This is a genomic window from Amycolatopsis sp. (assembly GCF_036008905.1).
Taxonomy (GTDB): Bacteria; Actinomycetota; Actinomycetes; order Mycobacteriales; family Pseudonocardiaceae; genus Amycolatopsis.
Genome location: NZ_DASYMU010000243.1, coordinates 1 through 53258, shown reverse-complemented (window position 1 = coordinate 53258; position 53258 = coordinate 1). Strand labels below are relative to the sequence as shown.

Sequence of the window (53258 nt, the reverse complement as noted above, 5' to 3'; positions counted from 1 at the left end):
GTTGGGGGCATCCAGTGCCCCCAACGCCGCTTTGGGGGAATGTCGGCCGGCGGGTGGGCGGGGCGGCCGTAGGCTGGGGCCATGGGATTTTTCGCGTGGATCATCTTCGGGGCGCTTGCCGGATGGGCGGCCAACCTGGTGGTCGGCGGCCGGGACAGACGGCGCCAGGGATGCCTGGTCAGCGTCCTGGTCGGCGTGGTCGGGGCGGCACTCGGCGGGCTGCTCTACCGGCTCGTCACCGGCCAGCAGAAGACCTTCGACTTCGACTTCCCGAGCTTCGGCGTGGCCGTGCTCGGCGCTGTCGTCCTACTGGCCCTGCTGCGGCTCGTCCTGAGCGCGGGCCGGCGGCGCGACCGCACCCGTGACCGTTTGTAACGTTTCCCCCACATGCGGTTAAGCGTGCCCTTTTGTGGACTAAAGTGCTGCCTTCTCGGTCATACCGGGTGCGCATCTTCGTCGGGGGAGATGCGCACCCGGCTTGCCCAGCGGGTGTAGCGGATCAAGTCGGCCGCACTCCCGGCGTCGATCAGCGTCGGCATCGGCACGGCGCGAATATCGCGCCGCCAAGCACACAGCAGTTGGGCGAGGCGATCGCCCACAGCGTCCGCACCAGGTCGCATGGACGTTTCTCCTCGCGTTCGGGTAGCGCCCCACCGGCGCCAACTACCCAGAGTTATCGATGATTTGGACCGTCCGTTACCGGACTGTGGGCTTTTCCACCCTCGAAGGGGAAACCCCCGCGGGGGACGGGAAGTCCACTGGGCACAACCGCCCCGACGCGCCCGCCACCCGGGCGGTAGCGTGGTGCGGCCATAACCACAAGGAACACGACTGCGGGGAATTCGACCCAATGAGCGCCGCGCCCACTGGCAGCAATCCTGTCGCCCATGCGATCAAGCTCGCGCGCGAAACCGTGCCGCCGATGCATCCGGCCGGCCGTCCGTTCGTGCTCGGCGGTATCGCCGCGACGCTCGTGCTGCGCAAGATCGCGAAGCCGCTCGGTGTCGTCGGCGCGCTGGCCACCGCCGCCACGGCCGCGTTCTTCCGCGAGCCCAAGCGCGTCGCGCCCGCCCGCAGCGGCCTCGCCCTCGCGTCGGCCGACGGCCTGGTGTCCCTCATCGAAGAGGCGACCCCGCCGCCCGAGCTCGGCCTGCCGGACGTCCCGCGGCTGCGGGTCAGCGTCTTCCTGTCCGTCTTCGACGTCCACGTGCAGCGCACCCCGGCCACGGGCGTCATCAACAAGGTGGCCTACCGGCCCGGCAAGTTCCTCTCCGCCGACCTCGACAAGGCCAGCGACGACAACGAGCGCAACTCCGTGCTCATGCACACCGAGGACGGCCACGAGCTCGTCGTCGTCCAGATCGCCGGGCTCATCGCGCGGCGCATCGTCTGCCAGATCAACGAAGGCGACAAGGTCGACGCCGGTGCGACGTACGGCCTGATCCGCTTCGGCTCGCGCGTCGACCTCTACCTCCCGCCGGGCAGCAAGCTCCTGGTCCGCAAGGGCCAGCGCACCATCGGCGGCGAGACCCCGATCGCCGAACTTCCCCCGCTTTCGTCCTCGGAAGGCTGACCAGATGGTCCGCGTCCCCACCGCGAGTGTCCGGCTGCTCCCGAACGCCATCACGGTGCTCGCGCTGTGCGCCGGGCTGTCCGCAGTCATGTTCGCGCTCTCGATGAACTACCCGATGGCGATCGCGTCCATCGGGATCGCCGCCGTGCTCGACAGCCTCGACGGCCGGATCGCGCGGCTGCTGGACGCGACGTCGAAGATGGGCGCCGAGCTCGACTCGCTGTCCGACGCGATTTCGTTCGGTGTCGCGCCCGCGCTGGTGCTCTACGTCTGGCACGCCGACAGCGAGCGCATCGGCTGGGTCGTCTCGCTGGTGTTCGCGGTCTGCATAGTGCTCCGGCTGGCGCGGTTCAACACCTTCCTCGACGACACCGAGCAGCCGCCCTACGCGAGTGAGTTCTTCGTCGGCGTGCCCGCGCCCGCCGGCGGCCTGCTGGCGTTGCTGCCGCTCATCGTCTCCATCGAATTCGGTTCCGGCTGGTGGTCTTCGCAGGCCTTCGTGTGGATCTGGACGGTGGCCATCGCGGCCCTGCTGATCAGCCGCATCCCGACGCTGTCGCTGAAGACCGTGAAAGCGCCCGCGAAGGCGATCGCCCCCCTGTTGGTGGGCGTCTGCCTGCTGGCCGCGGCGATCTTCCTGTACCCGCTCGTCGCGCTGGCGATCGCGCTCGTGATCTACCTGGTGCACGTGCCGTACGCGGTCTACCGGCACCGGTGGCTGGCATCGCACCCCGAAGCCTGGACGGTGCCGCCGCGCGAGCGCCGGGCCATCCGCCGCGCCCGCAGCCAGCGCCGCCTCGGCCTGCGCCCGCCGCTGCGCCGCCGGGTCGCCGGTGCGGCCATGCGCGCGGTCAGGTACCAGCGCAACAACGGCGAGCAGCACGTCGCCCGCACGAACCGCGGTGCCGGCGGCAACGGCAACGGCAAGGCGCCCGACCACGGCCCGCGCCGCCGCAGCTGGCGCCGGATCGGCCTCCGTCAGCGCAGCAAGTAAGCACGCGCCTTCGCTAGTGTGACAGCGTGACGTCACCCCAGATCACGCTGACCGTCCGGCACACGCCGTCCGCGCTCGATTCACGCCGAGGCGTGGTCCGGCTGCACCCCGAAGTACTCGACGCGCTCGGGCTGCTGGCCTGGGACGCCGTCCATCTCACCGGCGCCCGAGTGAGCGCCGCGCTGGCCGCGCCCGCCGATCCCGGCGGAACGCCGGGGGTGGTGCTGGCCGACGACGTCACCATGTCGAACCTCGGTGTCACCGAAGGCGCGGAGATCGTGGTGCAGCCCGCCGACGTCGGCGCGGCGCGCACGGTGACGGTCGCGGGATCGCGCCTGGCCAGCGTGTCACTGACGCCGCAGATGCTGCGGCTCGCGCTGATCGGCAAGGTGCTGACCGTTGGCGACGCGGTTTCCCTGCTGCCCCAGGACCTCGCGCCGCCGCCGGGGTCCAATGTGGCCGCCATCCGGGGTCAGCTTTCGCGCGCCATCGGCATGACCTGGACCAACGAACTGCTGACGGTCACCGCGGCGGATCCGGCCGGGCCGGTCGCGGTGGGATCGTCCACTGTGGTCATGTGGCGTGACGGCGCCCGTACGGGTGACTCGCCCGCGGCCGGGTCGAACCGGACCAGCAGCGCCATGGTCAAGACCACCCAGCGGATCTCGCGCACGGACGACTTCATCGACGCCGAGGTCGTCGAAGAGGTCACCGGGCTGGTCGAGGACACCTCGGACGTGCCCGCGGTCGCGGACCTGGCCGGCGCGGAACCCGCGGCCCGCAAGCTGATCGAGTGGCTCGACCTGGCCTTCAAACATCCAGAGCTGCTGGCGAAGCTCGGGACGTCCGGCCGCCTCGGTGTGCTGCTGTCCGGGCCCGAAGGCGTCGGCAAGGAGACGCTGGTCCGCGCGGTCGGCAAGGAAGAGAACGTCCGCGTGGTCATCCTGGCCGCGCCGAGCATCGCCGTGCTGGAGCCGAACGTGGCCGCCGCCCGGCTGCGCGACGCCATCGACCGCGCCGCTTCCGGCGACGGCCCGGCGGTGCTCCTGATCAACGACATCGACGCGCTGCTCCCCGCGACCCAGCCACCGCCGCTCGCCACTGTCGTACTCGACGAACTGCGCAAGGCGATGGGTCACGGCCAGCTCGCGCTGGTCGCCACCACCGGACGCTCGGAGTCGATCGACCCGCGGCTGCGCGGAGCCGACATGCTCGACAGGGAGCTGAGCCTGCCGCTGCCCGACGCCAAGGTCCGCGGCGATCTGCTGCAGATCCTGCTGCGGGACGTGCCGCTCGAGCCCGGTGTCGACGTCCGCGTGCTGGCCGAGCGCACGCCCGGATTCGTCGCGGCCGACCTGGTCGCGCTGCGCCGCGACGGCGCGTTGCGGGCCGCACTGCGGCAGCGCGAGGCGGACGAGCCCCGGATCTCCCAGCAGGACCTGCTCGACGCGCTGGCCACCGTCCGCCCGATCTCGATGTCCACTTCGGACGTTCTGGCGACCGGCGGGCTCAGCCTCGACGACGTCGGCGACATGACCGAGGTCAAGCAGTCGCTCACCGAATCCGTGCTCTGGCCGCTGCGGTACCCGGATTCCTTCGCCCGCCTGGGTGTCGCGCCGCCGCGCGGGGTGCTGCTCTACGGGCCGCCGGGTGGCGGCAAGACGTACCTGGTGCGGGCGCTGGCCGGGACGGGTGCGCTCAACGTGTTCGCGGTCAAGGGCGCCGAGCTGATGGACAAGTGGGTCGGCGAGTCGGAGCGTGCCGTGCGCGAGCTGTTCCGCCGCGCGCGGGAAGCGTCGCCCTCACTGATCTTCCTCGACGAGATCGACGCACTCGCCCCGCGCCGCGGCCAGTCTTCGGACTCCGGGGTCGCGGACCGCGTTGTCGCCGCGCTGCTCACCGAGCTGGACGGCGTGGAGCCGATGCGCGAGGTCGTCGTGCTCGGCGCCACGAACCGGCCGGAACTCATCGACCCGGCGCTACTGCGACCCGGCAGGCTCGAACGACTCGTCTACGTGCCGCCACCAGACGCCGAAGGCCGCGCCTCGATCCTGCGCGCGACCTCGAAGAACACCCCGCTGGCCGACGACGTCGACCTCGACGAGCTAGCGTCCACTTTGGACCGCTACTTGGCGGCGGACTGCGCGGCGCTCATCCGCGAGGCCGCGCTGACGGCGATGCGGGAGTCACTCGAAGCCGTTGTCGTCACCGCGGCGCATCTGGAGAAGGCACGCGAGGCCGTCCGCCCGTCACTGGACCCGGCCCAGCTCGCCTCGCTGGAGGCCTACGCCGCCGGTCACTGACCACCCTCCCCGGGGAATATGTCGACTTTTCCCCGGGGTGGGGCGGGGTGTTAGTTCTTTCCGCCGGAGGCCTTCGTCTTGTAGTTGTTCGTGACGATGACGATGACGCCGGGGCTGGATTCCTTGATGCCGTCGAACCGCGCCTCGGCGCGCAGGCCGAACTCGGCGGCAAGGGCCTTCGCGGCCGTCTCCTCGTCGGTGCCCGGGCGGTAGTACGCCGTGGTGACCGGGATGATGCCTGCCGAGTAGTTGCTGACCTCGGCGACGTTCCAGCCCGACCCGCGGAAGTCGTCGGCGGCGGTGGCGGCCAAGCCGTGGATGGTGCTGTTGTTGTAGACGCGCACGGTGACCCACTTGGCCGAAGCCTGCTGGTCACCGGGCTGGCCACCCTGGCTCGGCGGCGGGGCGGCCGGCGAACTCGGCGGCGGCGCGGCGGAAGAGGACGAGGGCGGCGCCGAAGGTGACGGGCTGGGACTGGGCGACGGAGGCGGCACCGAGCCACTGGGCGCACCACCCGGAGGCGGCGTCGCCGAAGTGCTCGGTTGCGCCGTGTCGTTCTTGTCTCCGCTGTTCAGCAGCGTGACGCCACCGATCACGGCCGCGACGATCGCCACGCCGACCAACGCCAGACCGGCCGCCTTGAGCGGACGGGAAAGGCCGGAAAACAAACTCATGGCAACTCAATCCCCAGTCGCCGTGCTGCCCGGGTGCGCTGCCGCACGGTGCGCGTCTTGCGCAACCGCTTCACAAGCATCGGATCCGCCTGCATAGCTTCCTGCTTGTCGATCAGCTGATTCAGAATCTGGTAGTACCGCGTCGACGACATCTTGAACTGTTCGCGAATCGCCTTCTCCTTGGCACCGGCGTACTTCCACCACTGCCGTTCGAAGGCGAGCACCTCGATCTCGCGGCTGGAAAGGCCCGCGACCTGACCGGCCTCCGGTACGGGCGGGGACGGCTGAGAACCCTCGGCCATCGACTCCGCGGCGTCCATCTGACTCCTCACAATCAGGTCCGTGTTCCAGCTGCGTTAGGGCGTCGGCGAATCACACGGTTGTCGTTCCGCGGCAGCCATTAGACCACGCGCCGAGTGATCACCGTGGGCTATTCCCCGGCGCGTCTTGGTCTAGTGCCGGTCTACCAGAAAGGTCTGACTAAACTCGGTGCTCGTGACCGTCCATGCCATCCGAATCGCCGGCGACCCTGTGCTGCACAACTCGACTCGGGAGATCACCGAGTTCGACGCGGAGCTGCGCACACTCGCCGAAGACATGTTCGAGACGATGTACGCGGCCGAGGGCGTCGGCCTCGCGGCCAACCAGATCGGCCTCGACCTCCGCCTGTTCGTCTACGACTGTCCCGACGACGAGGGCACCCGTTACAAGGGCGTGGTGGTCAACCCCAAGCTCGAGACCTCCGAGATCCCGGAGACCATGCCCGACCCGGACGACGACTGGGAAGGCTGCCTGTCGGCCCCCGGCGAGTCGTACCCGACCGGCCGCGCGACCTGGGCCAAGGTGACCGGCTTCGACGTCGAGGGCAACCCGATCGAGGTCGAAGGCACCGGCTACTTCGCCCGCTGCCTCCAGCACGAGACCGATCACCTGGACGGGTACATCTACCTGGACCGGCTCATCGGCCGCCACGCCCGCGAGGCGAAGCGGATGCTGAAGCACAACGAGTGGGGCGTCCCGGGACTTTCGTGGATGCCCCCGATGCCCGGCGAGCGCGAGCAAGCCTGACGCACGGTGTGAACGGCACTTTTGTGGCGTCCTGGCACTTGGTGCCGCGATGCCATGAACGGACCCTTCCTCTCATTTTTCGGCATGAAGGGACCCTTCCTACCAACCTGGCACCCAGTGTCAAAGTGGCAGGAAGGGTCCGTTCATGGCGTTCTGTCACTCAGTGCCGGAGTGAGAGGAAGGGACCCTTCATTTCAGTTTTTGCCAGGAAGGGTCCGTTCATGGCGCGTCGGAGGCCACGTCGGAGCCCGGGACTCAGCAGCCCAGGAAGTGGCAGCGCACCACCCGAGGCTGTTCGATCACCGCACCCGACTGCACCGACCAGGCCAGCCGGAGGTACTGCGCGTGCGTCCACGCCAGCGGGGTCGCGGACGCGGTGGGCGTCCCGGCGGGGAAGCCGGTTTGGCCCGAAGGGGCATTCTCGTCCCAGACCTGTTCCGGCATGGTGTCGCCGGTGCTGCTCACCCGGCCGAGGTCCCGCAGCCGGCGTGCGGCGGTCGAGCGGTCGCCGTTGGCGAGGTCGTATTCACCGCGTTCCCCGGCGAGCAGTGGCCACAGACGTCCATACGTGGTGCGGCTTTCCGCGGGGAAGGTGTAGTCCCATGGTGAGCCGTCGGCCTGTTCGCCGTAACCGTCCTTTGTGTAGCGGTGCCAGAACTGGCCGGTCGGGGTGGTGAACGCGATGTCGGCGTCGGTGACCTTGATGCTGTTGCGGATCACCGGGTCGTCCGCGCGATAGATGCCGAGCCGCACCAGCTCCAGGAATCCGGCGTCGGTGACGGCGCGCTGGTCGGCGGTGACGCTGGAGTTGCCGAGGTTGTAGGTGGTGCCCGCGTTGGCGTTGCCGTCCTTGGTGAGCCGCACGAAGTACGGGTCGGCCGACAACGGACCGTTAGTGGTGACCGTCCACGTCGAAAGCTTGGCCTTGAAGGAATCCGCGGCCGCGAGGTAGCGCTGGGCGTCGGCCGCGGCGCCGTTGTGCTTGGCCAGGTCCGCCGCGCAGACGAGACCGGCGATCACCGCGGCGATGGTCGACGGCGAATACCCGTCCTGTTCTTCCCAGCGTTCCTGCTGGGTGTACGGCGACGCCTTGCCGTTGTCGGCCCGATAGGACAGCAGGAATTCCGCGGCTTTGCGGACACCGGCCCAGGTCTTGGCGTCCGTGCGGCCGAGTTGCTGGGCCAGCACGATCGGCAGCGCGGTTTCGTCGAGCTGGATGGAAGTCCAATAAGGAGTGCCATCGACGTCCGAGTTCTGCGGCAGATGCCCGTCGGGCAGTTGCTGGGTGCCGAACATGTAGTCCACGGACCGGTTCGCGGCCGCCTTGTCGCCGGCGGCGAGCAGGCCGGTCGCGATCTGGTAGAGGTCCCGCGGCCAGACGAGGTGATAAGTACCCGACGGCGACCATTCCGGGTCGTTGTTGCCGAAGCGCCAAGGCATGCTCGGCGACGCGATGAACGCGCCGGGGTGCGTCTTGTCCTCGCTCGCGGCGAGCATCAGCACGGAAGCCTGGTACAGGTCCCGTTCCTTCTTCGTCTTGATCGACGCGGGGACATCTTTGACGCCGTCGAGATAGTGCCGCCAGCCGGAGTCGTAGGCGCGCTCGACGTCGTCGAAGCGTTGGCGCAGTGAGGTTCGTGCCGTGTCGAGGGCCGCACGCTCCCCGCTCGCCATGCCGATGGCCAACTCGACGTGCCGCGAGCGGACGCCGTCGACGGCGGTCTGCCCGGTGACGATCACGTTCCCGCTGCCCGCGCTCGAATACGGTGTGAGCTCGAACGACTTCTTGAGCTGCGTGATGCCGTCGGACACACCCGCGAAACCGTTGCTGGTACTGGTAAACGCCGGTTTCGCGGCGAGCGCGGCGGCCGTGGTGGCGTCACGCGAGACGAGCGCGTCGCCTTCGGTGCGGGACGAGTCGTCGGCGCCGTTGTTCGCCAGGTCCGGGTCGAGGGCGGCGTAGAGCTGGTACGGCTTTCCGGTCAGTGACGTGAAATCGGCGCTCACCAGCACCGAGTCGCGCGCCGGGTCGGTCACGTAGGTCTTGTGGATGCGCCAGCGGCGCTGGTCGTCGGTGATCGTCTGCTCGTAGATCAGGCCGTCGGCGCTGGTCCGACGCACTTGCTGCGAGCGCGCGTCGGAATCCACCGAGGCGAAACTCTTGCCATCGGTGACGACGAAGTTCATCGAACGGACGCTCGGCGTCGACAAGTTCGGGTAGTAGACCTCGGACAACTGGCCCGCCTGCAGCGTGAACCAGATGTTGCTGGCCTTTTCCCGTGCGGTGCCGAAGCCGGTCTTGTTCGCCGGCAGCCAGGACGGGTGCGCACCGGGAGCACCCGGCGCCGCACCTCCGCTCGCCGCGGCCAAACCGGGAATCAGCCCGGTGACCAGCAGCGCGGCCATGGCCGGCAGCAGAATTTTTCGCATCTTCACCCCAAGGAAGCCCGGTTCCGCGGCGTTGCGGAAGCGACGAAAAGTATGTCGTGAATTTCTCCCCAGGTGCTAGCCCGATCCGGTGGTTCGCCGCGAGCGAACGGCCCCATCACCCGATCGAAACAGGTGCACACTTGAAGTGTTTGAAACGGTGTAATCACGTAAGGCGGTGCCCGATGCCGGACGACTCCGAAGCCATGGACGCCTACTCACGAGTGGTCAGCACGGTCGCCGCCACGGTGACGCCGCATGTCGCGAGCGTGCGGCTCGGCAACGGCGGCGGCTCTGCCGTCGTGTTCACCGAGGACAGGCATCTCCTGACGAACGCGCACGTCGTCGGCCGGCACAGCCATGGTGTCGCGACCTTCTCCGACGGCAGCGAGATCGACTTCGACGTCGTCGGCGCGGACCCGCTGTCCGATCTCGCGGTGCTGCACGCGCGCGGCGAGACTCCCCCGCCCGCTCAGCTCGGCGACGCCGGAACGCTCGTCGTCGGCCAGCTCGTGGTGGCGATCGGAAGTCCGCTCGGGTTCTCCGGCTCGGTGACCGCGGGCGTGGTGAGCGGCCTCGGCCGGGCACTGCCGGTCCGGCAAGGACGCACCGCGCGGGTGATCGAGGACGTCATCCAGACCGACGCCGCGCTCAACCCCGGCAACTCGGGCGGCGCGCTGGCGGACTCGACCGGGCGGGTGGTCGGCATCAACACGGCCGTCGCCGGGTTCGGGCTCGGCCTCGCCGTGCCGATCACGACGACGACCCGGCGGATCATCGACACGCTGCTCGTCGAAGGCCGGGTCCAGCGCGCGTATCTCGGCGTGGTCGGCGTCCCGGCGCCACTGCCCGACGACGTCGCCGAGCGCACCGGGCAGAGCGCGGGACTGCGGGTGATGGAGGTCGTCGACGGCGGACCGGCCGAGCGCGCCGGACTCCGCAAAGGTGATCTCGTGCTGTCCGTCGGGCGTGAACGGATCGCCGACGCGCAGGGCATCCAGCGTCAGCTTTTCGGTGAGGTCATCGGGACCGCGCTGCCGATCACCGTGCTGCGCAACGGTGCGATGGTCGACGTCTACGCCACGCCCGCGGAACTCGTCGGCTGACGCCAGCGGGGTGACGGTGTCCGCACAGGGTTGAGTACTGGGCGCAGTCATGGCATGGTCAAGAGACAACCGAACAACACACCGCGGGAGCTCGCGCTATGGCGGGCTGAGAGGGTGGCTGGGACTTTCTAGGGGTCTCCGGTGCCACCGACCGCATGAACCTGACCGGGTAATGCCGGCGTAGGGAGTGCTTTCCTTGACCACGCTTGAGAACTCTGCCGATATTCAGCCCAAGGTCACCACCGGGCCCATCACCGGCTCCAGCAAGGTCTACCACCACACCGAATCCGGCCTCCGGGTTCCCGTCCGCCGAGTGGCACTCACCAACGGCGAACACTTCGATGTCTACGACACTTCCGGCCCCTACACGGATCCGGATGCGAACATCGACGTCCACAATGGACTCCACCGGCTGCGCGCGGGCTGGGTCGACGGCCGCGAGCACAACACGCAGCTGGGCTGGGCGAAAGCGGGGGTCATCACCCGCGAAATGGAGTACATCGCCGCCCGTGAGCGGATGGATCCGGAGTTCGTCCGGTCCGAAGTGGCCATCGGCCGGGCCGTGATCCCGGCCAACCGCCGGCATCCCGAGACCGAACCCATGATCATCGGCAAGAACTTCCTGGTGAAGATCAACGCCAATATGGGCAACTCGGCGGTCTGGTCCTCTGTGGAAGAAGAGGTCGACAAGATGGTCTGGGCCGCCCGCTGGGGCGCCGACACCATCATGGACCTCTCGACAGGCAAACGAATCCACGAGACCCGCGAGTGGATCATCCGCAACTCACCGGTCCCGATCGGCACCGTGCCGATCTACCAGGCGCTCGAAAAGGTCAACGGAGAGCCCGAAAAGCTGAGCTGGGAAGTCTATCGGGACACCATCATCGAGCAGTGCGAACAGGGCGTCGATTATGTCACCGTGCACGCGGGCGTACTGCTGCGGTACATCCCGCTCACGGCCAAGCGCGTCACGGGAATCGTCTCGCGCGGTGGCGCGATCATGGCCGCGTGGTGCCTGGCGCACCACAAGGAATCCTTCCTGTACACGCATTTCGAAGAGCTGTGCGACATCCTGCACCAGTACGACGTCACGTTCTCGCTCGGCGACGGGCTGCGTCCCGGCTCGATCGCGGACGCCAACGACCGCGCGCAGTTCGCCGAGCTCGAAACCCTCGGCGAGCTAACACATCTCGCCCGTGCCAAGAACGTCCAGGTGATGATCGAGGGCCCCGGCCACGTGCCGATGCACAAGATCAAGGAGAACGTCGAGCTGGAGGAAAAGCTCACCGGCGAGGCGCCGTTCTACACCCTCGGTCCACTCGCGACGGACATCGCGCCGGGCTACGACCACATCACCTCGGCCATCGGTGCCGCGCAGATCGGCTGGTACGGCACGGCGATGCTGTGTTACGTCACGCCGAAGGAGCACCTCGGCCTGCCGAACCGCGACGACGTCAAGACCGGGGTGATCACCTACAAGATCGCCGCGCACAGCGCCGATCTGGCCAAGGGGCACCCGCACGCGCAGGAATGGGACGACGAACTTTCCAAGGCCCGCTTCGAATTCCGCTGGGAAGACCAGTTCAACCTGGCACTCGATCCGGACACCGCACGGTCGTTCCACGATGAGACTTTGCCTGTCGAGGCCGCGAAGACAGCGCATTTCTGCTCGATGTGCGGGCCGAAGTTCTGCTCCATGCGCATCACCCAGGACGTGCGCAAGTACGCCGAAGAGAACGGTTTGACCACAGTGGAAGCGATCGAAGCCGGCATGGCCGAGAAGTCCGAAGAGTTCGCCGAAAAGGGCAACAAGGTCTACCTGCCGCTGACGACAGCATGACCACGACACCCCGCACCGCGTTGACCATCGCCGGCTCGGACTCCGGCGGTGGGGCGGGCATCCAGGCGGATCTCCGCACGTTCTTCGCGTGCGGGGTGCACGGCCTGGTCGCACTGACGGCGGTCACCGTGCAGAACTCCTTGGGAGTTCAAGGATTCACCGAGATCGACGCCGAGACGGTCACCGCCCAGATCAAGGCGGTGGCCGGCGACATGGGCGTCAACGCGGCGAAGACCGGGATGCTGGCGACGGCGGAGATCATCTACGCCGTCGCCAGGACGCTGGACGAAGTCCACATCGGACAGGGCACCGAGGTCCCGTTCGTGGTGGACCCGGTGGCGGCGTCGATGACCGGCGATTCCCTGCTGCGCGAGGAAGCGCTGGAAGCGATCCGCACCGAGTTGTTCCCGCGAGCCAACCTGATCACGCCGAATCTCGACGAGGTCCGGCTGCTCACCAGCGTCCGGGTGACGGACAAGACGACCCAGCGGGAAGCGGCGAAAGCGTTGCTGGAGTTCGGTTCCGGCTGGGTGCTCGTCAAGGGCGGGCACATGTACGAGAGCCCGGAATGCGTCGACCTGCTCTCCGACGGCACGGACTACCTCGAGCTTTCGGGCCCACGGTACGAAACCGAGAACACCCACGGCGGCGGCGACACGATGGCGTCGGCCATCACCGCGTCGCTCGCCAAGGGCGCGGACATGCCCGGCGCCGTGGCCGAGGGCAAGCGGTTCATCGAGCGGTGCGTCGCCGAGGCGTACCCGCTCGGTGCCGGCGTCGGCCCGGTCTCGCCGTTCTGGCGGCTCGCGCCTAATTGACCGGCAGCATTTCGCGGTTGTCGTAGACCTCGCGGGCGGCGCGGATGCGGTCGAAGTTCGTCTGCGTCCAGCCGCTGATCGCGTTCAGGTACGCGGCGATCTCGGCACCCATCTCGGTGAGCGCGTACTCGACCGCGGGAGGGGTCGTCGGGTAGACAGTGCGCGTTACGAGCCCGTCGCGCTCGAGATTGCGCAGGTTCTGGGTCAGCATCTTCTGGCTGATGCCGTCGACAGCGCGGCGGAGTTCACCGAATCGGTGGGTCTTCCTGGTCAGCGCGCCGAGCACGAGTGCGGTCCACTTGTTGGCGACCAGATCGAGCACATCACGGCAGGGACAGCTCCGGAGATAGACGTCCCAAGGAGATTCCGGCACGTCACAGCTAGTTTCCATGAGGTACCTACTTTACGTCGAAGTGCCTTCTTTCGAAATGTTACCAAGCGCGGGATACTGGGAACAACCAGCCAAGAACGACCAAGGAGCCTCTTTCGATGCGCAAGGTAACTCAGCAAGAAGTCGGCGGCACCGAGGTGCTTCAGGTGGTCGATGCCGAGCGGCCGACGCCCATCCCGACCGAAATCCTCGTGCGGGTGCACGCCGCCGGGATCAACCCGGTGGACTGGAAGACGCGGTCTCGCGAGGGCTTTCTCGGCAAGCCGCCCTACACCGTCGGCTGGGACGTCTCCGGTGTCGTCGAAGAGGTCGGTTTCGGCAGCACCGCGTTCACCGTCGGCGACGAAGTTCTCGGCATGCCGTGGTTTCCGCGCGCGGCGAACGCATACGCCGACTACGTCACCGCGCCGTCGCGGCAGTTCGTCCGCAAGCCCGCCGGGATCTCGCACGCCGAAGCGGCCGGGCTGCCGCTGGCCGGGCTCACCGCGTGGCAAGGCCTCGTCGACGTCGCGAAGATCCAGTCAGGACAACGAGTTCTCGTCGACGCCGCAGCGGGCGGTGTCGGCCACCTCGCCGTCCAGATCGCCAAGGCGCGCGGCGCGTACGTACTCGGCACGGCCAGTGCGGCGAAGCACGACTTCCTGCGCTCCATCGGCGTCGACGAGCCGATCGACTACCACGACGCCAACGCGTCCGCCGAGGACATCGACGTCGTGCTCGGCCTGGTCGGCGAGCAGAGCGACCTGCGGTGGATCACCTCGCTGAAGCCCGGCGGCATCCTCGTCGCCGTCCCGAGCGGTGCCGGCGGGGCAGTCGGCGTGAAGGCCGCCGAACTCGGCGTACGACTGTCGCCGATGCTCGTCGAGCCCGACCAGGTCGGCCTGCTCGGCCTGACCGCGCTCATCGAGGCGGGCAAGCTCCGCGTGCACGTCGACCAGACCTTCCCGCTCGACGAGGTCGCGAAGGCCCACGAACTCGGCGAAGGCGGCCGCGTCACCGGAAAGATCGTCCTGACCACCGTCTGACGAGGTCGCCATCTGTCGACAGATGGCGATGGTTGCGCGGGCCGTAAAGCCACCATGGCCACCTTGGTCGCGTTCAACGCGACCAAGGTGGCCATGGTGGCACTTCAGAGCGTCAGCCGCGCGGGAGGACCTGCGGGAGGACGGTGGTGAGGCCGACCCAGTCCGAGGTGATCACCGAAGCGTGCTGCTTCGCGAGGTCGGCGACGCGCTGGTTCGCCTGGTCGACGGTCGGGTTGCGGCTGTCGATGGCGGGCGCGACGTTCTGGGCGTCGGTCATGACCACGTAGTAGTGGTTCGCGTCGAACCACCACGGGCCGGTCTGCGTGACCCACGCGTTGGCGTCGCCGTCGAAGACGACGAACCAGGGCTTCAGCGCCGCTTCGTACTTGTCACGCGGGTCGCCGCCGGCCGCGCCGTGCACGGTCGGGAAGATCTGCGCGTCGCCGAGACGGCCGGCGTTCTTGAGGTTCACCAGGTACCGGGCGTATTCGACGTCGGTCTTCAGGGTGTCGGTCGGGTTCTGCTCCTCGACGGTGCCGGGGATGACCTCGATGATCACCTTGCCGTTCAAGGAAGACCGTGCCGCCCAGTTGTCCGCTTTGGACGCCTCGTCGAGGGTCGAGTAGCCGCCGAGCAGGTCCGCCGGGCGGTACACCCGGCCGCCGAGGTGGCCGCGGATGGTGGCGTCGAGCTCGTCCGGGCCCAAGCCGGTGTTGTCGGAGAAGCCCGTCTTCATCTCGATCTTGAGCGTGATCGGCCCGCGGTCGGGGTGCGCCTCCTGCCAGACGCGGATGTTGTCGAGGCAGAACTCGAGGTTCTTGTTCTTGCCGCCGGTGTAGAGCTGGCCCGGGGAGGTCGCCGCGACGCAGTTGTTCGCGTTGCCCAGCGGATTGTCGTGGCTGACCTTCCACTCGTGAGTGATGAAGTTCGGCCAGACGTCGAGTTCGACCAGGGAGGAGCCCGCGTCGAGGGAGCGGGCGAGGTAGTCGTACGCGGCGGGGTCGTAGGTGTTGTGCACGCCGACCGTGGTGGAGCCGGAAATCTTTGCCGGGTCCGCACTCGCCGCCGTGGTGGTCATCAGCGAACCCGCCACCAGCGCGCCGATCATGAACGCTGCCGAGGAGAATCTCATCGTGGTCCCTTCACTGACCAAGCAGTGTTGTCAAAAAAAATGTCATCGGTCTCACACTGTGCCAACAGGGTTGCCGATCAGTGAAGGACTCAGAACCAAATGGACTAGACCAAAAGTCGGGAGCGAGAACTTATCCCATGGCAGAAAATTTCAGTCCCCCGACGGCGTTGACCATCGCCGGTTCGGACTCGGGCGGTGCCGCCGGCCTGCAGGCCGACCTGCGGACCTTCCTGACCTGCGGCGTTCACGGTTTGGTCGCGGTCACGGCGGTCACCGTCCAGAACACCCTCGGTGTCCACGACCGCTCCGACCTGCCGCCGCATATCGTCGCGGGACAGATCGAAGCCGTCTCGGCGGACATGGGGGTCAATGCGGCCAAAACCGGCATGCTCGCGTCGGCGGAGATCATCCGCGCGGTCGCAGCGGCCTGTGACAAGGCCGAGATCGGGCGGGACCTGAAGGTGCCGTTCGTGGTCGACCCGGTCGCCGCGTCGATGCACGGCCACCCGCTCTTCGACGACGCCGGACTGGCCGCGCTGCGCGACGAACTGCTGCCGCGCGCCACCGTGCTGACGCCGAACCTCGACGAGGTCCGGTTGCTCACCGGGATGACCGTCACGAACCGCGACCAGATGCACCAGGCCGCCGTCGTCCTCCAGCGCCTCGGGCCGAAGTACGTGCTCGTCAAAGCGGGACATCTGCTCGAAGACCCCGAGTGCGTCGACCTGCTCTTCGACGGCTCGACGTTCGTGGAGCTGCCCGGCCCGCGCTATCCGACGCAGCACACGCACGGCGCCGGCGACACGATGGCATCCGCATTGACCGCCGGGCTCGCCAAGGGGATGCCGATGGTCGAAGCGGCGCGCTACGGCAAGTGGTTCGTGCAGAACGCCGTCGAGAACTCGTACCCGATGGGCGCGAAGGTCGGTCCGGTTTCGGCGTTCTGGCGGCTCGCGCCGGAGCGGTGATCTCCGGTCACGGTTGAGGGCCCCGCGAACCGAGATCGCCCTGCTCCGGCAGGGCGACCCGGTCTAACTCTCACGCCCTCAACGGAGACGCTGCGCGTCACAACCTCTTTTCGTCGTCCGCCAGCAAGGCTTCCAGCGCGGGCAACGCATGGGCCAGCGCGTCGCGGTGCTCCGGCGAAAGCCGGTCGAGCCGCTTGTTCAGTTCCTGCACCCTGGTCGACCGGACGCCGGAGACGAGCCGCTCGCCTTCTTCGGTCGCCGTCGCCAGCCACGCACGCCTGTCGATCGGGTCGGACTCACGGCTCACATAGCCCGATTCGACCAGTGAAGCCACGATGCGTGACATCGTGGCCGCGGCCACGCCCTCCTTGGCGGCCAGGTCACCAAGCCGCAGCTGGCCGAAGTTGACCAGAGTCGCCAACGCGGAGATCGCGCCGTGACCGGGACCGGGGATTCCGGCCTGTCGTAGCGACCTCGAAAGCCTGCCCACCGCGAGGAACAATCTGCCCGAAACGTCCTGAGCCGATGACGTGGTCATCGTCAGCTCCTTCTGTGCGCATTGGCGATAACCCCCGGCGCTGGACCGGCCGGGGAAAGTGTCGTCAACCATACGTGGCCGACCCGCTTACCCCGTGTGAAGACACGACCTAGCGTGGCGGACTGGAAGCCTGAGCCCAGAACCTTTGTGAAACCCGCCCCGCACCTCGGGCGAGACGGCCCGCGGTGACGGCGTGGCGCATGGCCGACGCCATCCGCTCCGGATCCTCGGCGCGGGTGACGGCAGTCGCCAGCAGCACCGCGTCACAGCCGAGCTCCATCGCGAGCGTGGCGTCCGACGCCGTGCCGATCCCGGCGTCGAGGATCACCGGCACGCCCGCGCGCGAAACGATCAGCTCGATGTTGTGCGGGTTTCGGATGCCGAGGCCGGTGCCGATCGGCGCGCCCAGCGGCATGACGGCCGCGCAGCCGGCTTCCTCGAGCCGGAGCGCGAGGACCGGGTCGTCGTTGGTGTAGACGAGCACGGTGAAACCGTCGGCGACGAGCCGCTCGGTGGCGTCCAGGGTTTCCAGCGGATCGGGCAGGAGCGTGCGGTCGTCGGCGTGGACCTCGAGCTTCACGAGATCGGTTTCGAGCGCCTCACGCGCGAGCTGCGCGGTGAGGACGGCTTCGGCGGCGCTTCGGCAGCCCGCGGTGTTCGGCAGCAGCCGGATTTCCAAGCGCCGCAACAACTCCAGCACGCCGGTGCCGCCCTCGGCGTCGGCGCGGCGCATCGCGACGGTGGTCAGCTCGGTGCCGGACGCGACGAGCGCGCGCTCCAGCACGGACAGGTTGGAAGCGCCGCCGGTTCCCATGATCAGCCGGGAATCGAACTTGTGTTCACCGATCATCAGCACGTCGTCAGCCACCCTGCACCGCCGTCAGGATGTCGATCCGCGCGCCTTTGGCCACCACGGTTTCGGTCCACTCACCGCGTCGCACGACTTCACCGTTCAGCGCGACGGCCACGCCGCGTTCCGGGATCCCGGCCACTTCGACCAGTTGCGCGACCGTCGACTCGTCGGGGAAATCCCGCCACTCGCCATTGACCTGAACCTGCATCAGACTCGCTCCGAACTCTTGAGACCGTTGAGACGACGGGGATGTGCGGCTTCGACGTGTTCCGGCGGCGGCTCGCCCGCCAGCAACGCGGTGATCGCGTCGGCGGTGACCGGGGCGAAGAGCAGGCCGTGGCGATGATGGCCGGTGGCGGCGAAAACGCCGTCGGCGATCTCGCCGATGAACGGCAGGTTGTCGACGCTCGCCGCGCGCAGCCCGGCCGCGATCTCGACGAGCTCGTACTCGGCGATGCTCGGGAACACCCGTTCCGCGCCTTCGAGCAGCTCACGGACACCGCGTGCCGACACCGTCTCGTCGAACCCGGCCTCGTACTGGGTCGCGCCGAGCACGAGCTCGCCGTCCGACCTGGGCACGAGGTAGATCGGCTTGCCTTCGACCATGGCCCGCACCGTGCGTTCCGGCGGCGGCAGACAACCCCGGCGCGGGCGCAGGCGCAGGATTTCGCCCTTCAGGGGGCGAACAGCGCTCGCCAGCGCGGGATGCAGCCGTCCGCTCCAAGCTCCGGCCGAGATCACCACCGCGTCCGCGCGCAGCGATTCCAAGCTGGTCACCGCTTCGGCGACGAACTCGACCCCGCGCTGGCCGGCCGCTTTGTGCAGGGCCAGCAACAGTTTCCGGTTGTCCACCGCGAGATCGCCGGGCACCGACAGTCCACTTCGGACAGAGCCGCCGACGCCGGGTTCGAGCCGACGCGCTTCCCGCCCGGTCAGCGTTTCCACCGACCGGCCCAGCGACCGCAGAAACCCCGCGAGGACGTCGAGATGCCCGGTGTCGGCACTGTCCAGCGCCACGACCAGCGTGCCCTTTTCGGACAGCCCCGGGTCGAACCCTTCTGCGGCGAGGTCACGGGCGAAGTCCGGCCAGCGGCGCAGCGACTCCTCGCCGAGCCTGAGCACGTCCTCTTCGCCCGGCCAAGCCTCGGTCACCGGCGCGAGCATGCCGCCCGCCACCCAGGAGGCGCCGCGGCCGGGATTGGGGTCGAAGACCTTCACTCGATGCCCCAGAGTCGCGGCACGCCAAGCGATGGACAGGCCGATCACTCCGCCGCCCACCACAGCTACTTGCTTCATACGAGATCACGCTCCCTGCGCCGGCATGATCCGGATCAGGTTCCACGGTCGGAGCGGTATCGGCTCCCTCTCAGCCCGTGCTTCGGGCTCCCGTGCGGACCCCACCACCGTAGCGCGCGGGTAACGTCGCCGCCATGCCTGGTCTCAGTGGTGAACAGATCCGGAAACGGCTCGCCGACGCACGGTTGTACCTGTGCACGGACGCACGCACGGAACATGACGACCTCGCCGAGTTCGTCGACGCGGCGCTCGCGGGCGGGGCCGGGATCGTGCAGCTGCGCGACAAGACGCTCGAAGCGAAGCAGGAGATCGCGGCGCTGGAAGTGATCGCGGAGGTCTGCGCCAAGCACGGGGCGCTGCTTTCGGTGAACGACCGCGCGGACGTCGCACTGGCCGTCGACGCCGACGTGCTGCACCTGGGACAGGACGACATCCCGGTGTCGCTGGCCAGGCGGATCCTCGGCGACGACGTCGTGATCGGCCGGTCCACCCATTCGGTCGAGCAGGCGAAGGCCGCGGCGATCGAGGACGGCGCCGACTACTTCTGCACCGGCCCGTGCTGGCCGACACCGACGAAGCCCGGACGCTCGGCGCCAGGGCTGGACCTCGTACGCGCCACGGCCGCCCTTGGCACACGGCGGCCGTGGTTCGCGATCGGCGGGATCGACCTCGCGCGGCTGCCCGAGGTGCTCGCGGCCGGCGCCGAGCGGATCGTCGTCGTCCGGGCCATCACGGAGGCCGAAGACCCCACCGCCGCCGCGCGCGCCCTGCTGGCCCCGCTCGCCAACGCCTGCTCGTGAGTGGTTACAAGTGACCTTCGCCATCTGTCGACAGATGGCGGTCTCTTAGTTCCTAAGAGGTCACGAGATGTCGACATCTCGTGACAAACCGAGCTAGTTGGCGCCCGAAGGGGACGAGCCTGTCGTCGTCGGGGCGCTGCTCGTGGTAGCGGGCGGTGACGAGGGCGTCGTCGGCGTGGTGGGGGTGGTCGGCGTCGTCGTCGGGGTGGACGGCGGGACCGTGACGGTGGTCGTCGACGTCGTCGGAGTGGTCGTCGGCGTGTCTGTGGCGGTGTCGCTGGGTGAGGATCCGGAGGTCGACGGCGTCTTCTGCTCGTCGACCGGGGCCGCGCCCTTGTCACCGCCGACGATCTTGCCGATCGTGGTGCCCTCGCCGCCGCCGAACGTCTTGCCGGTCGCGCCTTCGAAACTGGTGATGGCCACGACCGCGATGACGAACGCGACCAGGCTGGTGCCGATGATCAGCGGCCAGCGTGGCTTCCATTTGCTCTTGGCCTCTTCGGCCTCGTCCTCGACGATCTCGGGCGCGATTTCTTCGCGTGTCCCGCTGCGCCTGGCCCCCAAGACAGCCAGCGCCTTCGCACGCTGCGCGGCCTCGCGGGTGCGCTGCAGGGACCGCAGGTACACCTCACCGCCGACGGTCGTCACGACGCTCGCGACGCCGGCGCCGAGCACCGTGCCCGCGACGCCGAGCGTCGACCCCAGTAGCGCGGCGGTGACGGCGGCCAGCGCCGCGGCGATCACCGACACGATCTTGATGCCTGACTTCTCCGACTTCTGCGCCGGAGCCTCTCTTGTCTCCTCGACCATGATTCCGATCTGCTCGCCTTCGAAAACTTCTCCCCATCCAACGTGTAAGGCGCTTCGGGCACTCCCTTCGTTGTCCCATCGTGAGCAGTACCACTCCGTCTGTCCATAAAGGACATCTTCGGATTCGCGATTCCTTGACATACTAAGAACATGAACCTGGTGACCATTGACGACATTCACGCCGCCGCGAAGCGGGTGGCGGGCGTGGCCGTCCGCACGCCGCTGCTCCCCCAAGGCTGGGCCACCCGCGGTGAACTGTGGCTCAAACCCGAGAACCTGCAACAGATCGGCGCGTTCAAGATCCGCGGCGCGTACAACGCGATAGCCGCATTGGACGAGGCGACCCGGGCACGCGGAGTGGTCGCCTATTCGAGCGGGAACCACGCGCAAGCCGTCGCTTACGCGGCCAAGCAGTTCGGCGTCCACGCCGTCATCTTCGTTCCCGACACCACCCCGCGGGTGAAGGTCGAGGCGACCGCGGCCCATGGCGCGGAGGTCGTCCAGGTGCCGACGGCCGAGCGTGAACCCGCGGCGCACGCGCTGGTGGAAGCCAAGAACATGACGCTGATCCCGCCCTACGACCACGCCGACGTCATCGCCGGGCAAGGCACCGCCGGTCTCGAGATCGCCGAAGACCTGCCGGACGTCGACGTCGTGCTCGTCCCGGTCAGCGGCGGCGGGCTCGCTTCGGGCGTCGGCACCGCGATCCGGGCGCTGTGCCCGGACGCGAAGGTCTACGGCGTCGAGCCGGAGCTGGCCGCCGACACCGCGGAAAGCCTCCGCGCGGGCGAGCGGGTCGAGTGGTCCATGGAGCGGCGCTCACGCACCATCGCCGACGGCCTGCGTGCCCAGCCGTCGGCGTTGACCTTCGCCCATCTTCAGGTGGTGCTCGACGGGGTCATCACCGTCGGCGAGGACGAGATCCGCGCGGCCGTGCGGACCCTGGCGACCAAAGCGCATCTGGTCGCCGAGCCGAGCGGTGCCGTCACCACGGCCGCGTACCTCTTCCACGGCGACGAACTGCCGTCAGGGAAGACCGTCGCCCTCGTTTCCGGTGGCAACCTCGACCCCGCAGTGCTCGTCGAACTGCTGCTCGTGGACCCGCTCAGCGAGTAGTGGCGTGGGTGGGGCGGACGTGCGTGGGCGGCGCGTCCACCCCACAGCTCAGGCACTCACCCGGCTGCGGGTCTTCTGGCTCGGCGTCCGGGGCGCCGAGGACGCCGTTGTGGATGCCCAGCGCGATCAGCCCGCCGAGGATGGCCAGCGCGGCACACACGATCAACGACGTCTGCCAGCCCGACGTCAGCGCGGCGGGGTCGGTGTAGGACTCACCGGTCAGCCCGGCGATGGCGGGCAGGACGGCAATGGCCAAAAGTCCACCCGATCGGGCAATGGCGTTGTTCACTCCGGAAGCCACTCCGGCGTACCTGTCCGGGGCGGCCGCGAGCACCGTCGCGGTGACCGGGGCGACCACCGTGGCCAGCCCGAGCCCGAACACGACGATCCCGGGGAAGACCGCACCCCAGTACGACTCGCCAGGTGTGACGCGGAGCAGCAGCAACATGCCGATGCCGACCACGATCGGCCCGGCCACCAGCTGCAGCCGGGGCCCTATCCGTTGCGCGAGCGCACCGGAACGCCCCGAAAGCAGGAGCATGATCACCGTCAGCGGCAGCCCGGCGAGCCCGGCGGCGGTCGGCGAGTAGTCCAGGGAGACCTGGAGCTGCATGACCATCAGCATCATCACGCCGCCGAGCCCGGCGTACATGGCGAAGGTCAGGCCGTTGGCGAGGGTGAACGTCCGGTCGCGGAAGAGTACCGGCGGCACGAGCGGGTCGTCGGAGCGCAGCTGCATGCGGACGAACCAGCCGAGGCACACCAGGCCGGCGATCGCGGCGATCAGCACGATCGGGTCGCCGATCCCCCGCACGGGCGCCTCCACCAGCGCGCCGGTGACACCCGCGAGACCGAGCGCGCCGATCCCGGCGGACAGGAAGTCGGGGTGGCCGCCGTCGGACTGCTCGTCGTGCGATTCCGGCACGTACTTGCGGGCCAGCACCACGCAGACGATGGCTATCGGCAGGTTGATCAGGAAGGCCAGCCGCCACGACCAGAGCTGCACGAGCAGCCCGCCGACGAGCGGCCCGGCCGCCGCCGCGATACCCCCGAGGCCCGACCAGGCGCCGATCGCGCGGGCGCGGTCCTGACGGACGAACGCGGACTGCAGGATGGCCAGCGAGCCGGGCGTGAGCAGCGCGCCGCCGATGCCCTGGAGGACCCGCGTCGCGACCAGCATCTCGGTGGACACCGCCGCCGCGCACAGCACGGACGCGACCCCGAACCAGATCACGCCGATCATGAACATCCGGCGCCGGCCGTAGCGGTCTCCGAGCGATCCCGCGACCAGGATCAACGCGGCGAGCGAAAGCAGGTAGCCGTCAAGGATCCACTGCAGCCCGGAGACCGACGCGTTGAGCTCCTCACCGATCCGAGGCAGGGCGACGTTGACGATGGTGCCGTCGAGCATCGCCATGCCCGAGCCGAGGATGGTGACCAGCAACACCCCTCGCGCGACCGGCGTCCCCCATTTGATTCCCGCCGGCGGCGCTTCGCTCATGGGGTCAGCGTAGTGATGAACTTGTAGCGGTCACCTCGGTAGATCGAGCGGACGAACTCGACCGGCTTGCCGTCGATCGCGAACGAGTGCCGCGAGAGCAGCAGCATCGGCATGCCGACGTCGGCGCCCAGCAGTTCGGCTTCCTGTGGACCCGCGAGAGCCGTCTCGATGGTCTCCTCGGCCCGTTCCATCTCGACGTTGTAGTGCTCACGCAGCACGGCGTACAACGATCCACCGGCGGAGACGTGCTTGCGCAGGCCACGGAACCGGGCGAGCGGCAGGTGGGTGGTCTCGAGGGCCATCGGCTCGGCGTCGGCCAGCCGGAGGCGCCGCAGCCGCAGCACCTTCGCGCCGACGCGGATGCCGAGCAGCTTCGCGAGGTCGGCCTCGGCCGGGATCTCTTCGATTTCCAGCAGCTTCGACGACGGTTCGCGGCCCTGGGCACGCATGTCCTCGGTGTAGGAGGACAGCTGCAGCCGCTGCGCGAGCTTGGGCTCGGCGGCGAAGGTGCCCTTGCCCTGGACGCGGTGGAGCCTGCCTTCGGCGGTCAGGTCCGCGAGGGCCTGGCGGACGGTGGTGCGGGAGACGGTGAACTCGCCGGCCAGTGCCCGCTCGGTCGGGATGGGCGCGCCCGGCGGCAGTGCGTCGAGCAGGTCGAGCAGGTGTTGTTTGAGCGCCCAGTACTTCGGTTCTCGCTGACCCCGTATTCCGGCCGCCGCACCCGCCTCACCGGCGGTGGATGTATCCAACATGTCCGACTCCTCAAGCTTTCCCACTAAATGCGCGACTTCCCCGGTTGGAAACGTACTCTTCCCCCTTGAGGGGCCGCTCGCGCTAGCATTGGTCTAGACCTTATCGAGGGGCGCCAGCCCCGATGGAGAGGATCAAGATGACCATTCCGGAACCGATACCCGGCGAACACATGGCCGCCGAGATTTCCGAGCAGCCCTCGGTACTGGCAAGCCTGGTCGAACGCCAGTCCGAATTCGCCGAGGTCGCGGAAGCAATCGCGAAGCGTCCCCCGCGTTTTGTCCTCCTCGCCGCCCGTGGTTCGAGCGACCACGCCGCGATCTACGCCAAGTACCTGATCGAGGTACTGCTGGGCCTCCCTGCGGGCCTGGTGTCACCGTCGACGGCCACGTTATACGGCGCACGCCCCGACCTGCGGGACGTCTTGTTCCTGACGGTCAGCCAGAGTGGCGGGTCGCCGGACCTCATCGAGATCACCGAGACCGCCCGCAGCCAGGGTGCGCTCACCGTCTCGGTCTGCAACACGCAGACGTCGCCGCTGGCCGCCGCTTCGGAGCTCGCTGTCGGCATCGGCGCAGGTGTCGAGCACGCGGTGGCCGCGACCAAGACCTACTCGGCCACGTTGTTGTCGCTCTACCTGCTGATCGACGCCGTCCGCGGCGGCAAGGGAGCCGACGCCCAAGGCCTCGGTGAGCTGGCCCAGAAGACCCTCGACGGGTCCGTCGAAGGCGTCCAGCGGGCGGTAGACCGTTATCGATTCGTTGACCGAATCCTGACGACCGGGCGTGGCTACTCCTACGCGACGGCGCTGGAATCGGCGTTGAAGCTCGCCGAGACGAGCTACCTGGCGGCCCGCGCGTACAGCGGCGCCGACCTGCTGCACGGCCCGGTGGCGGCCGTCAACGGCGAGACCGCGGTCCTCGCGGTGACCAGCCGCGGCAAGGGTGGCGAAGCGATGCACGAGGTGCTCGACGTCGTCAGCGGCCGCGGCGCGGACATCCTCGCGGTCGGATCGGCTTCCGCGGACGTCTCCGCGGCGCTCAAGATCAACGTCGCGCCGACCGCCGAAGAGCTGGCGCCGATCCTCGAGATCCTGCCGGTCCAGCGGATCGCGCTCGGCCTGTCCCTCGCCCGCGGTGGCGACCCGGACCGCCCGACCGGCCTGCTGAAAGTGACCAAGACACGGTGACGAACCCGATCGAAACGAGGTACGTCGTCGGCGTGGACGCCGGCGGTACCTCAACGCGGGCGCTCGCGGCGGATGCCGCGGGCGCGGTGCTCGGGACCGGCCGCGCCGGTGGCGCCAACCCCAACTCGCATCCGCCCGCGGAGGCCGCGGCGCAGATCGCGCTCGCCATCGCGGCGGCCACCGAGGGACTCGATCCCGGGCACGGAATCGCTTGCGTGGTCGGGATGGCCGGGGCGAGCAAGCTGACCGACCCGGCCGTCGCGGCGTTCTTCGAGCAGGCGTGGCGAAGCGTCGGGCTCGAAGGCCGGGTCCGGGTGGCGAGCGACGCCGAAGCGGCGTTCGCTTCGGCGACCCCGGCCGCCGACGGCACGGTGCTCATCGCGGGCACCGGTTCGATCGCCGGCAAGATCCGCAAACGGCGGATGGTGGCCAACGCCGGCGGGTACGGCTGGCTCCTCGGCGACGAGGGTTCGGCGTACTGGCTCGGCCGCGAAGCCATCCGCGCGACGCTCGACGCGCTCGGCGGCGGAGGCCCGCTCAACGGGCTCCCGGCCGCGGTACTCGGACAGGCGTTGGACATTCACCTACCGGAGGATCTTGCCGACGCAGAGCGACTCGACGTCTGGGGCAGGCTCATCACCCGCGCCAACGCCGAAGCCCCGGTTCAGCTCGCGAAGTTCGCGCCGCTCGTCAGCGCGGCTGACCACAACGGCGAGGCGGTCGCGCGCGAAATCATCGATCGCGCGGCGGAAGCGCTGGTAGGGATCGCGCTCGCCTGCCGGGAACCGGGCGAGAACAGCCCGGTGGTTCTGGTCGGCAGCGTGCTCGGCGAGAGCAGTCCGGTGGGTGCGCGAGTGCGTGCGGCGCTGTCGGAACTGGACGTCGTGGCGAGCTCGGACGGCGTGCTCGGGGCCGCTTGGCTCGCGGCCGTGGAGGCGTTCGGGGAGGACGCGGCGAGGCCGGCGTACTGAGATCCGTATTCAGAACTTTGGCACAGAAAAACCAAAACGTCGCACGAAACGGCTTCCGGCAGGTACGGTATGACGTGGCCCCCGGACCCTCCCCCCTCGCCGGGGGCCGCCTTATGCCCTTGTTTGGTCCTCATCGCGATCTTCGGACGTGGTGAGGCGAAGGCCCGGATGGTCGTCCGGTAACGCGCGATAAAGGACCCAGCCACTCACGGCGAGGGTGAGCGCGACCAGCGGCCACGAAAGCACCGTCCGGGCCACGCCGAGCGCGACGACCTGCCCGCTCCACCAGAGCGCCCCGTAGACCAGCACTCGCAGCGTGTACTGCCCGAAAACCCAGACCCAGCTGGCGCGCGAGTACGCGCGCAGCAGCACCGGGTCCTGGCGCCACCTGGTCTTCTGCCCGAGCACCAGCCCGACGATCACGCCCAGCAGCGGCCAGCGGACCACGATGCTCGCCGCCCACAGCAATGCGCTGGCCACATTGGACAGCAGCTGGATGAGGAAGAAGTCCTCCGCGCGGCCGGTGTGCAACGCGATCAGTGCCGCCGCGATCACCATCGCGAGGCTGACGACGACAGCGCGGGCCTTCTCGCCGCGAAAGAGCCGGAACGCGCCGAGCAGCGCGGTGACACCGATGGCGACCGCGGCTCCCCAGCCGATCGACTGCCCGGCGATCAGCCAGCCCACCACGAAGGCTGCGGGCGGCACGCTGGCGTCGATCGCCCCTCGCCGTCCGCCAAGGATGCTGGCCAGTGACTCACGGGCGGGCGCGGCTTCTCCGGTCACCCTCACAGCCTGCCTGAAGCCTGGCTCGCCCGGCCCACCGACCGAGACTTTCGCCACACCCGCCCCCCCGGGTTACCGCCCAGCAGAGCGGAATCTCGCACTCGACGTGGTGAGTGGCCGTAATGAAGGTGCACAGACGACCGACAAGGTAAGAGACTGTGACCGGCAGTTGAATCATTGGTGGCCGAAACCGGGATTGCGGGGGCGGGTTCGGCTGTTGTTTGGGGAGTACAAGTATTACCCGGGGCGCGGCCGGAAGGGGACACAGGTGTATGGATATGAGAGCTATGTGGCAATTGGGGACAGTTTCACCGAAGGCCTGAATGACGGGCTCCCCGATGGGAGCTTCCGCGGCTGGGCCGACAGGCTGGCGGAGATCCTGGCCGGGGGGCGCTCCGGATTTCACTACGCGAACCTGGCATTACGCGGGAAAATGCTGGCGGAAATTGTCGACGAACAGCTTCCGATTGTCCTGGAAACCCATCCTGACCTGGTGACCATGTGCGCCGGCGGTAACGACATCATCGTTCCCGGCGCCGATGTGGACGCGGTCGCCGAACAGTTCGAAGCCGCGGTGGCGAAGCTGCGGGCCGCCGGAATTCAGGTGGTCATCTTCAACGGACCGGACACCAAACAGCTTTCGGTAATGCACGTTCTGCGCGGCAAGGTCGGAATCTACAACGCACACCTTTGGGCCATAGCGGACAGGCACGGCGCCAAGATGGTCGACCTCTGGGCCATGGAAGCGCTGCACGACCGCCGCGCCTGGAGCGGCGACCGGCTCCACTTCACACCGGAGGCTCATCGCCGCATCGCGCTGCGGGCCGCCTCGGTGCTGCAGGTGCCGATCGACGGCGACTGGCGCGAGCCGTGGCCGGAGACCGACGAGCACAGCACCTGGATCACCTCGCGCCGCTCGGACCTCGAGTGGACCAAGATGCACCTGCTGCCGTGGATCCGCCGCCACCTCAAGGGCGAGTCCATGGGCGACGGCCTCTCCCCGAAGCGCCCCGAGCTAGCCCCTTTTGTGCCCAACCCGCCTTCGGTCACCACTGACTTCGTACCCGCGCCGCCGGTCGCTCCGACGGCTCAGGGGACCTTGAGTACGCAGGATTCGTACTAAAGGTCCCTTTAGTCTGCCTACCCCGTGCTGACCTGGTGTTTCGGAGGCGCACGCCGTGTCACCTGCGGCAACGCGTGTCAAGCTGTCGCATCGTGTAGGTCTGGATTGGTGCCTTGTGGGCCGCTGTAGCTGGTCTATGCCCAACTCGTGCCCAACTTGCGCACCGTCGAGTGGCGGTTCTGCGGTCCCTCGAATGTCGATACCGCCGATCACCTCGCGACCCGCTCAGCAGCTGATCGACAACGCTCATGCTGGCGGGTAGCACCGCCGAGCGGGTTATAGGACTCCGTAGTGCGCGGCCAGGTCCGCGAAGTGGCGGCCTTGCCTGCGGGTGGCGTTGTCGATCAGTCCTCGCATGACCGAAGCGCCAAGGGGTTGCCGCTGTACCCAATCAGGTGCGAGGTCGCGCGCTTCGGATAGGAACCGAACGGCCAGCTGGTCGCGCCTTAGCTGCGCGGCTGCGTAGGCCAGGTGGAGGCGGTGCCCTGCCTCCCAGAAGGCCGGAACTGCGCCCAGGGAGTCGGCGATGCGCCCAGCCAGTAGAAGTGCGGTTTCAGGGTCGCCAAGCCGTACGGCGTGGTCGACGGCCTGGAAGGCGGCAACGCGCGGCACGAAGATCGCCGCCTCGCTGGCGATGTCCTGCCCGGCGCGTAAGGCCGCCGCTTGGGCTATGGCCAGGAGGTCGTTCGCGCGGTCGCCGCTTCCGGAGCGCAGCGCGGCGTTGGCGGCGTTGAACAGCAGGTTGCCGAACACCCCGGCGCGGGCCACGTCGCGGTCGAACATTCGGGGTTCGATCTGCTCGGCCGCCTTGATCGCCACGCGCTCGGCGTCGTCGGTGCGTCCCTGCTTGATCAGTGTCCATACGACGTAGCGCAGCGAGATCGCGGTGTCGATCTCGGGGTTGTCGGACTGGCGAGCGGCGGTCAAGGCTCTTTCGGCCGCTGTCCAGGCGAGGTCATCCATGCCGAGCCGTCCAGCGATGCCCGCGCCAAGCCGGTAGGCGGTGGACAGCATCCGCTGTGCGGCGGCGTTCTCGTCGCCGCTGGAGGCGTGCACGAGTCGGCGGGCGTCGGTCAGGAGCACCGGCAGTGCGTGCAGAAGCTCGCTGTGTCGACCGTCCACGTACGCCCGCCATGTCTTGTGGCCAGCGGTTGCGAGGCTCCTCGGGTCAATGAGGTCGCCGGTGTCGTTGAGATTGTCCAGTCCCGGCACTTCAGAGTTCGCGGTGATGGAGTGCCTAAGCAGCGCTACGTCCGCGTCCCGGACGATGTGAGGTTCAGGTAGCAGCCCCAGCAGAGCGTCGGGACTCACCGCGAGGACGCGGGCGAGTTTGGCCACGGTAGCGGGGCGGGTGGTGCGGCGCTCGCCCCGCTCGATGCGGCCCACTGTGTCGACGCCTACCGACGCGGCGGCGGCCAGTTCCTCCTGCGACAGGTTGCGCGCCTTGCGGAACCGCGCCAGGTTCTCGGCGATCGGGGTAGGCATAGTGGCACCTCCGGGGCGTTGGTTAGCACTGGTCCACGGTCGTCGGGTGCCCCGCGTCGCACAAGATGAGGGTGCTGACCTGCGCGGCGCGCAGGGCTGCACAGAGGCGGTCATACAGTGTGAGTTTGACCAGGCCTCGCGCCTCATCCAGCGAGTACAGACCGACCGATCGAATCTCGGGGTCTGCGGAGTCGATGCCATGCACCTCTTCTTCGGTGATCAGGCCACCGTCGAACACGAACGCCAGGCCCTCCGGCATGACGCCTTGCGCGGGGATATGGTCGATCACCAGCAGGTTGCCCAGCGGGCGCGTGATGCCCAACTCCTCACGGAGTTCGCGGGTCGCCGTTGCCCATGGAGCTTCTTCGGCTTCGACCGCGCCGCCAGGGATCTCCCACTCCGACTTGTAGGTGGTTTCGACCAACAAGACCCGCGACCGTTCGTCGCGGAACAACACTCCAGCGGCTGTGCGCTTTCGGTTGAGGGAAGCGGCGTATTCGCCGAAGGGCAACAGGTCCACAGCTTTGGAGGCTACAGGGGCCGGACGTGGCGCTCGTTCTCTGCTTCGGAGGCAGGGAACGCGTCGGGGGTGCCACGAACGCATGCTTTGCCGCTGTGTTTTCGCAGCTCAAAACAGCCGAAGCTATGGAGGTCACACCAACGCACGGGATGATTCGGTGGAGGTTCACGTGGGACCGGCAATCAAGCTCGGCGACGCGCAGACCAGCGTTTTGCGGGGCGTCAGGCGGACCTCATGACGGCGAGCGAGACAGGAATGTGCAGGTTGGTGCCCGGAAGTTTTTCAAGCAGCGGTCCGGGGCTGCCGCTGGATCGGCGTGTGGAGCCCGAGCGTGAAGTCCGGCCCGAGCAGGTCGAGACGGACCCAGCGATCTGGCCGAGTCGCGTTGTTGGACCGGCCGAATGATCGACGAAGGCCGGGACTCCCCGGGAGCTGTGGAGCACAAGCCGACGCAGATCCGGCCCTACGCCACGCTGAGTCCTGACTGGGTGATCCGGGCTCGGGAGATCATCGCAAGCGCGGGCGGGCGGAGCGAAGGTGGCCCGACAAACGCAACGGCAAGGCGGGTCACCTGATGACGCCCCGAATCGCGATCCGCTGGTACGCCGAGGATCACCAGGCACACGCCTACCCTGCCGACGAACTCAGCGGGGATTGGGCCTTCGCTGAACCGCTGTGCGCGCCCTGGGAACACGCGATCCCCCACCCACGCAGAGCAGTCAGCTCGCACGACCTTCCGTCTCTCGGAAGCAGGTGCGAACAGTGCCCACGCTGCGCGGCCTGGACCCGCACCCACGAACACACCGTGATCGTCCATGGCGAGCCGGTCACGGTCGCGGGGCACCTCCACCACCACCTGGCGGTGACCCGATGAGGCACGAAGATGTCGAGCTGCTCGGCCGCATTCACAAGGTCAACAGCGCGGCCGGACGGATGGTGCTTCAGGTGTTGTCGGGTGCCGCCGATGACGACGCGCTCAGCGCGGACTACGACTCGATCGGTCGCCTGTTCCGGGGTCTCGGGGAAGCGTTCATCGCCCGGTCCATCGAGCTCTCGCCACTAGTCGACGAGCCGAAGCACGTCGGGCCTGGCGGGCTCGTCGAGGACATCGGCAAGGGCGAGCAGGAAGCCGGGGAATCCAGCGATGCGCCGTGAGTTCGATGAACGGCCAGAGTGGCGCGACCCTATCCGGCGCCTCAATGCCGCGATCAACGCCGAGGTGGACAGCCTCATGGATCAGCTCGCGTCGACCCCGGACGAACGCGCGGCCACCGGACTCATCGAGATCGGCGAACACCTGCGTGAAGCCGCCACCGACATGGTCGACATAGGACGCGCCCATCAACACCACGCCCGGATGGTGTACCACACCTGACTCCCTGGTCCCACGCTCCCCTGAAAGCGAGCAAGTGCACAACGAGAGAAACTGGGGCAACAATGCTGGATAGACGGATTATTGACGCCCACACCACACCTCTTCCCGCGTTGACGTCCACAGTTGACGCCGACGCGGATCTGTTTCCAGTTTCACCGATTAACGATGACATATTCGCGCGCCTCCTTGACGCCTTGCGCCGAATGGAAAGCTGATGTCTAAATCAAAGAACCTGCCGACGATTCGCAGCCGGGAATTCGGAGAAGGATTGCGCGTCGCGATACGTGACGCTGGACTGGGTGTGCGGGAGGTCGCGCACAAGCTCGGATTGACGCATCCAGCCTTGTCGCATCAGCTGAGTGGCAAAAGAAGTCTCAGTGACGAGGATTTGTTGAGTGTGCTTATTTTATGCAACGTTGGCCGCGATGAGCGCGAGCGCTTGCTTCGGCTTTCCCGGGAATCTCAGGTTCGCGGCTGGCTCCAACATTATGGTTCCGGTATTCCCGAACAACCGCGCACGCTCGTTGCTCACGAACGCAAGGCAACGGATATTTTTGATGTGCAGTGGGCGGTACTGCCGAAGTTGCTGCACACCGAGGGATACGCGCTGGCCTTGCTCGGCCGAGAGGCGGGCGCGTCAGACGCCGTCGTGGCCCGCCTTGCCAGGCAGGCCGTGTTCACCCGGTCACCACCGCCGCGCACGGTGTTCTTCGTGCACGAGGCCGTGATAAGAGCCTTGATCGGCGGAGTGGACGTGATGTGCGATCAGGTTCACCACCTGCTCAAAATGTCGATCCGACGCAGCCTGGAGTTGCGGATCATCCCGAGTTCAGCGGGGCACGCCGGACAGGTTGGGTCATTCACGCTCATGGAATCCTCAGAGTTCGGTCCTGTCGTGTATCTGGAGGGTGCGGTTTCGGCGGTATTCCTGGAGGAACCCGACCACATCACGGCTTATCGGCGGGTTCTGACGACACTGGACAAAAGCGCCTTGAACCGAACGAAATCACAAGAGCTGATTACCGCATTGGCCAGTGAACTTTCCGGCCGTACATCGCCTGACGTGTCCCCCCTAGATTCCTAGTCGCCGCGTTCAGTAGCCCCACGCGCGGCGCGGCGACTAGGTCCCAAAAGAAAAATACGAGAAAAGGTGAAAATCAGATGTCGTGGCAAGAGCAGGATATCTTGATGAAGGGTCTTGACTCGAACGGCAGAGGAAGCACCGAAACGACGACGACGGACGAAGAGGCGGCGAAGGCGGACAACTAGCCGCCGCTCCCCGTAGATTTCACGGCGAACGCCTGGCGTCTTTGAACGCCCGCCGTGATGCCATCCGCCGTGACAACAGGCAAGGCGCGTGATCGTAAAAAGGCCCGACCCTTTCGCGATCACGCATCTTGCCTTCAGTTAAGAATCACCGATAAGTGAAGAATAGTCAGTGGTTGCATGTTTCACCATCGCGTGGCCGCTCAAGTTCGTTCAGAGCTCTCTGCGGACTGGGTACGCAAGCGTCGGAAGTCGCCTTTCTCGCGATAAATGGGGTCCGCACGGGCTCGGACCGTGCCCTTCGCGATGCGCACGCGAGGCATGTCGGGCAAGAACCGACGCCGGCAGCGGGAACCGGTGAGGATCAGCCACTTGAGCAAAGTCCATGCTCAAGTGGTTCGCCGTGCCCAGGTCAAGATCCAATATAGGTCCCTGAACTGCGGTTATGCCGATCCTCTCCGGTTCCCCCTGGTGGTGGTACTAAGGGTCGTTTTCGCTCCCACTCGCCGAGCGGGTCCGGACGACCTACAGTTCCCTTATGTCCGGTGCACGCAGGCGGCTCTGGCTGATTCCGGTCGCGCTGCTGGTCACGGCCGCGCTGACGGGGGTCGCGACGTGGCAGGCGGCCGACGGCATCGAATCGGACCTGGCGTCGCGCTCGCAGGCCGCGCTGGCCGGCGCGGGTCTCACGGGTGGCCAGGTCACGTTCGACGGCCGGGACGCCACCCTGCGCGGATTCCCCGATGACAAGGCCCAGCAGGCCGCGGACGTCGTTCGCGGCGTCGACGGCGTCCGCCTGACCACGGTCGAAGCCGGTTCGATCCCGGCCGCGCCGCCACCGAGCACCACCACACCGCCGCCGAGCCCGCCGAGTACTCCGAGCGCGCCGCCGACAACGACGTCGGCCCCGCCGCCGGTGAACAAGGCCGGGCTGCAGAAGGCGATCGACAGCATGCTCGCCGAGCAGCCGATCAGCTTCGAACCGGACAGCGACAAGCTCACCCCGGACGGGGAAAAGGCGGCCCAGCGCATCGCCGAACTCATCTCCGCGGTCCCGTTCACCCCGAGGATCCAGGTCGACGGTTACGTCGGGCGCGGCCCCGGCGGCAAGCAGGCCGCGCTGAAGCTGTCCCAGAACCGCGCCAAGGCCGCGGCCAAACTGCTCGTCCACTACGGCGTGCCGACCGCACGCGTCACCTCGAAGGGATTCGGCGACACACGTTCAGGCACCGGCGGGGAAGACCGCCGCGTGGAAATCACCGTCAGGTAGGAGGGCCGTCCCATGCTCTGGCTGTTCGGGCAGATCTGGCTGTGGATGCTGCTCTCGTTCGCGCTCGGGGTCGCGGTGACGGCGTTGTTCTTCTCGCGCCGTCACCGCCCCGAGGAGCCGGAACCCGCGCCGGAGCCGGAGTACGCCGAACTGCTGCCCTACACCGAACGGGACGACGACTACGAGGACCCGTACGTCCAGCAGCCCGAGCCCGCCTACCCGCCGCGTCCGCCGCTGGACTGGCCGTCGGACCCCGACGAGCGCATCGAAACCGGGCACCGCCAGGGGATGTTGCCGCCGATCGAATGGCCACCCGGCCAACGGGGCGAAGAGAACGGTGAAACGGAGAGCGTGAACGAGGAACCCGCGTGGCCCAAGGCGGAGGACTGGCCCCCGGCGGAGCATCGACCTGGGCGCGAGTCCTGACTCGCCCTCCTGGTAAGTTCGGCTACGGATTGTGATCGGGAGCCTGGCCCCCGGGGGAGATTGAGGAGGCTGGATGGCGCTCCCGCATTGGACGGCGGCCAAGTTCCTCCCGCCCGGACGGCATGCCGCCGACCTCGCCGATGTCTACGAGCGCCTCGTCTTCGACGCACCCCACCAAAACGATCGTGAGCTGCTTTTCAGCGCGTTGAACAGCTATCTGGGTGTCGCCAGGCGGATCATCCCGTCGGGGCGCGCCTGGGTCGGCGGTGCGTTCATCGCCCGCACCCAGTCCGTGCCGCAGGGCCTCGACGTCGTGCTCATCCCCGACGACTGGGGCACCCTCAAGCGGCTCGACGAAGCCGGCCGCTCGGCGATGTACGGCCTGCTGACACTGCGCGGAGTCATCGTCGGCCAGCCCGCGATGTACCTGGACCAGGTCCAGCCCGTGGGCGGCATGCTCGACGGCTTCCTCTGCCGCCCCGGCGACGAAGAGATCTGGGAAGACGTCTGGAGCGAAGGCGGCCGTGGCTTCCCCGAGATGGTCTGGTGAGACGCAAGTGAACGAATTCCGGCGTATCGCCGACGAGATCCCCGGCGGCACCTGGCTGGACGACCTCGCCCGCGCGTCCGCGATGGCCGCGTACGCGAAGTTCGAGCGCACCAGCCGTTCGCCGCTGCTGAAGGTGTCGGTCATCGGATCGACCCATCTCGACGCGTACACGTTCTCCGACATCAGCCGGGCCCTGCAGGACGCCACCGCGAAGATCGGGCACATCGTCCGCAACCCGTCCGGTGAAGTGACCATCGTGCAGCCCGCGGACCGGGACAAGGCGCCACTGATCCAGCGCGGACAGGCGGGCAACGCGATCTTCTTCGGCTTCCCGGAGCCCGCGATGGAAGACGCGCTGATCCACGACGGCCTGGAGAGCCTCTCCGAACGTGCGGTGAAGGAGCTCTGCGACTTCCTGCCCGCCAACGGCTCCGACGACGGCGCGCTCGACGCGGTGCTGCTGCAGCGCGACACCGTGCGCAACGCGGTGAGCGACATCGTCACCGCGGTCACCAAGAACTCCGGTATCGGCCTTTCGCTGACCCCGACCTCGGGGGAAGAGGTCACGCGGAGCATGACGACCGAGCAGGCCCGCATCCTGCACGGCAGCCTCCGGGAGTCCCGCGAGGCCGTCGGCTACGAGACGGTGGCCGGCCGGCTCGACGGTGTCCGCACGCGGCGCCGGATCTTCTATCTCGAGCGGGAGGGCGGCGGCACCATCCAGGGCGCGGTGGCCCCGGACCTGCTCGACGAGATCAAGGAGAACCTGGATCGGCCGGTGACGGTACGGCTACGGGTCGTGCGCACCACGACCATCGACGGCCGCCGCGGCCGCCCGGTGCACGAACTGCTCGAGATCACGCCAGAAATTAACCTTTTCGACCAGTAATCCGGCGAATGGTCACCGTCAATATCGGTAATTAGTGCCGGTTAACGTGACTTCTCCGTATTATCCCGTCATTTAGATAACGATTCATTCAACAACGGCACTTGATCACGCCCACGTGGTTAACGGCGGCGCGTCGAAGTGCGAATGTGCCTGCATGACCACCGACCTTCCGCACAGCCGGTCGCAAACCCCTTCACGTTATGTGCCGAAGACGTCACACAATAGATCCAGACCTGTTGAGCCGCCCAAAAGCCGCCTCGGCGCGTTCGGGCTAACCCTTGCGCTGATAGGACTGGCACTGGCGCTCGTCCCCCTGGTGGGATTCGACATTTTGCTCGTGCTTGTTCTCGGAATTGTCTTCTCTGGGATCGCAATCGTGCTTTCGATCCTCGCTCTTCGTTATGTCGCGAAGACAGGCACGGGCAACCGGGGAATTTCGTACGTTTCAATAGTACTTTCCGTTGTCGCGGTGGCTCTCTGCGTTACCTGGTACGCGCGTGCCGAAATGTCCACCGGTGCCGACGGCCTGCATATCCCGGCCGTCAGCGGTGACCGTCACACCGTCGAATTCGCCGTCACCTCGACCGGTGGCGCGAGCGTGCGGTACGGCAGCATCGGTGTGCAGCGCACGGACCGCACCCCGGCGAGCACCGACGAGTGGCGGCAAAAGGCGTCGTACAACCGGGGTTCGTTCCTGATGACGCTGACCGCGGACAACACGAGCGCGAGCCTGAACAACACGATCACCTGCGGTCTGTACCTCGACGGGCGAAAGGTCGCGGAGAACACCGGGACCACTATCGCGCTGTGCACCGCACAGGTGAACTGAGGCCAGTTTGCGGAAGCCGCCCGGCAAAAGCCGCCTGGCGGCCGGCCGACGCTCCCCACTTCACGTCGACCGGTCGCCTACGAGCCGCTCCTGGCGGCTCTTAGCGATCCACACCCGGGCCGCTGCCGGCACCGGCGTGAACAGCAGCAACGATCGCGCAAACCGCCTCTCCCCTGAGACCCGATCACTGCCGATCTGGACAGTACGCCCGACCGGGGGAACGCCACTAAGAATCCGCTAACCGTCGGCCACCGGCCCGGTCGTGCAACTCCCGCGAAAGCGCGAACTGCTCACCCGACCCGGTCATATCGCCCTTTTCGCGCAGTATGCGGGCAAGCGTCGACCGTGCGACTCCCTCCTGCAAGGTGAACTGGCGGCTGCTCGTCAGGTCGACGGCTTGGCGTGCGTACCGCTCGGCGTCATCGAGCGCGCCGAGGCTCAGATTCGACTCGGCCAGGTTGTTCAGCGAGACGACCGCGTAGCTGTCGTCACCGAGTTTCCGGTCGATCTCGAGCGAAGCCAGCTGATGCACGATGGCGTCGGCGTACCGCCCGGCCCGCTTCTCGGCCTCCGCGCAGTTGTTCAGCGCCTGCCCGCGCAACGCGTAGTCACCGGTACGCTCGGCCTCCTCGGCCGCCCGGCTCAACCGCTCGATCGCCTCGTCGTAGCGACCGCTCAGCGTGAGCGCACAGCCGACGTGGATTTCGGCGGTGGTGATCAATCTGGCGTCGCCCAGCGCGGTGGCGATCTCGAGCGCGGCTTCGGCGTCGGCCAGGCTGCCCTCGGGCCGTTCGAAGGTCAGCGCCACCGCGCAGCGCGAGATCAGCATCCAGCACCGGCCCAGCTCGCTTCCCGACGTCTGCGCCGCGGCGATGCCGATCTCCACCAGCCGCGTCCATTCGTCCCACAGCGGGCATACCACCCGGTAGGTGTGGGCGATCCTGGCCAGCTGCCAGACGTCTTCGTGCAGCCCGGCCACCGCGGCTGCTTCCAGTGTCGCGAGCAGGTTCGGCCACTCGGCCTCGAACCAGCTTTGGGCGTGGTCGAACCCGGTGAACATCGGCGTGTGCTCGTCGTCGAGCAGGGCGGTGAAGTCCAGCGGGTCGACGATCCGCAGCAGCCTGCGGCGGGCCTTGTCCGCGGCGGACCGGTAATAGCGCACCGACGCGGTGAGCATCGCCTCCCGCTCCTCGCGGGTCAGCTCGCTCTCGGCGAGGCCGCGCAGGTACAGCCGGACGAGGTCGTGCGGACTGAAGACGTCCCGCGCGATTTCGGTCAGCAGGTTGTGCCCGGCGAGTGTGCGGAGCCTCCGGCGCGCTTCGCCGACGCTGGTGCCGGTCAGTTCGGCGACCAGGTACGGCCCGGCCGAGGCAAACGTCAGCACGCCGAACAGGCGGAACGTGTCGGCCACCTCCGGCGGAAGGCCGCGGAACGAGACGTCCAGCGCGGCCCGGACGCTGGTCTCCGAACCGTCGACGTCCAGCGCCGCGAGCCTGGTGCGCTCGTTGCTCATCTCGTCGACGAGCTCCTTGGCTGTCCACTGTGGACCGGCGGCGAGCCGGGCACTGGCGATGCGCAACGCCAGCGGCAGGTAGCCGCAGAGCCGGGCGAGGGCGTGGTTGAGGTCGTAGTTCGACGGCCCGGCGAGTTCTTCGATCAGCTTCACCGCGTCGTCCGGGTCGAGCGTGCCCAGCGCGCGCATCCTCGCCGCGTGCGACACCGCGAGCCCGTCGAGGCGCGAACGGCTGGTCACCACGGCCATCGAGCGCGCTCCCGGCGGCAGCAGCGGCCGCACCTGCTCGGCCGTGCGCGCGTCGTCGAGCAGCACGAGCATCTGACGATTCGCGATCAGGGAGCGGTACAGCGCGACGCGCTCGTGGACGTGCTCGGGGACTTCGTTCGTCGCGACACCGAGGCCGAGCAGGAACTGCGTGAGCACGTCAGCGGCCTCGAACGGCGGCTGATGCCGGTCGAACCCGCGCAGCCCGACGTACAGCACGCCGTCGGGAAACCGGTCCACGACCTGATGCGCCCACGCCACCACCAGCGCGCTCTTGCCGATGCCGGCGCTCCCGGTGACCACCGCGACGACGCTTTCCCCGGCCTCGGCCCGCACGAGACCTTGGTCGAGCCAGCCCAGCTCGGCCGAGCGTCCGGCGAGACTCGGCACCGCCGCCGGCAGCTGCGACACGGCGGCGGGGTTGGTCACGACCTCGACGGGCCCCTGCGGCTCCTGGAGATCGTCGTTCAACACCCTGTCGTGCAGACGGCGCAGTTCGGCGCCGGGATCGATGCCCAATGTCTCGACGACCCGGACGGAAACCCGTTGGTACAGCTCAAGGGCGTCGCCGCGACGGCCCGCGTGATAGAGCGCCCGCATCAGCTGCCCGACCGTCCGCTCCGCCAGTGGATTGACGCGGACCAGCGGACTGAGTTCGACGATCAGCTCGGAATGCCTGCCGATGGCGAGATCCGCGTCGACCCGTGCGCCGTGCACCGCGACCCGCAGTTCTTCGAGCTCCGGCGCCCGGATCGAATCCGGCACCCCGGCGAGAACCGGGCCCTGCCACAACGCGTAAGCCTCCCGGAGCAACTCGGCACGCCGTTCCGGCTCGACCGTCGCCGCGCGGTCCATCAGCATCCGCGCGCGATGCACGTCGATCTGCTGCGGGTCCACGCTCAGTTGGTAACCCGGTGGGGCGGTGAGGATCCGCGCGCTCTCGTCGTCGAGCGTCCGCAGCACGCGCCTCAGATGCGAGACGTTGCCGTGCACGATCGTCCTGGCCGTCGCCGGCGGATCATGCGCCCACAACGCGTCGATGATCTCCTCGACCCCGACAACCCTGTTGGCTTCCAACGCCAGCAGCGCGAGCAACCCGCGGACCGCCGGACCGCCCACGGGCACCACCCTGGATCCGGCCAGCAGCTGCACCGGCCCCAGAAGTCGTACCCGGGCTTTCCTGTCGAGAACATCCCCTTCGTCGTGGTCCACTTCCACCTCCCCGATCTCCCCCAACCGGAGTCACAAACCTACCCTGCACACCGTTCAACAGGGCAGATACCACACAATCCCGTGCAACTGCACGTGCAACCACACCTCAAGGCCTCACCCGTCCCCACCGATGTAATGCCCATCACGCCCCCCACGAAAACCACAACCGCCCCGCCCTCGCCCGAATTCCGCCATCTGTCGACAGATGGCGACCAGAGTTATTGACGACCACGGCTAAGGCGACCGAAGTCTTTTGATCCCTTGAAGTGCCGCGCCCTCTTGGCCGAAGGCCTACGGGACTTTGGCGGCAGGTCGCCCCCGCGCAGAACCGGACATACCCCGCAAAGTCACGACCTGGCGACAAAGTCGCGTGAGCGCGCCATATATACGAGTACGGCCCACGCCACCAGTCCCGATCTGGTGGCGTGGGCCGTACTCGGTAGTGCTGTCGCCGACGGCTACGCGGGGGGCTCACCCCGAGCGAAGAACCCGAGCGGACATCGGCGACATTTCCGCCGCAGGTAAGACAAACCTGCACCGGTGGCTCAAGGTAACAGGGTGCGGTTGCTCGGCTACAGCCGACCCGCCGCTAAAAAATCATCGTTTCAGCGGGGTGAAATCTCGTCCGGCGATGAAGGTCGGGCGCGGCTTGGCGGCCGCAAACGGTTGCACCAGCGCGTTTTCCACGCTGTTGAAGCACAGGAAGATATTCGAGCGCGGGTACGGCGTGATGTTGTTGCCGGAGCCATGCATGATGTTGGAGTCGAACCACAGCGCCGCACCGGCGTGTCCGGTGAACTGGTCGATGCCGTGTTCGGCCGCCGCCTTCGTGACGTTTTCCTGGCTCGGGACGCCGATTTCCTGTTCCTTCAGTGAACTTTTGTAGTTGTCCTCCGGGGTCACCCCGGCGCATTGGACGAACGTGCGGTGCGAGCCGGGCATGACCATGAGCCCGCCGTTGAACGGATAGTTGTCCGTCAACGCGATGGAGCAGCTCACGGCGCGCGGCTTGGGCATGCCGTCTTCGGCGTGCCAGGTCTCGAAGTCCGAGTGCCAGTAGAACCCGGAACCCTTGAACCCCGGCATGTAGTTCACGCGGCTCTGGTGGATGTAGACGTCCGAGCCGAGGATCTGACGCGCGCGGTCGAGGACCCGCGGGTCGCGCACGAGCTCGGCGATCAGGCTGCTGAGTTCGTGGACCTCGAAGATGGAGCGGACTTCGCCGGAGGCCTTCTCGGCGATCACCCGCTCGTCTTCCTTCAGTTTCTCGTCCGAGGAGAGCCGGACCAGCTCCTGCCAGTACCCCTGCACTTCCGCCGGGGACAACAGGCCTTCGACGGTGGAGTACCCGCGGGCGTCATGCCCGGCGAGTGTGGCCGCGTCGATCGGCCCGTCTGCTTCAGTGCCCCACACCGTCGGGTCGGTGCGGTCCAGCAACGTCGGTTCGCCCTCGATTCGGGTCGGGTATCCATCTCCGACCCGGGTGGTGTCCATGACCGTCAAGACTGCTCTCCTCCTCGTTTCCTTCCTGCATTCCTTGGCTTACTCAGTGATCAGCGGGTACACACCGTTCTCGTCGTGTACCTCGCGCCCGGTGACGGGCGGGTTGAAGACGCAGACGCACTTGATCTCGGTCTTCGGCCGGACCTTGTGCTTGTCGTGGTTGTTCAGCAGGTACAGCGAGCCGGGCTTGAGCTGGTGGACCTCACCGGTCGCCAGGTCTTCGATCTCGCCCTCGCCGGAGGTGATGAACACGGCCTCGACGTGGTTCGCGTACCAGAAGAAGCTCTCCGTGCCCTCGTAGAGCGTGGTCTCGTGGACCGAGAAACCGACCTTCTCCTTGGCGAGGATTATCCTCTTGCTGCGCCAGTTTTCCGTCTTGATGTCAGCGTCGGTGTCGGTGACATCGTCGAGTGTGCGGACGAGCAAAGCGGTCTCCTATCGCAAAACGGACTTGATGGACTCGTCGATGATGGCCAGCCCTTCGGAGAGCTCTTCATCGGTGAGGGTCAGTGGGGGCAGCAGCTTCATGACTTCACTGTCGGGTCCGGAGGTCTCCATCAAGAGTCCTCGCTCGAACGCCGCCGTGCAGACTTTGCTTGCGAGTTCGCCGTCGGGGAACTCGATCCCGCGCGCCAGGCCGCGGCCCTTGGCCACCAAGTGCGTCTCCGGGTACGCCTCGACGATGCCCTGGAACGCCGCACCGATCCGCTCGCCCTTGGCCTTCGTCGACTTCTCCAGCTCGTCGTCGCGCCAGTAGGTGCGCAGCGACTCGGTGGCGGTGACGAACGCCGGGCTGATGCCACGGAAGGTGCCGTTGTGCTCGCCGGGCCCCCAGACGTCGAGCTCCGGCTTGATCAGCGTCAACGCCATCGGCAGGCCGTAACCGCTGATGGACTTCGACAGGCAGACGATGTCCGGTTTGATCCCGGCGTCCTCGAAGCTGAAGAACGCGCCGGTGCGGCCACAGCCCATCTGGACGTCATCCATGATCAACAGAATGTCGTGGCGTTTGCACAGCTCGTCGAGACCACGCAGCCAGTCGAGGCGCGCCGCGTTGATGCCGCCCTCGCCCTGCACGCCTTCGACGATCACCGCCGCGGGCTCGTTCAGGCCGCTGCCGGAGTCCTGGAGCAGCTTCTCGAAGTACATGAAGTCGGGCATCGTGCCGTCGAAGTAGTTGTCGTACGGCATCGGCGTGGCGTGAACCAGCGGGATACCGGCCGCGCCGCGCTTCATCGAGTTGCCCGTCACCGACAGCGCGCCCAGCGTCATGCCGTGGAACGCGTTGGTGAAGTTGATGATCGATTCCTTGCCGGTCACCTTGCGGGCCAGCTTCAGCGCGGCCTCGACCGCGTTCGCGCCACCGGGGCCGGGGAACACGACCTTGTAGTCGAGCTCGCGCGGCTTGAGGATCGTCTCGTTGAACGTCTCCAGGAAGTCACGCTTGGCGACGGTGAACATGTCGAGGGCGTGGATGACGCCGTCGCGCGAGATGTAGTCGATCAGTGCCTTCTTGAGCATCGGGTTGTTGTGCCCGTAGTTCAGTGCGCCGGCACCGGCAAAGAAGTCGAGGTACACCTTGCCGTTCTCGTCGTAGATCCGGCTGCCCTGGGCCCGGTCGAACACGACCGGCCAGCCCCGGCTGTAACTGCGGACCTCTGATTCGAGCTCTTCGAAGATACTCATGGATACTTGCTCACTTTCAAGTATTGATGGCGAATTAACGGCGTTCGAGCGGACCGATTCGATAGAGATCCTCGGGCTCGTGGGCGCCTTCGCCGTCGTCCGGGAAATCTTGGGAACTGAAGAGTTCCGCGCTTTCCATCGACGCGTTCCACCGCTTGGCGAACGAACCGAACAGCGCTATGGACGCCTCGTTTTCGGGCGTCACGGTGGTCTCCAAATAGCGGACCCCCTCGCCGACGAGCTTGGTGAACAGCCCGTCCAGCAGGGCTCCTGCCAGGCCTTTACCGCGCTGCGAAGCGTCAACGGCGACCTGCCACACCAGTGCGGTGTCAGGTGCCGCGGGCTTGCGGTACGCGATCACGAAGCCGACTGCCTTGTCTTCGGCTCTCGCCACAACGGAGCTGTCGGCGAAGTCGCGGCACCACAGCAAATAAGCGTAAGGCGAGTTCAGATCGAGCTTCTGGGAATCTCGCGCGATTCGCCACAGGGCGGCGCCGTCGGCCTTGGTCGGCGATTCGATCAAGTGCTTTCCGGACATGTTTATAAAAGCTAACAGACGGATATAGGGAGGTCAGGTCCCTCGATCAGCGACAGCGTGACTACCTGCGAAGACACAGAAACACGGGTGACGAAGGTTACAGTAACGTTTCATCCGTACCACTTGCGTGTATCCCACCTTGTTCAGCACAAGATTGGCGTCCCACCTCCGAAAGTTGCACGCGGGGACAGCAAAGCACGTCTCGGGCCGCCACGCAGCGTGATCACTCAGCCCGTTTTGCCGGACTTTCGTGTCACCCGGCGCCACAGCCCGGCGATCGGAGTGGTCACCGCGGGCAGGATCAGGAACGCGCAGACGACCAGCCACCACACCGGCGCGTGGCCGTCCCGCCAGCCGGTCATCAGGCTCGCGAGCCAGGTGAACAGGTGCCCGCGGATCGGCGGGATGAACGCCGCGAACAGCAGGCAGGCGGCCACCAGCACGCCGAGGACGCTGAGCACCATCCGCCAGGTCTTGCGCAGGGAGAACATGCTGACCAGCAGGAACACCAATGCGCCCGCCGCGATCGGCAGCCCGATCCACTGCAGGACGGCGTCGGCCTGACCGCCGAGGATCAGCCCGGCGAGCGCGGTGACCACCGCCGCGAGGAAGTTCCACGGCGCGCTGAGCTTGGCCGCGCCCTGCGCGATCCACCAGGCCGTCCTGCCCGTGCCCTTGGCGAACATGGCGGCGGGCTTGACCGATTTCGGCATCGGCGCGGCCCCGGCGACGGCGTTGATCCCGGCCGCGCCCGCCTTGATGAGCGTCTTGGTGAGCAGCATCGACCCGCGTTCGCCCGCCAGCGTCTCGGCCGAGACCTTGCAGCTCTGGAAGGCGAACTGCGTTTCGCTGTCCGGCGGCTCGGATTTCATCAGGTCACGGAAGCTTTTCGACGGCTTGCCGTTGCCCTTGGCGATGTCGGCGTCCTCCGTCGCGTGCAGCGCGACGCACGGGAGTTCCTCGCGCGCGATCTCCAGCTGACGCGACCGCGCGAGCACCATCGCGGCCAACGGCATACTGGTCGGCAGATCCGGCGCGGCGTTCTCCACCGGGTTCAGCTGCGCGTCGAGGCCGAGGAACGCGAGCTCCCCGGCCAGCTGCGTCAGCAGGTCCTGGACTTCAGCGGTCCCCAGTCCGTCTTCAGCTCGCGGCGGCTGCCAGCCGATCGCTTCGAACGTCTCCTTGACCCGCTCCCTCGGGAGCAGCCGCAGCCGCGCCGGGTCGAGCAGGCACTGCAGGAGCCAGCCCGCGCCGTCGATCCGGCCCCACATCCAGTCGCTGGCTCGCCACGACGCCTTGTAGAACCCGCCGAAGTACTCGGCCTGCATCCCGGTGAGCTTCTCCGTCGCGCGACGGCGCTCCATGTCGAGCAGGCTGCGGGAATCGGCGGTGACCTGCACGAGGTCGACGCGCTGGTCCACCGACGGCGGCTGGGCGAGCAGCCCGCGGGTGGCGACGTGCAGCGTGAGCAGGCGTCCGTACAGCGCCGAATCCGGGCTGCTCAAGCCGTCGCTGGGCAGGCCGAGCCAGTTCAGCAGCGTCGTGATCGTTTCGACGGCTTCCGCCCGGTCCGCCTGGAGCGCGGGCGGCAACGCCGGGTCCGGTGCCGACGTCGCCAGCGCGCGCAGGACCGGGCTGAACTCCCGCAGCGCCGCGGCGACCAGTGGCCAGGCTTCGTCCAGTTTCCCTTTCCTGCCAAGGGAGGCCCATGCTTCGGCCAGCGCGCGGATCCAGTCCGCGAGCGAGACGTCCTTCGCGGGCGGTTCCTGCTCGGCGACCCAACCGGCGATCCGTTCGGTGCGGGCGGCCGCGCCCCTGGCCTGGTGCAGCTCACTTCGGCCTTGGTTGAGCTGCTCCACCTGCTCAGGACTCGGCGTCAGCCGGAAACCGGCGTTCACCAGCTGCAACCCGGTGGCGACGGCGTCGTCCAGCGCGGTCGTCCGGTAGGCGGTGAGGTCGGCGAGTTCGCATTCTTCGGCGGGCGGGGTGGCGGGCAGGCTGTTCCGCAGCCCGTCGGCGGCGGCCGCACGCAGTGTGGTCGACATCCCCGACGCCCACTGCTCACCGGCGAGGAGATCGTCGACGCGATCGAGCCGGCGGGTCGCCTCCCGCACGAGCGCGGTGGCGTCCTCCTGCACCCGCCGGTTGCGGTAGTCGTCCATGAGCCGTGGCCCCACCAGTGCTTGTGCACCACCGTGCAACGCGATGGCGGCGAGCGAGACCCGCGTGCCACGGGCCCGCACCACGGCGTCGTTGTGCTTGGTGAGGTCTTCGAGCTCGGCGCTGATGCTCTGGTTCATCACCGCCGACACCACCCGGCTGAGCGCACTGCCCATCAGCGGCGGGTTGGCCGGGTCGACCTCAACGCGGCTCGCTTCGGTCTCCCCGGTCGGCACGACGTAGAGCAGCAGGCGCCGGACGTCCTGGCTGGACCCCCGCTCGAAGATCTCCCGCAACGCCGGGCGCAGTGGCTTGTTCAGCAGCACACCGCCGTCGGTGAGCCAGTGCGACCTGGCGACGTCGGTGTACTTCGCGAGATCGGGATGCAGCTTGTCCGGACCGGCTTTTCCCACCGGCATATGGGAAAGCTCGAACACACCGGGGAAGGACGCCGTCGAGCGGGCGGCCAGCGCGAGCGGTCCGACGACACTGCGAGTCCACAGTGGACCGTCGAACCGGAACAGCAGCCGGTGTTCGCTGTCCCGCACCAGGTTGCCGAGCGCGTCGTCGTACCGGACGGTCTCGCCGTCGATCATGGTGCCGGTGAGCAGCACGGTGATGTCGGGCGCGACCTCGGGTTCCTTGCCCTTCCCGACGATCTGCCGCAGCGCGTCCTCGATCCCGGCGAGGAGCACCTTGTCGCCGTTGAGCAGTGATCGCGGCTCACGCTCAGCCGGATCCCGGATCATGGTTTCGATCGACCCGGTCTTGATCCAGGTGTCCCGCAGGATTCCCGGCGTCGACCCGTACGCCTCGGCCAGCCCGAGACAGGCCGCGTTGACCCCGCCCGCGCTCGTGCCGGTCAGCACGTCGACGCTGACCGTCGCGTTGAGCAGGTCCAGCAGCTTCCGGTACGTGCCGACGGGTTCGACCGACCTCGACGTCCGCAGCAGATGCGAGGTTTCGGTGGCGATCCCGCCCATCCACACCGCGAGGCTGGAGCCGCCAGTCATCGTCATGGCGATCCGGATCTCCTGCGGCCAAAGGGTTTGACTCGGCTCGCCCACGATGTCTCCCCACCTCGGTGACAGCACATCGCACACTAGCGCGTCCGGGGCGCCGGCTCATGAATCGTTGGCGAACAGTTGCTGCGCGACCGCCCGGCAGATACCCGCGCCATGGCTCTGGCCGAGCTCAGCGGGATAGTTCGTCAGCACCGCCAGCGACCAGTCGCCCCAGACAGCCAGGCAGTTCACCGCCCAGACCGACCTGGTGCCCAAACTGTGCTCGGTCCAGCCGTTCTTGATCGCGACTTCCTTCCCGGCCAGTGCCGGTGCCTGCGCGATACCGAACGCGTTGGACGGGTCGACGTTCCGCATCTGGTCGAGCAGCCAGTCGTGCCAGCGCGGGCCGAGCAGTTTGCCGTTGAGCACGCAATCGCCCATCAACGCGGCGTCGCGCGCCGAGATCTGCGTTTTCGACCACCAGCGTGGGGTCGCCGTGGTGTCGGTCAGCTTGCAGGTGCTGATCAGCCGCTTGACGACGAGGTCGCTGCCGCGGCTGACGTAAGCCCACTGGGCGGCTTGGTCGTCGCTGAAGTGGATCATCTTCCGGAGTCGTTCCTGCTCGGCGTCGGTGATCCGCCGCCCGGCCGCCTCGACGTCCATCAGGTAGTCCGTGGCGATCCACGCCTTGATCATCGACTCGGTGTTGTTGGTGAACCTCGCCTTGTCGTCCGACCCGATGACCTCGCCGGTTTTCGTGTTCCGCAACGCCCAGGACCAGCTGCCGGACGCCTTCAGGTGCACCGCCGAAACCACCGGGGCGAACGCCTTCGGCGCGGGCGCCGGTGCCGACGACGGCACCGGCGCCACGGACAGTTCGGGGGAAGCGGCCAGCGCCGCGTTGCCGGAAGCCGCCGCCTGCCGCGCCACCGGCGGCCGCACGGCCAGCCCCGTCAGCACCGCCACGGTGAGGGCGCCGGCCGCGATACTCAGGACCCACTGAGCCGAAGTGATCTTTGCTCGCACCAGGCGAAGCTAGGAAGACACCGATGAAGAAACGACGAAGAAGCCGTGCGACGGCGGTGCGCCTTCCCCCACAGAGACGATTTCACCCCGACCGGATCGCCGCTTCATCGTTTCTTCACAGCTCAGGGCGGCCCGGAGGGCAGAATTGCCGATCATGAGCTCCCGCATCCTCGTCGCCGAAGACGACCCGAAACAGGCGCACCTGATCCGGGTCTATCTGGAGCGTGAGGGACACAGCGTCCTGGTCACCGGGGATGGGCGGACGGCGCTCGACCTGGCCCGCACCCGCAAGCCGGACCTGATCGTGCTCGACGTGATGATGCCCGGCGTCGACGGGCTCGATGTCTGCCGCATCCTGCGGACCGAGTCGTCGGTACCGATCCTGCTGCTGACCGCACGGTCCACCGAAGCCGACATGCTCCTGGGCCTGGACCTCGGCGCCGACGACTACCTGACCAAACCGTTCAGCCCGCCGGAACTCGCCGCGCGCGTGCGGGCGTTGTTGCGCCGGGCCGGCAAGAGCGTCGATCCGAAGGCCCCCGTGGTCGCCGACGAACTGCGTATCGACCCGGTCAAGTTCGAGGTGCGGATCGGCGACCGGCAGATCGACCTCACCGCGAAGGAGTTCGACATCCTGCACGCGCTGGCCGGCGAACCGGGACGGCCGTTCACCCGCGCGCAGATACTGGAGCAGGTGTTCGGGTTCGACCACCACGTGCTGGAACGGACCGTGGACGCGCACGTGATGAACCTGCGCCGCAAGATCGAGAAGGATCCGACGAATCCGCGGTACGTCCTGACCGTGCAGGGGCGCGGCTACAAGTTCAGCGAGCCGCAGCCATGAGCTTGCGGCGCTGGGCCAGCGGTTTCCGTGCGCGGATCGCGTTGCTCATCGCTGTCGTCATCAGTCTCACCGCGGGCGCCACCGCGCTGCTGACCATCCAGCAGGCTTCCCAGCAAGTCACCGACTCCGCGCAGGTGGCGGAAAACGACATCGACACCATCGTCGGCAGCCTCGCCGCCTTCGGTGGGCTGAGCCGGACCTGGGACGGGGTGAGCCCGACGGTCGCGGAACTGGCGCGGCGCACCGGCCAGCGGATCCGGCTCACCACGGAGTCCGGCGAGCTGCTGGCCGACAGCGACACCCTGGGCGGCGGCCAGGCTCGCCCGGTCTCGCGCCAGGGCCGGATCGTCGTCGATCCCCGGCCGAACCCGGAGTTCCCGCCGTCCGACGTCAACGCTGTCGTCGACTCGCTGGCCAAATACGAGCGTGACTTCGAGCTCTCCTCCTGTGTCACCGATTCCGGCGGCGGCATCGCCGCGAAACGGTCCCTGTACGGCGTCCCGGCCCTCGACCCCGACCGGATGACGACCGATGCCAGCAGCCGCGCCTACGTCAGCTGCCTGATGAAGTACAAGGAAGTCCGGCTGCTGCCGCAAAACCTTCCGATACCACCCGACGGGGTGTTCAAAGGGATGCAGCAGTGTCACCAATCGCCGAACGGCACCAAAACCACAGTGCCGCCCCCGCTCTCCTCCAGCGCCCGCGGCCCAGGTTCGACCCCGCAGTCCGTGGCCACCTTGACGTCCAAGTCATCCGGCAGGCCGGGGACGCTCGAGCTCCCGGTCGCCCCCGGTTCCGAGTGTCTCCGGCAGGTCTTCCGTGCTTTCATGACCCCGCAACCCCCGTCCGAAGTGCTGCTTTCGGTCGGGGTCGGCGCCCAGCCGCAAGCCAAGATCACCCCGTGGCCCGCGCTCGTCGTCGCCACACTGGTCGCGATCGTCGCGATCTTCGGCACCGTGCTGCTCGGCCGCCGCGTGCTGCAACCGATCGGCACGCTCACCACGGCGTCACGCCACCTCGGCGCTGGGAACCTCACCGAGCGGGTGCCGGTACGCGGGCACGACGAGCTGTCGGAGCTCGCGACGTCGTTCAACCGCATGGCCGAATCCCTGCAGGCGAGCAAGGACCAGCAGCGCAACATGGTCGCCGACATCGCGCACGAACTCCGGACGCCGCTGGCCAACATCCGCGGCTATTTGGAAGCACTCAAGGACGGCGTACTCAAGCCCGACAACGCGCTTTTCGTTTCCCTGTACGAAGAAGCGCTCCTGCAGCAACGGCTCATCGACGATCTGCAGGACCTCGCGCTGGCCGAGTCGGGCACGATGATCTACCACCGGACCCGGCTCGACGTCGGCGAACTCCTCAACACCGTCCGCACCGCCCACAGCCCGGCGGCCGAAAGCCGGGGCGTGCAGCTGGAGGTCTACGTCTACCAGCGGCCGTTCGTCGACGGCGATCCCGAACGGCTCCGCCAGGTCATCGGCAATCTCATCACCAACGCGATCCGGGCCACGCCCTCGGGCGGGAGCATCAAACTGCGCGCGCAGATCGAGCAGGACGTCGTCGTGATCGAGGTCGCGGACACCGGAATCGGGATCGCCCCGGAGGACCTTGACCACGTCTTCGACCGGTTCTGGCGGGCCGACAACGCGCGCCGCCGCAGCACCGGCGGAAGCGGGCTCGGCCTGGCGATCGCGCGGGAAATCGTTGCGGCGCACCAGGGTTCACTGACCGTCGCGAGCACGGTGGACGTCGGCACGGTGTGCACGATCCGGCTCCCGCGGTGCGATTAGGCCATTCAGGTGACATGAGCAACGAGGACCGAACCCCGGGCGTACTCGCAGCAGGAATACGAGTTTCGACTGGGGGAACATCGATGAAGCTTCAAAAGTCCTTGGCCGTCGGGCTGCTCGGTGCCACGGCCATGCTGGGTGCCGCGATTCCCGCGTCCGCCACCGCGGACGAGCCGAACTTGAGCGTGCTGGCGAGATTCGACAAACTCACCTACCAGCCTGGGGAAACGGCCGCGGTGAGCTTCAAGTTCAGGAACTGGGGCCCGGTCGACGCGGTGAAAGTGGCCAACGACAGCGGCGGCGCCGGTTCCCCGTCCGAGCTGGAAATCACCGATTGGGGCGGTGTTCGCTACAACGAAGGAATCACGATCCGGGCCGGCGAAACCGTCACCGTGGTCCTGCACGGGATCGTACCGACGGCCGCGGCCAACGTCGGCAAGGTCGCGATCACCCTCGGGTTCACCGCCGAGAACGGCGACAGCGATCCGTCGAACAACATCGGGGACGCCAGCGCGTCGGTGCCTGGCGCCACGGGCACGTTGACGGGCGACATCCTGTACGACAGCAACGGAAACAACCAGCGTGACCCTGGCGAAGGCTTCGAGGGCCTCAAAATCACCTTGGTCGGGCTGTACGACATCGAACGGATCGTCACCGCCTACAGCGACCAGGACGGCAAGTTCCGATTCGACGATCTGCCGGTCGGCGAGTACGAGATGCGCCTGATCCCGCCGTCCGGATGGTGGCTGCAGTACGGCGGCAATGTCTCGTCCGCCTTGGTGCTCGCGTCGGGAAGCGGGTCGCAGTTCATCCAGGTCGAGCCGATTTCGTAGCCCGCGCTACGACGCGAAGTGTTCCAGCAGCAGGACTTGAGCCTCGCCGACGCAGAAGCCGAGGACGGCGCCGGTGGCGATCAGGATCCATTCGTCCTGCTGGAACGCCGGCCGCAGCAGGCCCTCGAACTCCTCGGGTTCGAGGGCCTTCATCTTGTTCACCAACGTGTTGCGGATGTCCATCGCGTCTTCGGCGTAGTCCTCGATGTAGCGCATAGTCTCGGGGAGCTTGTCCATGATGCTCCTGGAGATACTGAGCTTCATGTCCTGATAACGCCTGCTGCCCACCGCGAACACGACCAGCGGCTTCGCGATGTTGGCCTGTTTCCCGAGTTCCGCGTCGATCTGCCGCTGGATCAGCCCGAGCACCCGGTCCGACAACGGGCCGCGCAGGACGGCTTCGAGCACGTTGTGCGGGGTGATGATCTCCTTCGCGATCAGCGAGCCGTACGCCTCGGACACTTCGGCGCGGCGTTTGAGAAACAGGCCCTGCCAAACGAAAAGACCGAAATAGCGCTTCGGCTGCCGTGGCACGAAGATCATCTTCAGCGCCAGCCAGTCGGTGAACCAGCCGGTGAACAGGCCGAACAGCGGCATGATCAACGGGAACTTGAACAGCACCCAGGTGACCATCTGGATGACGCCGATCACGAACCCGAACACGATCCCCGACCGGGCGATGAACTGGAACTCCTTCTTCCCGGCTTCCTGGAAGATCCGGTTCAGCAGCGCCTTGTCCTTGACCAGGCTGGTGACGACCATGTCCTTGAGGTCGAAGACGTTGTCGACGTCGAGCTTGATCGCCTCCATCACCGCGGCGATCATCTTCGGCGACTCCGCCTGGACACGGTGGATCACCAGGTCCTGCACCCGGATCGGCAGCGATTCCCACAGCCCGGCCTGGTAGTGGCCGGCGACGTCACGCACGATCTCTTCGACGGCCGCGTGCAGCGGTACTTCGAGTTCCTTGGCGATGCGCTCGGGATCGAGCCGGGCCATGATCTCGGCGGGCTTGATCAGCTGCTGGGTCATCGTGTCGACGGCGATGCCCGCCATCCGCGCGGCACGTCGCGGCACGATGCCCTGCCAGCCGAGAAACGGCTTGATACCGACGAATTCGAGCGGCTGGAACATCATCCGGATGGCGACCAGCTTGGTCGTGTACCCGATCAGCGCCGCGACGATCGGGATGGAGACGTAAAGCGGCCAGTGCCGGGCGAAGTCGTCGAGGATCTCCCCCACGGCGGCGTCAGCGGGCCGTCGGGTCGCAGGCTTCCCAGAACTGGGCGCCGAGCCGGGAGATATGCACGGTCCGCCGGACGAACTTGACCCGCTTCACCGAGTTCTCGGCCTGCCGGACGGTTTCGTCGGTCATCAGGATCTCGTACTGCGTCTCCAGCGAAGGCGCTTCCTCGTCGATTTCGACGAGCCCGAGCCCGATGAGCCGGGTCACGTAGCTCGGCACCTGGTCGAGCAGGGAGACCCCGGCGGCCTTGCCGACCGTCGAGGCGTTGCGCAGCACGACCCGGCCCGCGCCGAGGCCGCTGCGCTCGGCGACGTCGATCAGCGGGAACGGCGAGCCACCGGAGAGCGCCGAGAGGATGCGGGCCTCGTCCGGGGTCAGCTGGCGCAGGATGATCGCGTAGAGGTACTCCTTGGCCTTTTCGCGGCCGAAGCCGATGGACCGGTTGAGCAGCTCGGCCATCGCGGCACGCAGCGGCTCGGCGTGGCCGTCGCGGGCGGAGACGACCGTGATCGCGCTGTTCGGCTCGTACCGGTCGGTGGTCGGGCGGTTCATCGTGGACGCGGCGGTGAGCGCGGCGTAGTACGGGTCGTCGACCTCGTCCAGGCGTTTGCGCAGCTCACCGAGCAACTGGCGTTCCACCTGCCGGAGGCCGCGCTCGGCGGTGTCGACCCCGGGCAAACGCTTGCCCAGCGAGTAGCCCGTCTTCGCCGCCCAGCTCGCGAGCCCGACGGCGCGCTGCGCCAGGTTCGGCTCAGCGCTGCTGGAACTACTGCTGGAAACGCTGTCTGAACCGGCTCCGAGCATTCGATCGTTCGAGCTCACGGTCACCTCCCTCATGTCGCACTGATGCTACCTGCGAGTAGGCCGTGTCTGGTGGATCTTGTTCGATGGGATTCGTGATCCAGGTGGTTCCTGGTTGTGCCGGGGATTCGCCCTCGTACTGGCCGACTCGGGTGAATCCCCGGTAC

General features: G+C 67.6%; 51 protein-coding genes and 1 riboswitch. Of the genes, 26 read left to right on the top strand and 25 right to left on the bottom strand.

Features of this window, described 5'->3' with window-relative positions:
* The first annotated feature begins 81 nt into the window (after nt 1-81).
* Complete coding sequence (locus VGP60_RS39110) at nt 82-375, top strand: GlsB/YeaQ/YmgE family stress response membrane protein (protein ID WP_327553268.1); 294 nt, start codon at nt 82-84, stop codon at nt 373-375.
* A 59-nt stretch (nt 376-434) separates the two neighbouring features.
* Here the strand turns inward: VGP60_RS39110 and VGP60_RS39105 are convergent, their stop codons facing one another.
* Nucleotides 435-620, bottom strand: coding sequence for a hypothetical protein (locus VGP60_RS39105; RefSeq protein WP_327553267.1), 186 nt, complete (start codon nt 618-620; stop codon nt 435-437).
* Nucleotides 621-850: 230 nt separating this feature from the next.
* Between VGP60_RS39105 and VGP60_RS39100 the strand changes: the two genes are divergently transcribed.
* The 3 genes from VGP60_RS39100 to VGP60_RS39090 are packed head-to-tail and all read left to right on the top strand — an operon-like array spanning nt 851 to nt 4870.
* Nucleotides 851-1573 (top strand): phosphatidylserine decarboxylase, encoded by a 723-nt coding sequence (locus VGP60_RS39100; protein WP_327553273.1) that lies wholly within the window; start codon nt 851-853, stop codon nt 1571-1573.
* A 4-nt stretch (nt 1574-1577) separates the two neighbouring features.
* On the top strand, nt 1578-2567 hold the full coding sequence (gene pssA / locus VGP60_RS39095; protein ID WP_327553266.1) for a CDP-diacylglycerol--serine O-phosphatidyltransferase: 990 nt from the start codon (nt 1578-1580) through the stop codon (nt 2565-2567).
* Nucleotides 2568-2593: 26 nt separating this feature from the next.
* Nucleotides 2594-4870, top strand: a complete 2277-nt coding sequence (locus VGP60_RS39090; RefSeq protein ID WP_327553265.1) for an AAA family ATPase — start codon at nt 2594-2596, stop codon at nt 4868-4870.
* A gap of 50 nt (nt 4871-4920) precedes the next feature.
* Here VGP60_RS39090 and VGP60_RS39085 read toward each other — a convergent pair whose 3' ends face one another.
* On the bottom strand, nt 4921-5544 hold the full coding sequence (locus tag VGP60_RS39085; protein ID WP_327553264.1) for a LytR C-terminal domain-containing protein: 624 nt from the start codon (nt 5542-5544) through the stop codon (nt 4921-4923).
* Complete coding sequence (locus VGP60_RS39080; protein ID WP_327553263.1) at nt 5541-5864, bottom strand: DUF3263 domain-containing protein; 324 nt, start codon at nt 5862-5864, stop codon at nt 5541-5543. The genes VGP60_RS39085 and VGP60_RS39080 overlap by 4 nt, the downstream gene beginning before the upstream one ends.
* A gap of 175 nt (nt 5865-6039) precedes the next feature.
* On the opposite strand from VGP60_RS39080, the gene VGP60_RS39075 reads away from it, so the two are divergent.
* Complete coding sequence (locus VGP60_RS39075; protein WP_327553262.1) at nt 6040-6612, top strand: peptide deformylase; 573 nt, start codon at nt 6040-6042, stop codon at nt 6610-6612.
* A 255-nt stretch (nt 6613-6867) separates the two neighbouring features.
* On the opposite strand, the gene VGP60_RS39070 is transcribed toward VGP60_RS39075, so the two are convergent.
* Nucleotides 6868-9042 carry a glycoside hydrolase family 15 protein gene (locus VGP60_RS39070; RefSeq protein WP_327553261.1) on the bottom strand — a complete coding sequence of 725 codons (2175 nt, stop codon included), beginning with the start codon at nt 9040-9042 and terminating at the stop codon, nt 6868-6870.
* A gap of 182 nt (nt 9043-9224) precedes the next feature.
* Between VGP60_RS39070 and VGP60_RS39065 the strand changes: the two genes are divergently transcribed.
* From VGP60_RS39065 to thiD (VGP60_RS39055), 3 genes are all read left to right on the top strand, one after another.
* The gene (locus VGP60_RS39065; protein WP_327553260.1) at nt 9225-10145 is read left to right on the top strand and encodes a S1C family serine protease; all 921 of its coding nucleotides are present in this window, start codon (nt 9225-9227) and stop codon (nt 10143-10145) included.
* 196 nt (nt 10146-10341) lie between these two features.
* Complete coding sequence (gene thiC / locus VGP60_RS39060) at nt 10342-11985, top strand: phosphomethylpyrimidine synthase ThiC (protein ID WP_327553259.1); 1644 nt, start codon at nt 10342-10344, stop codon at nt 11983-11985.
* The gene (thiD, locus tag VGP60_RS39055; RefSeq protein WP_327553258.1) at nt 11982-12803 is read left to right on the top strand and encodes a bifunctional hydroxymethylpyrimidine kinase/phosphomethylpyrimidine kinase; all 822 of its coding nucleotides are present in this window, start codon (nt 11982-11984) and stop codon (nt 12801-12803) included. Before thiC ends, thiD (VGP60_RS39055) begins: the two co-directional genes overlap by 4 nt.
* Here the strand turns inward: thiD (VGP60_RS39055) and VGP60_RS39050 are convergent.
* On the bottom strand, nt 12796-13194 hold the full coding sequence (locus VGP60_RS39050) for a helix-turn-helix domain-containing protein (protein ID WP_327553257.1): 399 nt from the start codon (nt 13192-13194) through the stop codon (nt 12796-12798). The two genes, thiD (VGP60_RS39055) and VGP60_RS39050, sit on opposite strands and share 8 nt — an antisense overlap.
* Before the next feature lie 98 nt (nt 13195-13292).
* Here VGP60_RS39050 and VGP60_RS39045 point away from each other — a divergent pair, with 98 nt between their 5' ends.
* Nucleotides 13293-14219, top strand: a complete 927-nt coding sequence (locus VGP60_RS39045) for an NADP-dependent oxidoreductase (protein ID WP_327553256.1) — start codon at nt 13293-13295, stop codon at nt 14217-14219.
* 112 nt (nt 14220-14331) lie between these two features.
* On the opposite strand, the gene VGP60_RS39040 is transcribed toward VGP60_RS39045, so the two are convergent.
* Nucleotides 14332-15351 (bottom strand): phosphatidylinositol-specific phospholipase C domain-containing protein, encoded by a 1020-nt coding sequence (locus tag VGP60_RS39040; protein ID WP_327553255.1) that lies wholly within the window; start codon nt 15349-15351, stop codon nt 14332-14334.
* Nucleotides 15352-15488: 137 nt separating this feature from the next.
* Here VGP60_RS39040 and thiD (VGP60_RS39035) point away from each other — a divergent pair, with 137 nt between their 5' ends.
* The gene (gene thiD / locus VGP60_RS39035; protein WP_327553254.1) at nt 15489-16319 is read left to right on the top strand and encodes a bifunctional hydroxymethylpyrimidine kinase/phosphomethylpyrimidine kinase; all 831 of its coding nucleotides are present in this window, start codon (nt 15489-15491) and stop codon (nt 16317-16319) included.
* A gap of 97 nt (nt 16320-16416) precedes the next feature.
* Here the strand turns inward: thiD (VGP60_RS39035) and VGP60_RS39030 are convergent, their stop codons facing one another.
* The 4 genes from VGP60_RS39030 to thiO all read right to left on the bottom strand — a co-directional run bounded on the left by VGP60_RS39030 (nt 16417) and on the right by thiO (nt 19006).
* Nucleotides 16417-16857, bottom strand: a complete 441-nt coding sequence (locus tag VGP60_RS39030) for a MarR family winged helix-turn-helix transcriptional regulator (protein ID WP_327553253.1) — start codon at nt 16855-16857, stop codon at nt 16417-16419.
* Between the two features lie 109 nt (nt 16858-16966).
* A complete protein-coding gene (locus VGP60_RS39025) occupies nt 16967-17707 on the bottom strand; it encodes a thiazole synthase (protein ID WP_327553272.1) in 741 nt (246 codons plus the stop codon).
* 10 nt (nt 17708-17717) lie between these two features.
* Nucleotides 17718-17918 carry a sulfur carrier protein ThiS gene (thiS, locus tag VGP60_RS39020; RefSeq protein WP_327553252.1) on the bottom strand — a complete coding sequence of 67 codons (201 nt, stop codon included), beginning with the start codon at nt 17916-17918 and terminating at the stop codon, nt 17718-17720.
* Entirely contained in the window at nt 17918-19006 is a 1089-nt protein-coding gene (gene thiO / locus VGP60_RS39015; RefSeq protein WP_327553251.1) for a glycine oxidase ThiO, read from the bottom strand. The genes thiS and thiO overlap by 1 nt, the downstream gene beginning before the upstream one ends.
* Nucleotides 19002-19110: riboswitch (TPP riboswitch) on the bottom strand. (Overlaps the previous gene by 5 nt.)
* A gap of 30 nt (nt 19111-19140) precedes the next feature.
* On the opposite strand from thiO, the gene thiE reads away from it, so the two are divergent.
* Nucleotides 19141-19806 (top strand): thiamine phosphate synthase, encoded by a 666-nt coding sequence (gene thiE / locus VGP60_RS39010; RefSeq protein ID WP_327553250.1) that lies wholly within the window; start codon nt 19141-19143, stop codon nt 19804-19806.
* 93 nt (nt 19807-19899) lie between these two features.
* Here thiE and VGP60_RS39005 read toward each other — a convergent pair whose 3' ends face one another.
* A complete protein-coding gene (locus VGP60_RS39005; RefSeq protein WP_327553249.1) occupies nt 19900-20616 on the bottom strand; it encodes a hypothetical protein in 717 nt (238 codons plus the stop codon).
* A 150-nt stretch (nt 20617-20766) separates the two neighbouring features.
* On the opposite strand from VGP60_RS39005, the gene VGP60_RS39000 reads away from it, so the two are divergent.
* Nucleotides 20767-21732: a threonine/serine dehydratase gene (locus VGP60_RS39000; RefSeq protein ID WP_327553248.1), complete on the top strand. Its 966-nt coding sequence runs from the start codon at nt 20767-20769 to the stop codon at nt 21730-21732.
* Here the strand turns inward: VGP60_RS39000 and VGP60_RS38995 are convergent.
* The gene (locus VGP60_RS38995; RefSeq protein WP_327553247.1) at nt 21722-23233 is read right to left on the bottom strand and encodes an MFS transporter; all 1512 of its coding nucleotides are present in this window, start codon (nt 23231-23233) and stop codon (nt 21722-21724) included. The genes VGP60_RS39000 and VGP60_RS38995 overlap by 11 nt on opposite strands.
* Nucleotides 23230-23985 carry a GntR family transcriptional regulator gene (locus VGP60_RS38990; protein ID WP_327553246.1) on the bottom strand — a complete coding sequence of 252 codons (756 nt, stop codon included), beginning with the start codon at nt 23983-23985 and terminating at the stop codon, nt 23230-23232. Before VGP60_RS38990 ends, VGP60_RS38995 begins: the two co-directional genes overlap by 4 nt.
* A 122-nt stretch (nt 23986-24107) precedes the next feature.
* On the opposite strand from VGP60_RS38990, the gene VGP60_RS38985 reads away from it, so the two are divergent.
* Both VGP60_RS38985 and VGP60_RS38980 read left to right on the top strand, forming a co-directional pair.
* Nucleotides 24108-25172: an SIS domain-containing protein gene (locus VGP60_RS38985; RefSeq protein ID WP_327553245.1), complete on the top strand. Its 1065-nt coding sequence runs from the start codon at nt 24108-24110 to the stop codon at nt 25170-25172.
* Nucleotides 25169-26143 carry an N-acetylglucosamine kinase gene (locus tag VGP60_RS38980; protein WP_327553244.1) on the top strand — a complete coding sequence of 325 codons (975 nt, stop codon included), beginning with the start codon at nt 25169-25171 and terminating at the stop codon, nt 26141-26143. The genes VGP60_RS38985 and VGP60_RS38980 overlap by 4 nt, the downstream gene beginning before the upstream one ends.
* Before the next feature lie 111 nt (nt 26144-26254).
* On the opposite strand, the gene VGP60_RS38975 is transcribed toward VGP60_RS38980, so the two are convergent.
* Nucleotides 26255-26929, bottom strand: a complete 675-nt coding sequence (locus VGP60_RS38975) for a DUF3159 domain-containing protein (protein WP_327553243.1) — start codon at nt 26927-26929, stop codon at nt 26255-26257.
* Between the two features lie 268 nt (nt 26930-27197).
* On the opposite strand from VGP60_RS38975, the gene VGP60_RS38970 reads away from it, so the two are divergent.
* Nucleotides 27198-28052 carry an SGNH/GDSL hydrolase family protein gene (locus VGP60_RS38970; protein ID WP_327553271.1) on the top strand — a complete coding sequence of 285 codons (855 nt, stop codon included), beginning with the start codon at nt 27198-27200 and terminating at the stop codon, nt 28050-28052.
* Nucleotides 28053-28328: 276 nt separating this feature from the next.
* Here the strand turns inward: VGP60_RS38970 and VGP60_RS38965 are convergent, their stop codons facing one another.
* Together VGP60_RS38965 and VGP60_RS38960 are read right to left on the bottom strand one after the other, a co-directional pair.
* The gene (locus tag VGP60_RS38965; RefSeq protein WP_327553242.1) at nt 28329-29537 is read right to left on the bottom strand and encodes a helix-turn-helix transcriptional regulator; all 1209 of its coding nucleotides are present in this window, start codon (nt 29535-29537) and stop codon (nt 28329-28331) included.
* A gap of 22 nt (nt 29538-29559) precedes the next feature.
* The gene (locus VGP60_RS38960; RefSeq protein WP_327553241.1) at nt 29560-30057 is read right to left on the bottom strand and encodes an NUDIX hydrolase; all 498 of its coding nucleotides are present in this window, start codon (nt 30055-30057) and stop codon (nt 29560-29562) included.
* Nucleotides 30058-30927: 870 nt separating this feature from the next.
* Between VGP60_RS38960 and VGP60_RS38955 the strand changes: the two genes are divergently transcribed.
* From VGP60_RS38955 to VGP60_RS38920, 8 genes are all read left to right on the top strand, one after another.
* Entirely contained in the window at nt 30928-31212 is a 285-nt protein-coding gene (locus VGP60_RS38955) for a hypothetical protein (RefSeq protein WP_327553240.1), read from the top strand.
* The gene (locus VGP60_RS38950) at nt 31202-31432 is read left to right on the top strand and encodes a hypothetical protein (protein ID WP_327553239.1); all 231 of its coding nucleotides are present in this window, start codon (nt 31202-31204) and stop codon (nt 31430-31432) included. Before VGP60_RS38955 ends, VGP60_RS38950 begins: the two co-directional genes overlap by 11 nt.
* Nucleotides 31433-31646: 214 nt before the next feature.
* Complete coding sequence (locus tag VGP60_RS38945) at nt 31647-32516, top strand: helix-turn-helix transcriptional regulator (protein ID WP_327553238.1); 870 nt, start codon at nt 31647-31649, stop codon at nt 32514-32516.
* A gap of 720 nt (nt 32517-33236) precedes the next feature.
* The gene (locus VGP60_RS38940; protein WP_327553237.1) at nt 33237-33968 is read left to right on the top strand and encodes an OmpA family protein; all 732 of its coding nucleotides are present in this window, start codon (nt 33237-33239) and stop codon (nt 33966-33968) included.
* A gap of 12 nt (nt 33969-33980) precedes the next feature.
* Complete coding sequence (locus tag VGP60_RS38935; RefSeq protein WP_327553236.1) at nt 33981-34394, top strand: hypothetical protein; 414 nt, start codon at nt 33981-33983, stop codon at nt 34392-34394.
* A gap of 73 nt (nt 34395-34467) precedes the next feature.
* Nucleotides 34468-34944 carry a DUF6932 family protein gene (locus tag VGP60_RS38930; protein WP_327553235.1) on the top strand — a complete coding sequence of 159 codons (477 nt, stop codon included), beginning with the start codon at nt 34468-34470 and terminating at the stop codon, nt 34942-34944.
* A gap of 7 nt (nt 34945-34951) precedes the next feature.
* A complete protein-coding gene (locus VGP60_RS38925) occupies nt 34952-35833 on the top strand; it encodes a hypothetical protein (RefSeq protein WP_327553234.1) in 882 nt (293 codons plus the stop codon).
* A 469-nt stretch (nt 35834-36302) separates the two neighbouring features.
* Nucleotides 36303-36662 carry a hypothetical protein gene (locus tag VGP60_RS38920; RefSeq protein ID WP_327553233.1) on the top strand — a complete coding sequence of 120 codons (360 nt, stop codon included), beginning with the start codon at nt 36303-36305 and terminating at the stop codon, nt 36660-36662.
* A gap of 226 nt (nt 36663-36888) precedes the next feature.
* Here VGP60_RS38920 and VGP60_RS38915 read toward each other — a convergent pair whose 3' ends face one another.
* From VGP60_RS38915 to VGP60_RS38885, 7 genes are all read right to left on the bottom strand, one after another.
* A complete protein-coding gene (locus tag VGP60_RS38915) occupies nt 36889-39654 on the bottom strand; it encodes an AfsR/SARP family transcriptional regulator (RefSeq protein ID WP_327553232.1) in 2766 nt (921 codons plus the stop codon).
* 597 nt (nt 39655-40251) lie between these two features.
* Nucleotides 40252-41148, bottom strand: coding sequence for an ectoine hydroxylase (gene thpD / locus VGP60_RS38910; protein WP_327553270.1), 897 nt, complete (start codon nt 41146-41148; stop codon nt 40252-40254).
* 48 nt (nt 41149-41196) lie between these two features.
* Nucleotides 41197-41583: an ectoine synthase gene (locus VGP60_RS38905; RefSeq protein ID WP_327553231.1), complete on the bottom strand. Its 387-nt coding sequence runs from the start codon at nt 41581-41583 to the stop codon at nt 41197-41199.
* A gap of 9 nt (nt 41584-41592) precedes the next feature.
* Nucleotides 41593-42843 (bottom strand): diaminobutyrate--2-oxoglutarate transaminase, encoded by a 1251-nt coding sequence (ectB, locus tag VGP60_RS38900; RefSeq protein ID WP_327553230.1) that lies wholly within the window; start codon nt 42841-42843, stop codon nt 41593-41595.
* Nucleotides 42844-42877: 34 nt separating this feature from the next.
* On the bottom strand, nt 42878-43381 hold the full coding sequence (ectA, locus tag VGP60_RS38895) for a diaminobutyrate acetyltransferase (protein ID WP_327553229.1): 504 nt from the start codon (nt 43379-43381) through the stop codon (nt 42878-42880).
* A gap of 227 nt (nt 43382-43608) precedes the next feature.
* Nucleotides 43609-46608: a patatin-like protein gene (locus tag VGP60_RS38890; protein WP_327553228.1), complete on the bottom strand. Its 3000-nt coding sequence runs from the start codon at nt 46606-46608 to the stop codon at nt 43609-43611.
* A 57-nt stretch (nt 46609-46665) separates the two neighbouring features.
* On the bottom strand, nt 46666-47571 hold the full coding sequence (locus VGP60_RS38885) for a hypothetical protein (RefSeq protein ID WP_327553227.1): 906 nt from the start codon (nt 47569-47571) through the stop codon (nt 46666-46668).
* A 154-nt stretch (nt 47572-47725) separates the two neighbouring features.
* Here VGP60_RS38885 and VGP60_RS38880 point away from each other — a divergent pair, with 154 nt between their 5' ends.
* The 3 genes from VGP60_RS38880 (at nt 47726) to VGP60_RS38870 (ending at nt 51044) form a co-directional block, all read left to right on the top strand.
* Nucleotides 47726-48415 (top strand): response regulator transcription factor, encoded by a 690-nt coding sequence (locus VGP60_RS38880; protein WP_327553226.1) that lies wholly within the window; start codon nt 47726-47728, stop codon nt 48413-48415.
* Nucleotides 48412-50211 (top strand): sensor histidine kinase, encoded by a 1800-nt coding sequence (locus VGP60_RS38875; RefSeq protein WP_327553225.1) that lies wholly within the window; start codon nt 48412-48414, stop codon nt 50209-50211. Before VGP60_RS38880 ends, VGP60_RS38875 begins: the two co-directional genes overlap by 4 nt.
* A gap of 83 nt (nt 50212-50294) precedes the next feature.
* Nucleotides 50295-51044 (top strand): hypothetical protein, encoded by a 750-nt coding sequence (locus VGP60_RS38870; RefSeq protein ID WP_327553224.1) that lies wholly within the window; start codon nt 50295-50297, stop codon nt 51042-51044.
* 6 nt (nt 51045-51050) lie between these two features.
* Here the strand turns inward: VGP60_RS38870 and VGP60_RS38865 are convergent, their stop codons facing one another.
* Both VGP60_RS38865 and VGP60_RS38860 read right to left on the bottom strand, forming a co-directional pair.
* On the bottom strand, nt 51051-52286 hold the full coding sequence (locus tag VGP60_RS38865; protein ID WP_327553223.1) for a DUF445 domain-containing protein: 1236 nt from the start codon (nt 52284-52286) through the stop codon (nt 51051-51053).
* Between the two features lie 7 nt (nt 52287-52293).
* Nucleotides 52294-53094, bottom strand: coding sequence for an Abi-alpha family protein (locus tag VGP60_RS38860; RefSeq protein ID WP_327553269.1), 801 nt, complete (start codon nt 53092-53094; stop codon nt 52294-52296).
* Nucleotides 53095-53258 lie beyond the last annotated feature (164 nt).

Bases quoted from the DNA above. Each gene is read 5' to 3' on its own strand.
- VGP60_RS39100 (WP_327553273.1), top strand. From the start codon at position 851: ATGAGCGCCGCGCCCACTGGCAGCAATCCTGTCGCCCATGCGATCAAG.
- VGP60_RS38945 (WP_327553238.1), top strand. From the start codon at position 31,647: ATGTCTAAATCAAAGAACCTGCCGACGATTCGCAGCCGGGAATTCGGA.
- thiO (WP_327553251.1), bottom strand. From the start codon at position 19,006: ATGAAGCAAGTAGCTGTGGTGGGCGGCGGAGTGATCGGCCTGTCCATC.
- VGP60_RS38930 (WP_327553235.1), top strand. From the start codon at position 34,468: ATGGCGCTCCCGCATTGGACGGCGGCCAAGTTCCTCCCGCCCGGACGG.
- VGP60_RS38990 (WP_327553246.1), bottom strand. From the start codon at position 23,985: ATGTTGGATACATCCACCGCCGGTGAGGCGGGTGCGGCGGCCGGAATA.
- VGP60_RS38870 (WP_327553224.1), top strand. From the start codon at position 50,295: ATGAAGCTTCAAAAGTCCTTGGCCGTCGGGCTGCTCGGTGCCACGGCC.
- VGP60_RS39030 (WP_327553253.1), bottom strand. From the start codon at position 16,857: ATGACCACGTCATCGGCTCAGGACGTTTCGGGCAGATTGTTCCTCGCG.
- VGP60_RS38940 (WP_327553237.1), top strand. From the start codon at position 33,237: ATGTCCGGTGCACGCAGGCGGCTCTGGCTGATTCCGGTCGCGCTGCTG.
- ectA (WP_327553229.1), bottom strand. From the start codon at position 43,381: ATGTCCGGAAAGCACTTGATCGAATCGCCGACCAAGGCCGACGGCGCC.
- VGP60_RS39025 (WP_327553272.1), bottom strand. From the start codon at position 17,707: ATGATCGGTGAACACAAGTTCGATTCCCGGCTGATCATGGGAACCGGC.
- VGP60_RS38950 (WP_327553239.1), top strand. From the start codon at position 31,202: ATGCGCCGTGAGTTCGATGAACGGCCAGAGTGGCGCGACCCTATCCGG.
- pssA (WP_327553266.1), top strand. From the start codon at position 1,578: ATGGTCCGCGTCCCCACCGCGAGTGTCCGGCTGCTCCCGAACGCCATC.
- thiD (WP_327553258.1), top strand. From the start codon at position 11,982: ATGACCACGACACCCCGCACCGCGTTGACCATCGCCGGCTCGGACTCC.
- VGP60_RS38985 (WP_327553245.1), top strand. From the start codon at position 24,108: ATGGAGAGGATCAAGATGACCATTCCGGAACCGATACCCGGCGAACAC.
- VGP60_RS39005 (WP_327553249.1), bottom strand. From the start codon at position 20,616: ATGGTCGAGGAGACAAGAGAGGCTCCGGCGCAGAAGTCGGAGAAGTCA.
- VGP60_RS38880 (WP_327553226.1), top strand. From the start codon at position 47,726: ATGAGCTCCCGCATCCTCGTCGCCGAAGACGACCCGAAACAGGCGCAC.
- VGP60_RS38955 (WP_327553240.1), top strand. From the start codon at position 30,928: ATGAGGCACGAAGATGTCGAGCTGCTCGGCCGCATTCACAAGGTCAAC.
- VGP60_RS39040 (WP_327553255.1), bottom strand. From the start codon at position 15,351: ATGAGATTCTCCTCGGCAGCGTTCATGATCGGCGCGCTGGTGGCGGGT.
- VGP60_RS39065 (WP_327553260.1), top strand. From the start codon at position 9,225: ATGCCGGACGACTCCGAAGCCATGGACGCCTACTCACGAGTGGTCAGC.
- VGP60_RS39080 (WP_327553263.1), bottom strand. From the start codon at position 5,864: ATGGACGCCGCGGAGTCGATGGCCGAGGGTTCTCAGCCGTCCCCGCCC.
- VGP60_RS38995 (WP_327553247.1), bottom strand. From the start codon at position 23,233: ATGAGCGAAGCGCCGCCGGCGGGAATCAAATGGGGGACGCCGGTCGCG.
- thpD (WP_327553270.1), bottom strand. From the start codon at position 41,148: ATGGACACCACCCGGGTCGGAGATGGATACCCGACCCGAATCGAGGGC.
- thiD (WP_327553254.1), top strand. From the start codon at position 15,489: ATGGCAGAAAATTTCAGTCCCCCGACGGCGTTGACCATCGCCGGTTCG.
- VGP60_RS39085 (WP_327553264.1), bottom strand. From the start codon at position 5,544: ATGAGTTTGTTTTCCGGCCTTTCCCGTCCGCTCAAGGCGGCCGGTCTG.
- VGP60_RS38860 (WP_327553269.1), bottom strand. From the start codon at position 53,094: ATGCTCGGAGCCGGTTCAGACAGCGTTTCCAGCAGTAGTTCCAGCAGC.
- ectB (WP_327553230.1), bottom strand. From the start codon at position 42,843: ATGAGTATCTTCGAAGAGCTCGAATCAGAGGTCCGCAGTTACAGCCGG.
- VGP60_RS39045 (WP_327553256.1), top strand. From the start codon at position 13,293: ATGCGCAAGGTAACTCAGCAAGAAGTCGGCGGCACCGAGGTGCTTCAG.
- VGP60_RS38875 (WP_327553225.1), top strand. From the start codon at position 48,412: ATGAGCTTGCGGCGCTGGGCCAGCGGTTTCCGTGCGCGGATCGCGTTG.
- VGP60_RS39050 (WP_327553257.1), bottom strand. From the start codon at position 13,194: ATGGAAACTAGCTGTGACGTGCCGGAATCTCCTTGGGACGTCTATCTC.
- VGP60_RS39000 (WP_327553248.1), top strand. From the start codon at position 20,767: ATGAACCTGGTGACCATTGACGACATTCACGCCGCCGCGAAGCGGGTG.
- thiE (WP_327553250.1), top strand. From the start codon at position 19,141: ATGCCTGGTCTCAGTGGTGAACAGATCCGGAAACGGCTCGCCGACGCA.
- VGP60_RS39070 (WP_327553261.1), bottom strand. From the start codon at position 9,042: ATGCGAAAAATTCTGCTGCCGGCCATGGCCGCGCTGCTGGTCACCGGG.
- VGP60_RS39110 (WP_327553268.1), top strand. From the start codon at position 82: ATGGGATTTTTCGCGTGGATCATCTTCGGGGCGCTTGCCGGATGGGCG.
- VGP60_RS38935 (WP_327553236.1), top strand. From the start codon at position 33,981: ATGCTCTGGCTGTTCGGGCAGATCTGGCTGTGGATGCTGCTCTCGTTC.
- VGP60_RS39105 (WP_327553267.1), bottom strand. From the start codon at position 620: ATGCGACCTGGTGCGGACGCTGTGGGCGATCGCCTCGCCCAACTGCTG.
- thiS (WP_327553252.1), bottom strand. From the start codon at position 17,918: ATGCAGGTTCAGGTCAATGGCGAGTGGCGGGATTTCCCCGACGAGTCG.
- VGP60_RS38965 (WP_327553242.1), bottom strand. From the start codon at position 29,537: ATGCCTACCCCGATCGCCGAGAACCTGGCGCGGTTCCGCAAGGCGCGC.